The sequence below is a fragment of the Facilibium subflavum genome (genome assembly GCF_003574485.1).
Lineage (GTDB): Bacteria > Pseudomonadota > Gammaproteobacteria > Francisellales > Francisellaceae > Facilibium > Facilibium subflavum.
In genome coordinates, this window is sequence record NZ_QLIT01000002.1 from 1 (window position 1) to 50,967 (window position 50,967).

Genomic DNA, 50,967 nt, shown 5'->3' on the forward strand with positions numbered 1-50,967 from the left:
ATTTTGTGCGCTTCCCTTAATAGCAGAATTACCAAAAACAGTTAGCCATAAGAAGGTGAACCCTGTTGGAATAAATAAAACACCAACAAGGAATTCGCGTATCGTTCTTCCCTTTGATACACGTGCAATAAACATTCCTACAAAAGGTGACCAGGCAATCCACCACCCCCAGTAAAACAAGGTCCAACCGCTCAGCCAGCCTTGCTTATTTTGATATGCATATAAATTAAATGTTTTCTGGACAATCGTGCTTAAATAGTTTCCAGTATTTTGTACAAAAGACTGTATTAATGACGTTGTGTTGCCAAATATCAATAGAAATATTAATAAGGCGACCGCCAGTATAATATTGAAATTACTTAATCCCTTAATTCCTTTGTCCAATCCGGATGCAACTGAGCTTGTAGCAATTAGCGTAATAATGACAATGATGATCGTTTGTACAGAAGCATCATTAGGAACATTAAACAGGTAGGCTAATCCAGCGTTGACCTGTGTTGCCCCAAGCCCAAGCGAGGTTGCCACGCCAAACATCGTACCTAAAATGGCAAAGACATCAACCGCATGACCAATTGGGCCAAAAATACGTTTTCCTAGCAATGGAAAAAGTGCAGATCTTGGTAAAAGTGGCAGTTTATGGCGATAAGAAAAATAAGCTAGTGATAAGCCAACAATTGCATAGACTGACCAGGCTTGAAGTCCCCAGTGAAAGAAGGTTACATTCATGGCATCTTTCGCTGCGGCAAACGAGCTTGTTGTCGCGATGACATCAGGTGGAGCAATAAAGTGTTGAAGTGGTTCTGCAACACTGAAAAACATCAGTCCAATACCCATGCCTGCGGCAAATAGCATCGCAAACCAGGAAAGATTACTATATTCAGGTGTTGAATGATCAAGACCCAATTTAATATCACCAAGGCGGCTCACCATTAAAAAAACACAAAGTACAAGGAAAATGGCCATTGCCAAAATATAAAGCCAACCGGCATGTAATGTTAACCAGCTTTGCATTGCGCCAAAGATGGCTTTTGCATCCTGCGGCCATAACACGCCAATACAGGCAAAGATAATGATCAATCCTAGTGCTGGATAAAAAACAGGAACATGTGCCCCTTTTTGTCTATTTAACATTTACGCTCCTTTTCCTTGATTCATAATCCCTTATTTACCCTATCATAATTTTCAGCAGTTTGGAAATAGCGTATTTTTCAACCTATTTGGCCATCTTTAATACGGTGTTGACAGTAGTTGAAGGTCGGGTTGTAAACGATCTCATTATAATGTTGGCAATCCCACAAAATGATATCTGCCTTTTTATTAATACTGATGCTGCCTGTTGAAAGGTCAAAACCCAAAGCCTTGGCAGCATGTAACGTTGTTCCTTTAAAGGCCTGGTAGGGGGTTAAACCAAATAAAACACAAGCCATATTCATCATCAAAGGCAGTGATAAAAAAGGTGATGAGCCTGGATTGGCATCTGTGGCAATCGCAATATCAACCTTGTGAGATAGCAATGCTTTTACTGGGGGAAGTTTTGTTTCTTTAAGAAAGTAAAAAGCACCCGGTAGTAACACGGCAACAGTATTATGCTGTTTGAGTAAAGGAACATCTTCTGGCGCTAGATATTCCAAATGATCAACAGAACATGCGCCCATTTGTGCGGCAAGTTTTGCACCTTTAAGATCAGAAAGTTGTTCGGCATGAAGCTTAAGCTTAAAGCCCAATGCTTTGGCTTTGGTAAAAAGTCGTTTGATCTGTGCATGAGAAAAACCAATAGATTCACAAAAGCCATCGACGAATTCACTTAATTGGTTTTGTTGCAGTGCCGGCAGCATATTATTAATAATATCATCGATGTAAGCATCCTTATCCTGATACTCTTTTGGCAGGGCGTGTGCACCTAAAAACGTTGGTATGATATCAATAGCAAGTTCATGATTGAGTGCTTTTGCAACTTTTAACATCTTAAGTTCATTGTCTAAATCAAGTCCATATCCTGATTTTATCTCACAGGTAGTTGTGCCATAGGACATCATTTGCAAAAGGCGTTTTTTTGCACTGTCAAAAAGTGTATCTTCACAAGCTTTTCGTGTGGCATTAACCGTTGAGATGATTCCGCCACCACTTTCTGCAATTTCTTTATAGCTGACACCTTGCAAACGCTTTTCAAACTCATCAGCACGGCTGCCACCATAGACAACATGGGTATGGCAATCAATTAAACCAGGTGTAACAAGTTTGCCATGATGCTCGATAATTTCTGCGGCTTCAGGGAGGTTATCATTTGTTGGTAATATATCAATAATATTACCCTGGTCTATTAATATATGCGCGTTGTCATAAATATCATCGTTTTCATTAAAACTGACAATATGTGCATTTTTTATTAATAAATCATACATGTGTTATTGGGCCTTTATTGGTCTGTATGGTTGAATAATTTTGCCTGAATATCTTCGTAATAGATTTTGTTTGTGATAATGCTTGTTGCTGTTTCAATATCTTTGGCAAAATATCTGTCTTGATCATATGACGGAACCTTATCACGTATCAGTTGTAATTTTTGTGTTAGCACAGGCGAGCTCTTCAAAGGTGCTTTTAATGAGATCCCCTGACAAGCAGCAAGTGTTTCAATTGCAAGAATCGATAAGACATTATCACAAATGGTGTTAAGCTTGGCACCAGCAAAGGTTGCCATACTCACATGGTCTTCCTGATTTGCTGAGGTTGGTAAGCTGTCAACACACGCAGGATGCGCCAGTGTTTTGTTTTCACTTGCCAATGCAGAGGCAGTGACATGTGCTAACATAAAGCCTGAGTTTAAACCTGCATCATTGACTAAAAAAGCCGGTAAACCACTTAAATTCTTGTCGATTAACAGCGCAATGCGTCTTTCTGCAATAGCACCGATTTCAGCACAAGCAAAGCTTAGCATATCTGCACTCATGGCTGAGATTTCTGCATGGAAATTACCACCGGAGATGATTTCTTTTTCTTCAGTGAGAATCAGCGGGTTATCTGAGACACCATTGGCTTCGTTTAAAAGATGTGTTTTGGCATTATTAATCACCTGCCATATTGCACCCATTACTTGTGGTTGGCAGCGTAAAGAATAAGGATCTTGCACCTTCTGGCAACTCTTTTGGTGGACTTCCATTAATTGACTTTTATCAAGCAAATCGCGAACTACGTTGCTAAAGATGATCTGTCCTTTACTTTTTTTAATTTCTGCTATTTTAGGGTGAAAGGGCTTAATACTTGCCTGAACAGCATCAATACTTAGACTACCTGAAATCGTTGCAATGCTGAAATTACGCATTGTCTTTATTAATCCCATTATTGCCAAAGCCGTTGAAACTTGTGTGCCATTTAATAAGGCAAGACCTTCTTTTTCCTGTAAGGTGACAATTGAAATTCCTGCTTGATCTAATGCTTTTTTTGCACTGATATGTTGGCCATTATAATTAACATCGCCTTCACCAATTAACGCCATACTCATATGTGCAAGTGGTGCTAGATCACCTGAAGCACCCACAGAGCCTTTTTCAGGGATGATTGGATAGATTTCATGATTGTAAAGTGCAATCAGTGTGTCTAGTGTGTTTTGGGTGATACCTGAGTATCCTTGCGCCAATGAATTGATTTTCAATAGCATAATAAGTTTAACGACAAGGCTTTCAAGTGGCTTTCCTACACCGCTTGCATGAGATAAAACAAGGCGTTTTTGTAACTCTTTTAAATCCTTTTTAGAGATTTTTTGATCGGCCAATAAGCCAAATCCTGTATTAATGCCATAAACACTTTGTTCACTATCAATGACGTCTTGTACAAGCGCTCGAGATTCATCAATCCTTTGATATGTTTTTTGATCAAGGTAAATATGAATCGGATTGAAGATAAGTTTTTGGAGATCTTCAAGTGACAGATTTCCTGGCTGTAAGCAGAATAACTGGTTTTTCATATGAGGTTTGTTTATCGTATCAATTGTAAGATTCATAGACTTACCTTATCCATGTGTTTGTTAAGCATCGGAAGATTTAACCCTTTTTGTTTTGAACAATCAATAGCACTTTGGTAACCAGCATCAGCATGGCGCATAACGCCTGTAGCAGGATCGTTAGTTAGTACACGCTCAAGCCTTTTAGCCGCTTCTTTTGTCCCATCGGCAACAATGACCACACCGGCATGTTGAGAAAAGCCCATACCGACACCACCGCCGTGATGAAGGCTTACCCAGGTAGCACCACTTGCTGTATTTAATAGTGCATTGAGCAAGGGCCAGTCTGATACTGCATCAGAGCCATCCTTCATGCTTTCAGTTTCTCGATTTGGGCTGGCAACAGAACCTGAATCAAGATGATCTCGCCCAATCACGATAGGAGCTTTAAGCTCACCTTTGGCAACCATTTCATTAAAGGCAAGCCCAAGTTTTGCCCGATCACCCAAACCAACCCAGCAGATTCTTGCAGGGAGTCCTTGAAAGGCAATGCGTTCTTTGGCCATATCTAACCAGTTGTGCAAGTGCTTGTAATCTGGAAGTAATTCTTTGACTTTTTGATCCGTTTTATAAATATCTTCAGGGTCACCAGATAAAGCAATCCAGCGAAAAGGACCAATGCCTTGACAAAAAAGTGGGCGAATATATGCAGGAACAAAGCCCGGGAAATCAAAGGCGCAACCTATCCCTTCTTCAAGTGCAACTTGGCGAATATTATTACCATAATCAAAAGTTGGAATTCCTTGTTTGTGATAGTCAAGCATTGCTTTAACATGTATGGCAATTGATTTTCTTGCCTCAGCAATAACCTTATCTGGATTGCTTTGACGCATTTGTTGTGCTTTTTCTAATGTCCAGCCAATCGGTAAGTAACCATTTAATGGATCATGTGCACTTGTCTGGTCAGTCACAGCATCAGGCTTGATTCTTTTTTTAACCATTTCAGGCAAAATCTCAGCAGCATTGCCTAATAGTGCTACAGAGATTGCTTTTTTTTGCTGGCAAGCATTGTTAATTATCTGTATGGCTTCATCAAGCGTTTTTGCTTTGTAATCAACATAACCGGTGCGAAGGCGAAAATCGATTCGTGATTCATCGCATTCAATTGCTAATACACATGCACCAGCTAATACGCCTGCCAAAGGCTGTGCGCCACCCATGCCGCCAAGCCCTGAAGTTAATATCCATTTACCAGATAGCACCCCTTGATAGTGCTGTCTTCCCATCTCAACAAAGGTTTCATAAGTCCCCTGGATGATCCCTTGAGAACCAATATAAATCCAGGATCCAGCCGTCATTTGTCCATACATCATAAGCCCTTTCTTATCAAGCCAGTTAAAATGATCCCAGTTTGCCCAGTGTGGTACAAGGTTTGAATTGGCAATAAGCACACGTGGGGCATCAGTATGTGTTTTAAAAACACCCACAGGCTTACCAGATTGAATTAATAGCGTTTCATCTTCATTAAGCGCTTGCAAGCTTTCAATAATTTGATCAAAGCATGCCCAGTTACGTGCGGCTTTACCAATACCACCATAAACAACAAGGTTATCAGGGTGTTCTGCAATATCTGGATCAAGGTTATTCATCAACATTCGTAGTGCTGCCTCAGTTGACCATGATTTTGCAGATAATTTAGGGCCTGTAGGTGCTTTAATATTTCGTGTCATATACACTCCTTTTTATGCATGTAAATATTCAGCCAGCAAAATACCAGCCAGTTTTGCGGTTTTATTATCAATATCTTTTTGAGGGTTTAACTCAACGATATCAAGGCTTATGATTTGATTTGACTTCTTTAGTTTCCTTAGGCTGTCAACAACATAAAAAGGATCAATACCAAGTGGCTGATCAGCGCTTACACCAGGTGCGATAGATGCGTTAAAGACATCTAAACAAATACTGATATAAATTTGTCTGTGCTTTTTGATGATATCATCGATAAAGGTTGTATCAGGATGCTTGTGAATAGTTTCAGCTAATTGATATTTCACATGATTTTCATCGGCAAAGGCAAATAAATCTCGGGTATTCGCAAATGGTTGAATCCCTAAGCAGTAATAATGGAAAGGTTTATTGTTGGTCTTTGTATATTGCAGCGCCTGGTAAAAAGGTGTGCCAGAGCTTCCTTTGTCATCTTGAAGTGTTTGTCGTAAATCAAAGTGCGCATCAAAGTTAACAATAGCTGGTATATTATGTTTATAAATTCCCTGTAAGTGTCCCCAGGCTGTTTCATGCCCCCCACCAATAATAATTGGCATCGCGCCAGAATCGATGATTTTATCCACATAGGTTGCCAGTGTTTTTTGAGCCTGCTCAAGGGTTTGTGCATCACACATAATATCACCGGCATCAAACAGTTGAAAATTATCTTGATGTACTGGTAGATTATAAAACTGCTTTCTAAAAGCGTCAGGCCCTAATTTGGCACCAGCAATACCATGGTTTCTCACAACACCTATATCACAGCAAAATCCTAAAATAATATAATTGTGCTGATTAGATTGATTTGTGATTTCCTTAAGGTGTTGCTGATCATCTAGGTCAATGGGCTGGGCAATTTGATAGAAATATTGCCGTTCAATATTTGTATGACGCTTTGCAAGGGACTGTAATGAAGCTTTTAAGCAAATATACATAAGTGAAGAATTTATCTTATTTTGTTGTTTGGTAATATACTTACCAATATTTTGGCCTGTTGACAACGGTTTTCTTTGTTTTTTGTAAGATTAATATCTTTAGGTGATAAAAATACATTTATGTAAATTTTATAATTTTTCTATCGCGCTTTTTGTAAAAATGTAGTAGCTTTTTTATTACCGCTTAATAATTAAGTATAATTTCTAGGGAGTGATATTTGAACGTACAAGTTGCTACTGTGCAAAAGGAAGAAGCACTATCTTCAACGACATTACAACGGGATTTGAAATCAAGACATTTAACCATGATTGCGCTTGGTGGTGCGATTGGTACAGGACTTTTTCTGGCAAGTGGTTCAGCAATCTCGCAGGCAGGTCCAGGTGGCGCGCTTGTAGCGTACGGGCTTGTGGCGATTGTGGTATATTTATTAATGACAAGCTTAGGCGAGATGGCAACTTATGCACCAACAACAGGTACATTTAATAAATATTCAGAAAAGTTTGTTGATCCAGCCTTTGGGTTTGCTATGGGGTGGAACTATTGGTTTAACTGGGCAATTACAATTGCTTCAGAGTTATTAGCAGCAGGATTCTTAATGCAGTTTTGGTTTCCAGAGACACCTGTTGTCATGTGGAGTGGCATTTTCTTTTTTTTAATCATGGGCATTAATATTTTCTCTGTACGTTTATACGGTGAATCTGAGTATTGGATGTCATTGATTAAGGTTGCTTTTATCGTTATTTTTTTAGTCGTTGGAATTCTTGCTATATTCGGTATTAGTAAAAATGGGCATACGGTCGGATTTAGCAACTGGCAGATTGGCCATGCGCCTTTTAATGGCGGAATATTCACTATTTTGGGTGTGTTTTTAGTTGCCGGCTACTCTTTCCAAGGTGCTGAAATTGTTGGTGTGGCAGCTGGAGAAGCAAAAAACCCTAAAAAGGCAATACCAAAAGCAATTAAGAGTACCTTTTGGCGCTTAACCCTATTTTATGTATTGGCCTTGGGGGTGGTAGGCTTTTTAGTCCCTTATACGGCAAGTTGGCTTGCAAATCCAAACTCAAATGTGGCGATGAGTCCTTTTACCATGGTTTTTGATAATGCTGGCTTTTCTTATGCAGCAAGCCTTGTGAATGTTGTATTAGTAACGGCGGTATTATCTGCAGCAAACTCTTGTGTGTATACTTCTTCAAGAACCTTATGGTATTTGGCAAAATCCAAACAGGCACCAAAATTTTTTGCGCAAACGAATCATAAAGGAACGCCTGTTTGGGGGATTTTGATTACTGCATTGATGGGGGCAGCATTCTTCTTAGCTTCATTTATTAGTAATGGCATTGTTTTTAACTGGTTGATTAATTTAATTAGCCTTTGTGGCTATATCAGCTGGTTGAGTATTGCGATTACCCACTTACGGTTTCGCCGTGCTTATATCAAACAAGGACGCCAGTTATCAGATTTAACCTATCGATCAAAATTTTTCCCTTATGGCCCTGTTATTGCGATTGTAGCAATTTTGATCATGATGTTTGGTATGCAGTTTGAAGCACTTTGGCGGCATACGGCAACCTGGGTCAACTTTTTAGCAACTTACAGTGGCGTTATTTTGTTTATGGCTGCATTTTTAATTTATAAATGGGTAAAGAAAACTAAATTTGTTCGCTTAGAAGCGTGTGATTTGGATTTCTTTAGAAAAGAAGCCTGAGAGACATATAACAAATATAAAATAGTTGCAATTAAATGGCTGAGATAGTCTTGGCTTAGCGTTGTTTTAATAATGATGTAATGCGGGCATAAATAAAATACAAAAGGCTTGCAAACAAGATGCATAAAAGTGTGATGCCAGTGCTTTGTAGCCGTTCAACGCCTGCCTGAATGGATAATGTGCCTGTTGTGCCATAAAGAGCAGTAATAAAACATAAATTAGCTTGGGCGCCCATGTAAGATATATATTTTGATTGCAACTGGATAACGCCGAACAACATAATGATTAAAAAAGCAATAATGAGAATCATCAGATTGTTCAATGGTAAGAACCCAAGAAAGAAAGGAAAAATAAGTCCAACTAAACAGCCACTAAAACGCAGTATTGATAAGTGGCGAATGTGAAAATATTCAAATGCAGACATCACAGCAACAACGCCAATAAGTGCCTGTTCAAACAGTAATACATTTTTAAATGGCAATGTAAGAAAAAAAGTAAAAGCTAAAGTAACAATAAACAAAATAGAAAAAACAACTGCTTCTTTAAGTCGTTTTATCTGAAACTTGTTTGTTGTTTTATCACGCAGGGCAGTTGCACTTTTTAAGAAAGGGACTGCCAATAAAAGCATGATAAAAGTACCAATCAAAGTAACGATAAGTCTGTCGGTGATAATATACACTGCCTGAGTTTTTGATTCTGTGATAAAGGGATAGAAAAATAAACTGATGGTAACGCAGAACATAATAAAGAAATATGTGTACTCATCAAAAAGGTACGCCAGTAATATACTGATTATTAAAAGTAAAATAATCAGTATGATAATACCCATATCTGAGTGGATAAAATTGACGCAGATAAGTGCGATGATCAATGCAACGAATGTACCAAGGCAACGCATCACACCACGTTTTATTGTCATTTGTCTTTCACTACTTAGTATTCGGACACAGGCATAACCTGCCCAGTAGACATATTGTAAATTAAGCAATAAGGCAATTTCAGTTGAAACAAGCGCGCCTAAAGCAAGCATACAAGAGATGAAAAAAATATAGGGGCTTAACTGTATATCACGAAAAGCATTATATATGTGTTTAAGATGCGCTCTCATTATTTTTGCCGATGTTTTGCTTAAGTGGGTAATTGTTATATTTTTATTTGCTTATGTAAATAATAGTCACTAATAAACTTTTATAGATATTTGTATTGTTGAAATGTGATAGTGCTATCTAATAGAAGCGATAAAGGTTTGCCAGCATTTATATATTTTGCTATAGTGGGCACTCAAATCAATAACCGGTTTGAATCAATGAAGTTTTCTTTTTCTCAATCAAAGCATCCAGTGACACAAAAGCTTGCAAGATTGATGCAGCAAAAACAAAGTAATTTAGCACTCTCAGCAGATGTAACAACAGCCAAAGCATTGATGGATTTGGCAACAAGTGTCGCTGATGATATCGTTATATTAAAAACACACATCGATATCATTACCGATTTTACGCCAGATTTAACAAAATGTTTAAGGCAGCTGGCGGATGAAAAAGGTTTTTTGCTATTTGAGGATCGTAAGTTTGCCGATATTGGTAATACGGTGTTACATCAAGTCAAAGATGGGGTCTACCATATTGCAAGTTGGGCAGATATTATTAATGCGCATTTATTGCCGGGGCTAGGGATTATTGATGGGCTTAAAGCAGGTTGTAATGGGCGTGATATTGGTTTGCTGCTGCTAGCTCAGATGAGTAGCAAACAAAATCTATTTACAAAAAGCTATACCGATATCACCGTGCAACAAGCCCATAAAAATAAAGACTTTGTTATGGGTTTTATTGCTCAGGAAAAACTCAGTGAAGATGATGATCTGGTGACGATGACACCAGGGGTGAGCTTTCATGATAAAGGCGATGCGTTAGGGCAAAATTATCACACCCCTGAGTATGTGTTAAAGGAGAAAAAATCAGATATTGTTATTGTTGGACGTGGTATTTATGCTGCTGAGAATCCTAGAAGAACTGCACAGGAATATCGGCAAAAATCATGGAAGTATTTGCACTAAATTAATTTTTGTTTTCTTTTTATTCAAATTAGTGACTTATATTGATTTAAGTGCTATATTTGGCATTATTTGTTAAATATGCTCCTTAAATAGGTTGACAATATGCTTGTTGAGTTTTCTGTTAAAAACTTTAAATCAATTAAAGAAGAAATCAAGTTCAGTCTAGTTGCAGACAATGGTAAAGAACTTTATAAAGAAAATGTTATGGAAGCTTCAGCATCAGAAGGAGGAAAAAGGATTCCTTTAATAAAATCAGCTGCACTTTACGGTCCAAATGCTGGGGGAAAAACAAATATTATTAAAGCATTAGCGGCTATGCGACAGATTGTAATGACTTCTGCTCAAGAATTCAGAAAGTTGCCTATTGTGCCATTCAAGCTCAGTAAATCCACTTTAAATTTACCAACTGAATTTGAGGTTATTATTATTTTTGAAGGTGTTCGTTATCAGTATGGGTTTTCCGCTACTTTGGAGAAGGTTTATGATGAATGGTTGTTTGCCTTTCCCAAAGGACGAGTGCAAACATGGTTTGAAAGAACTTGGAATGATAAGTCAGGGAAATATGATTATTATTTTGGTGATAAGCTTACTGGAGATAAGGATGTTTGGCGAAGAGCTACTCGAGATAATGCATTATTTCTATCAACGGCAATACAGCTTAATAGTGAAAAACTTAAACCTGTTTTTGATTGGTTTTCAAATAAGTTACATATTGCTGGTGTGAATACTCATAACAGTTGGGGTTATGACTTTACACTGGGTTTATGTAAAAAAGACCGGAGCAAAGAAGAAATTTTAAACTTTTTAAAAGCTGCAGATTTTAGTATCACAGATGTTAAAGTACAAGAAGAGGATATGGTGAAAAGTTTTTCAACTGCTGTCCCAGAACATGTACGAGCCTTTTTAGAGCAGGAACTTCCCAATACACACTCAAGAATACTGACATTTCACCCTTCAGACAAAGGGGATATGGTAGAGCTTGATTATAAGGATGAATCTCATGGTACGCAAAAGATGTTTAGATTTTCGGGGCCATGGTTAGATAGTTTGCAAAAAGGGCATGTCCTTGTTGTTGATGAGCTAAACAATAACCTACACCCAGTATTGGTTCAATTTTTAGTACAGCTTTTCCATAATGAGAAAATGAATCAAAACCATGCTCAGCTTGTATTTTCTACGCACGAAACATCTATACTTAATCAGGATATATTTCGTCGTGACCAAATTTGGTTCTGTGAACAGCGAGATAAACAAGGTACAAGCTTATACCCTTTAACAGACTTTAGTCCTCGAAAAGGGGTGGATAATTTGGAGCGAGCTTACCTGTCTGGTAGATATGGTGCTTTACCTTTTGTTCACGAGCTTAAGTGAGCTTAAGGAGAAGATTTAATGCAAAGAAGGAGGAAACCAAAGCAGGGGAATGCACTTAGGCGGCAAAAGCGTAAATATGAACCTTATGATCGTGTATTAATTATTTGTGAAGGTGAAAAAACAGAACCAGGCTATTTTCAGGAGCTATGTGAGCACTACAGGTTAAGCACAGCAAATATAAAGGTTATGCCTTCTGATGGCTCGGATCCGATGTCTGTGGTGAAAAATGCAAAAAAATCTCAGAAACAAGAAGAGAAGCGAGGGGAAAAATATGATCGGATTTATTGTGTTTTTGACCGGGATGAACATACTAATTTTAATGATGCATTAAATAATATTAAGCAGAAGGAACTTAATTCTGCTATATCATACCCTTGTTTTGAATACTGGGTGTTGTTACATTTCATATATTGTCGCAGCCCATTTGAAAGAACGCAAAATAAAACAGCGGCTCAACAATGTGAGTCAGTGCTTAGAAAGGAGTTACCTGATTATCAAAAAGGAATGAAAGGACTATTTAAAAATTTATATTATAGGGTTGAAGTTGCGAAGAAAAATGCTGAAAAATCTTTAAGAGATGCTGAGAAGACGGGTGATAAGAATCCGTCTACAGAAGTTCATAAACTGGTTACTTATTTGCAGACTTTAAAAAATAAGTAACCAAACTAGGTTTTAATGGATCTTTTGCGAACAAACACTGTCGGATTAATCCGTAGTCTTTTCACCACAATAACCAATAGATAAATATTCCAAAATGCCATGGCAATGCTTGAGGCAATTGCAACGCCATAGGCATGCCAATAAAAAATAAACCAGATACCTAATACAATGTTAATACTTAACGCAATATAGAACACACGGCAGGTGATTTTCTCAAACCCAGCCATATTCAAAATGGTAAAAACACTGCCGCATAAAATGTTAATACTTTGACCAATCATTAAGATGCAAAATAGATAATAGGCCTGTGTATAAGCCTCTCCATAAAGCTGTGTGATCCAATATCCGCCAATAACTAAAGCAAGCATGCCAAGCATTGATAGCGAAAAAACGATTCGCGTATAACCGGTAATTTTGTGTTGAAAGTCTTCATGTGATAAGTGTTTATAATCATTGGCAACTTGTGCCATGATATTCGCACTTACTGCATTTAAGACAAAAACGACCAAAGCGCTTAGCTGTAAAGCTACGGCATAATAGGCAATGTTTTCATCAGTGGAGAAAATTTTTAATAATACAATATCAATTTGGCTTAGTAGCAAATTTCCCCATTTTAATAACATAAAGGCCAGGTTACTGCCGTGGGGTTTTTTTGCATCAAAGCCATAATGGCAGCTTACTTTAAACCAAAGTAGCAGCATATAACTGAAGATGACAATAAAGATAAGACCGACAAGACTTATTGGGTAATTAAGCTTTAGAAAAAAGAACACAGCGATGATAATCAGCATGCAAAGACGCATAAAAAGTTGAATTAAATTGGCATAGACAACTTTACGGTTAGCAATATAAAAAGACTGCAATAGATTGGCCATAAAAAAGGGTAGTGCAAATAAAAAGGAAAAGACTTCAATAAAACTGACATAGGGGTTGATGAAGTATAAATAACCCACTAATGCAAGGATCGCAAGAAGAAGTAAACTTATCCCTTTTCGCCAGAACCAGTTATGGTAGGTAAATACCTCCACAGCCCTTTTCTGGCCTTTTTTATCTGACCAGCCCCAGTTTCTTGCTAAAATCCCATCAGCACCCAGTGTGGCGATAACAGCGCAAATGGTGGCGGCGGTAACACCAAACATATACTGACCATATTCATTTACGGCGAAAAAACGTGCTAACAGTATTGCCGAGGCAAAAGCACTTAATTGACCAAGCGCTTGCACAAACATGGTGATGAGAGATTTTGTTAAGATTTCATTATGTAAAATACGCTTGATCAAAGGCCACCTTGGCAAGTTTGCTTTTATACTGGCAGAGATTTTAGCACAGATTGATCTGTGTAAAATAGTTTGGAGTCATATTAAATGCAGCGCTTTGGCTTTGGAAGTCCTGCAATTCTTGCTGCTTGTACGGCAGGGGAGACAGGAAAAAGCGTTTGCAGATATAAACTATTACCAACTTTATCACCGTATTTTTCTTTTAAACTTTTAACAAGCAGGCGGATTGCAGGTGCGCTTTGGTGTATTTGATAATAGTCACGTAAAAATAAAATAATGCGCCAGTGATCTTGTGAAAGCGTGATATTTTCATCTTGTGCCAATTGTGTTGCAATGGTTTCAGACCAGTTGTTAAAATCTTTTAAAAAACCGTCTTGGTCATAGAGGTTACTATTTGTCATTATCGTTAGACCATAGAAGGGCAATAGTTTTTGAATAATTTATTATGCCATAAAAATTATGATTACCACCAATGCTTTTATCGCTTTAATAGTATTGATACAGTGAGTTTCCCGTAATGTATAAAACTCAAAGGGAAAGGGTTAATTTAAAGGCTAAAAAAAGACAAACTTAAAAATTTTTGTTGGCATGTTAATGTTTTGTTGTTATCTTAGATCTGGTTAATATTATACCACTTGTAAATCGTTTTTCAGGCGGTATGTGCAATTTTCTATTAATGAGGGTTTAGAATGACATTTTTGCTTGCTTTGGTTTTTTATTGTGTTTCAACAACCGCAACGCCAGGGCCTAATAATTTTATGATTATGCTATCAAGTCTGCGTTTTGGTATTATGCGTTCACTGCCGCATTTTTTAGGCATCTGCTTTGGTTTTCCTATCATGGTTATTGCTGTAGGCATGGGCCTTAAGAGTGTTTTTGATCATTATCCGGTGATTCATACCATCATTAAATACTTGGGGGCAATTTATATGCTGTATCTGGCGGTTTCAATTATATTTGCCAGCACAAAGCTTGATGATCAAAATGAAAAACAAGCCAAGCCGCTAAGCTTTATTAATGCCGTGTTGTTTCAATGGGTAAATCCCAAAGCATGGGTCATGGCAATCGCTGCAATTGCTACTTATACCCAAGGGCAAAATCATCTGTTTTTACAGGTTGTGATTATTGCTTTTGTCTTTTTTATTGTCACTTTTCCAAGCATTGGATTTTGGCTTGTCAGTGGAAAATTTATTAAAAAATTCGTGCACAATCAAACCGCATTGCGATTATTTAATGTAGCGATGGGTATTTTATTAATTGCCTCAATTGCTTTATTGATATTTGATGTGTAACCATCTGACCAGTGTGAATCTATTTTGAAGATAAAAATTCAGGGCAGACAAAAAAAGGGTAAACAGCGACAATGTCATCTGGCTTTGCTTTTTGACAAATAATAATGGCTTTTTGCCGTTTGTTTGCGGAGATATCAAGCTCCTGAAATAGAATTTTTAATTTTTGTTTATGCTGTCTTTTAGGATAGCGACAGCGATCACCGGGTTGGCGTTGGCGAAATATAAGCTTCGTTGTTTTCACATCAAAATTAAGTGAATGTATATTTAGCCAATCAATGATTGTTTTTGTATCAGGCTGTGTTAAATCTGTTTTAGCAGTTAAAAGATTATTTCCATTGATTTTCGTTGCCAAAAGGCGCTTGTTTTGAATGGCGAATTGCCAGTGAGAAAGCCTATAGCACCAATTAGCACAGGCATTTTCAACACCTTGAAGGATTTGTTGTAATTGACGGTGGTGATATTGCTGATCTAAAATATTGTTTAACCAGTGCTGAATGAGGTGTTTTTGCTGCAGCTTCGAGAAATTTTTTAAACGTGAAAGTGCTAAAGTGTATTTGTTTTCATCAAAAAGTGTGTGAAGTTCTTTTTGTAGATAGTGATCCAATAAGCTTTGAGCTTCTTGACACCACATGGTACTTCTGGATAAAAGGGCGCTGGCATTTTGTTGAATACCTTCAAGTTCAGGTAGGATCTTATGACGGATGGCATTGCGGCGCAGATCCACACAGTTATTGCTCTCATCTTCAATCCAATCAATCGCATGTTTTCTGCAGTATTGTTGTAATTGTTTTTTTGTGTAATCTAATAAAGGACGGATAAGATGCCCTTTGGCAAAGGGTTGGTCGGGTTTAATGCCTGATAACCCCATGATGCCACTGCCGCGTAAAGCATTTAATAAGAAAGTTTCAGCCTGATCTTGTTGGTGGTGTGCAGTAAAAAGGATGCTATTAGGGTGTGTTGTTAACTTATCAGTAAAAAAAGCAAAACGCTGCTCTCGTGCCCATGCTTCAATATTACGCAGCTTATCTGGTGGCTGTAGTTGAATACTTTCAAAGTTTATGCCATAAGATTTAGCCTGTTGCTGACAGTGTTGTTGCCAGGTGTTGGCATGTATGCTTAAACCATGATTGATATGTAAAGCAGTAATATTGATGTCAAGATAGCTGCAAAGATGTAAAAGTGCACTTGAGTCAACACCGCCGCTAAAGCCAACAAAGATATGTTGCACCTGATATAGGTCAACCCATTGTTGTAATATTTTGCTATCTGGCATCATATTTTTTAAAATAAAATCCTGGCACGGATTGTGCCATCAATTGATTTAAGCTTTTTTATCAAAGTGCTGGAGTCATGCTGATCACTATTAATATCAACAACAACATAGCCAATCTCACCTAGCGTTCTTAAAAACTGGCCTTCTACATTAACATTTAAGTCAGAAAATATGCGGTTAATTGCACGCATCACCCCTGGTTGGTTATGATGGATGTGCAGGATTCTATGGATATTCTCTTCAGCAATCGTTGGCAGGGAAATCTCTGGAAAATTGACAGCTGACAGGGTTGAGCCATTATCGCTGTATTTTATGAGCTTATGCGCAACTTCAAGCGCGATATTTTCCTGTGCCTCTTGTGTGCTGCCACCAATGTGCGGTGTTAAAAATACATTATCAAAATCAACCAATGGGCTATTAAAAGGCTCATCATTACTTGAGGGTTCCTCAGGAAACACATCAATCCCGGCGCCTTTAAGCTTTCCTGTGCGAAGTGTCTGGCATAATGCATTAATGTCAACAACATGACCACGAGAAGCATTGATTAATACGCTGTTGGCTTTCATCATCTCAAGCTGTGGTGTTGTAATGAGGTTACGGGTAAGTGGTGTATCAGGAACGTGCAGTGTTACAATATCAGATTGCTTTAACAATGCTTTAAGACTGCTTAGCTGTCTTGCATTGCCTAAAGGCAGTTTGTTATCAATGTCATAATAAACAATATTAAGTCCTAAACTTTCTGCTAAGACACTGACTTGAGAGCCAATGTGGCCATAACCGACAATACCCAGCGTTTTCCCACGAACTTCATGAGCGCCTTGGGCTGATTTTTGCCATTGTTTTTGGTGCATCTGCTGGTTTTTATCAATAACATTGCGAAACAATAAGATCATTTGTCCAATGACAAGCTCTGCAACACTTCTTGTATTTGAAAAAGGGGCGTTAAATACGGGGATGCCCAGTTTTTGTGCTACTGGCAAATCGACTTGGTTGGTGCCAATACAAAAGCAGCCAATAGCGCTGATATGTGGGCTTTCTTGCAAAACATGTTGATTTAGCTGCGTGCGCGATCGCACACCGACGATTTTAACTTTTTTTAGTTTTTCGATCAGTGATTTATCATCAAGTGCATGGTGTAAGGTTTCAATATTTGTGTAACCTGCATCAATAAAGGTTTGTTTTGCTTTTGCATGAATGCCTTCAAGTAGCAGAATTTTAAGTTGTTTTTTGTCAACAGAGGTTGTAATTGTCATATGGCTACGGGTGCTTTAATTGCTTGATGGTGTTGGTAATTTAAAACGGCAAAGTCATCATATTGATAATCAAATATTGATGCAGGTTTTCGTTTTATCTGAAGCGTTGGCAGGGGTAGTGGACTACGTGCTAATTGCTGTTGAATCTGTTGTTTGTGGTTACTGTAGATATGGCAGTCACCACCTGACCAGATAAATTCACCAACCTCAAGATCTGTTTGTTGTGCCATTATGTGTGTTAGTAAGGCATAAGAGGCAATATTAAATGGCACACCTAAAAAAGCATCAGCTGAGCGCTGTGTCAGCATACATGAAAGCCTGTTATTGGCAACATAGAACTGAAAGAGCGTATGACAAGGTGGCAAGGCTGCTTTGCCATTTTTTACGTTTTGTTGCGCTGAAATACGCTCATCAGGCAAGACTTCTGGATTCCAGCTTGAAACGATAATCCGTCGTGAGTCAGGTGTTGTCTTGATAAGCTCGATAGCAGCCTGGATCTGATCGATAGATTGGCCATTGCTGGTTTGCCATGAACGCCATTGTTTACCATAAATAGGGCCAAGATCACCATCTTCACACGCCCACTCATTCCAGATACGCACACCATTGTTCGTCAGGTAATTATTATTGGTATCTCCCTTTAAAAACCACAAAAGTTCATGGATGACGCTTTTTAAGTGAATCTTCTTAGTTGTGACTAATGGAAAGCCATCTTGCAGATTAAAGCGCATTTGGTAACCAAAAATGCTTTTTGTACCTGTTCCGGTTCGATCTGATTTCTCAATGCCATATTGATCAATATAAGCTAAAAAATCTAAGTATTGTTGCATGACAGCTCCTTGGTATTGCGTGTATGCATTGAAACATAAAGTAAAATAAGTAAGCCACTGATAATCATTGGCAATGATAATAGTTGTCCCATGGTCATCCAGTTAAATAGCATATAACCCATTTGTGGGTCTGGCTGGCGGAAAAACTCGGCGATAAATCGGAAAATACCATACCACAATAAAAACTGTGCTGAAATAAATAAACGTGGTCGCTGTTTTTTTGAGAGCACCCATAAAATGATAAATAAACAGATACCTTCTAAAAAGAGCTCTAGCAGTTGGGAAGGATAGCGTGGCAGTGGACCTCCTGTAGGAAAAACCATGCCGATAGGTGAATCAGTCACTCGTCCCCATAGCTCGCCATTGATGAAATTTCCCAAACGTCCTGCACCAAGACCAATGGGCACCATTGGTGCTAAAAAATCTAAAACATCAAATACATTGCGCTTATGCTTGCGACAAAACAGCATAATCGCAATAACAACACCGATAAGCCCACCGTGAAATGACATACCACCATCCCAGACTTGAAAGATGATCCAAGGGTGTGTAATAAAGTTTTTGAAATCATAAAAGAGCATATAGCCAACACGGCCACCAATAATAACACCTAATGCTGCATAGAAGATGACATCAGAGACCTGAGTTGAATTGATTGGGCTGTATGGTTTTTTGCAGCGTCTTAATGAAAGTGCCCAGGCGCTGGCAAAACCAATTAAATACATGATCCCATACCAATGCACTTTAACCGGACCAATAGAAAAAGCAACCGGATCAATTTGTGGGTACATTAACATAACAGGCTTAGCATATTGTTTTTTAAAGATGATAGACATTATAACGATAAGCCGTTATATAATCTATACCGCTTGTTGATCATTTTGCAGGTCCGATTTTTAAAATACCAGTTTAAAAACATGCTTCATTTATATCATATATCCCGTTATAATGCTTTTTAACGCCACCATTGATAAGTGTTCTATAAAATCATGACTTTAGGAAAGGAAGATTTAAAGCAGGCTGGGCTTAAAATCACCCAGCAGCGATTAAAGATATTACATATTTTTGAAAATGCGGATAAACGCCATTTATCGGCAGATGATGTTTTTAAGCTGTTACAGCAAAACAATGAAGAAGTTGGTATTGCAACTGTATATCGAGTGCTGGCTCAGTTTGAATCTGCAGGTATCTTACAGCGTTTAAATCTGGGTGGTGATCAGGCTGTTTATGAGCTTGAATCTGATGAGCATCATGATCATATGATCTGTATTCATTGTCATAAAGTTGAAGAATTTGTTGATGATGTGATTGAGGCAAGACAGATCAAAGCAGTTGAAGAGCATGGTGGGCAACTGATTGAACATAGTTCGGTTTTATATATTAAGTGCAAAGATTGTTTGAAGAAAAAAAGCTAAAATGCATTTAACGCATTTAAACATACATCATTTTCGTAACATTGTGTTTGCAGATTTGCCATTGCATTCACGGTTTAACTTGATCTATGGTAATAATGGTTCAGGTAAGACTTCTATCTTAGAAGCCATTTATTTTTTATCTTTAGGGCGTTCATTTCGCAGTGCTCAGCTATCACGAATTATTCAGTATGAAGCACAGAACTTCCAGCTATTTGGTCGCTTTTTTGACCAAACTGAATTAACAATTGGCAGTATGCGCGAGAGAAATGGTAAAAGTGTGATTAAGCTCAATGGCGAAGCACAGCTTTCTCAGTCAGTTTTAACACAAGCATTTCCTGTGCAATTGTTTAATCCTGAGAGTTTTAACTTACTTAACAGTGGTGCACAACAGCGTTGTAAGTTTTTAGACTGGGGTGCTTTTTATTATGATAATGCTTTTTTAAAAACATGGCAGCAGGTGAAGCGGCTTGTAAAGCAAAGAAATGCCGCATTAAAACAGCAGTTTCCTCGAAATTACATTGAGATACTGGAAAACGAACTGGTAGAGAAATCACAAAGCTTGCATATACAAAGGCAAAACTACTTTGATAAGCTTGCGCCTAAGGTTCAGGAAATCTTATCTGTATTTTCAAATCAATTCGCTATTCAGATGAGTTATTTTAAAGGATGGTCATCAGATAAGCCTTTATCAGCCGTTTTAGCAGAACATTACATAATGGATGTGAAAACGGGGATAACAAATCATGGGCCACATCGAGCTGATTTGCGTTTTAAAGTGAATGGCCACCCAGCCCAAGATATTCTCTCACGTGGTCAACAGAAACTTTTAATCTGCGCGATTAAATTGGCACAAGGTGCGCTTTTCTCACAAAAGCGAAAAACAGGTTGTCTTTATTTAGTGGATGATCTTCACTCAGAGTTGGATCAAACGCATTTATCCCACTTGTTTGAGAAACTTATGCAAACAAATGGGCAGGTGATTGCGACTTGTATTGAGAGATCGCACTTATCTGATTTATTTAAACCATATGATGCGCAATATTTCCATGTTAATAATGGCAGATTGTGTGACACAAAGATCAATCAGGAAAATCTGGCACAGCAGGGGTCAAGTGAAAAAACTTTTTTATCAGCAGGAGAACAACAGTGAAGAAAAATAATGTATATATTATGATAAGTGCCGCTATTTTATCGATAGGGATTATTGTATTAGGTTATTGTATTTCATATGGCATTTTACATTTTCATCAATTTAACCGGTATGTTTCAGTCAAGGGCCTTTCTGATCGGAAGGTTCAAGCAGACAATGTTATATGGAAGATTAACTATAATGCAACGGCAACAAGCCTAAGTAAGCTATATCAAAAAATAAACACAGATCAGCAGTTAATCAAATCATTTTTGCTTGAAAATGGTATTGATAAAAAGAATATTTATTTTGGCTCAATCTCAACGAGTCAAAACACTAAGAAGGTGGATAAAAACGGGCAAGAAGAGAGCTCATATATTGAATATAGTTCATATGGCGATGTGACCGTTACAACATCTCAGGTAACATTAATTCAGTCATTATCACAAAAGGTTATAGACCTTGTTTCAAAGGATGTGTTAATCAGCAGTAACGATGTGCAGTATTATTATACAAAGCTAAATGAAATCAAGCCAGAAATGCTAAAACTTGCAACAAATAATGCCAAGCTTGCCGCGTGGAAATTTGCAGAAAATGCCCAGGCAAATTTAGGTTCATTAAGACAGGCAAGCCAAGGCTTGTTTACGATTAGTAATGCAGATCACAGTTATGGGAACAGTGATCCATCTAAAGTGATCAGAGTTGTTGTCAATGCTGAGTATTTTATAAAGTAGTCTAAAGGTCGTTTGCCTTAAGTCAGATTATCAAGGTGATATTTCAATATACCTCATTATATGGGAGAATAATGCAATACGTATATTAACTTAACTTGTGTGGAAGTGCTGAAAATATGTTTCCTATTTTGTATTACAAAGATTTAGACTATTCTGGGTTAAAGAGTAAATTTGATAAAGTGGTTACTTCACTGTCGCAGGGTGATTTTAAGTCGGCGGATGTTAAAAAACTTAAGCCAACTGGGTATTTTCGTGCGAAATTAGACGATACAAATCGATTGTTGTTTTTGCCTGTTAAACATCAAGGACATACCCACTTTTTGATGTTGGAAGTGATTAAAAATCACGATTATAATAAATCAAGGTTTTTAGCTGGATCAGAGCTTAAAGAAGAAAATATTATTGCAAATGATATGAGTCAGCAGAATATTTCTTATGATATGAAGTTTGTACAAAAGAACAGGCCTGTTCGGTTACTTGATAAATTTATTATGTTCGATGATAGGCAAGATGATATCATCCAACATCCATTGCCATTAATTATTATCGGTTCTGCAGGAAGTGGTAAAACATCAGTAACGTTGGAAAAATTAAAAACCTTAACGGGGCATTGTTTATATATTAGCTTATCAAGTTATCTTGTCAGCCATACTCAAAAAATTTATTATGCGCATGGCTACCAAAATTCGGACCAAGAGCTGGACTTTTTGTCTTTTGAGGAATTTTTAGAGACCATTAAAATCCCAGGTGGAAAGGAAATTACTGCAAGTGAGTTTATGAAATGGTTCCATAATCAGGCGACATCAAAAAATATTAAAGATGGCCGTAAATTATTTGAAGAGTTTCGTGGCGTGATTACAGGTGCTGATGCATCAGTGAACTATTTGTCAAAGGATAGATATATGTCACTAGGTGTCAAGCAATCAATTTATCTTGAAGAACAAAGGCAAGAAGTGTATCAGCTTTTTGAAAAATATTTGAACTTCCTGAAAAAAGAGAATTACCATGACAGTAATATCACCGCCAATGAATACCAATCATTGGCTGAAAAAAAGTATGATGCAGTTGTTATTGACGAGGTGCAGGACTTTACCAATAGTCAACTGTCGCTAGTATTAAATTCGTTAAAGCAAAGCGGGCAGTTTTTGCTTTGTGGCGATGCGAACCAAATTGTGCATCCCAACTTTTTTTCTTGGTCAAATTTAAAATCCTACTTTCATACGACAGATGCGTTTCACACGCATAAAATTACACAAATTTTAACAAAAAATTACCGAAACTCTCCTGAAGTTACTGAGTTAGCCAATAGAATTTTAAAGTTTAAAAATTACCGTTTTGGTTCTGTTGATAAAGAGAGTCATTATTTGGTGGAGAGTGTCTCACAATCAACAGGAGAAGTGAGTTGTTTAGGGATGACGCCTAAAATTGTCAAAGAGTTTAATGAGAAAACTTCAAGCTCAATCCATTATGCTGTGCTGGTCTTGCATGAAAGCGATAAAGCCAAAGCAGCCTTGCATTTTAAAACACCTTTGATATTTACGGTGCAAGAAGCAAAAGGGTTAGAGTACCAAAACATTATTTTATATAACTTTATTTCTAATGAATCAAGATATACTGAGATCGCAAAAGGCATGGATGCATCATATCTAACCGTGGATTTTGAGTATGCCAGAGCAAAAAAGAAAACAGATAAGTCGCTTGAGACGTATAAGTTTTATATTAATGCCTTGTATGTCGCTGTAACAAGATCTGTTAAAAATGTATATCTTATCGAAGAGGTGCCGAAACATCGCTTTTTGCAATTGCTTGAGGTTAATGAAATTAACAACTTGTTGCTGCAGGAGGAAACTTCCTCATCTGATGAGTGGCAGAAAGAGGCCAGTAAACTTGCCATGCAAGGCAAAAAAGAGCAAGCACAAGCCATTGAAGAAAAAGTGTTGAAAAAACAGCAAGTCCCTTGGGAAGTGATCAACAAAGATGTTTTACAACAACTGATTCAAAAGTGTTTAGTTACAAAAAAAGTGTCTAAGAAAGAACAAATTACGCTTTTAAACTATGCACTTGTTTACAACGATCAAAAATTAATAACGCAGCTGACTCAATTTGGGCTTAAAGCAGCACAGAATCTTAATAAATCGATGACGCTTTTAGAAGATGCTTATTTTCGTGAGTATATGTATCGAAACAGCACAGCCATGCTGGGAAATATTAATCGTTATGGTATAGCGTTTCGTAATACCTTTAACATGACACCACTTATGTGTGCAGCTTATGTCGGTAATAGCGAGCATATTGCTGAGTTAACTCAGTTAGGTGCCGATATTAATGAGGTGGATAATAATAATCAAACGGCTTTGTTTATCGCGTTATCAAAAGCCACTAAGGATGATAAATACCTTAAAAACAAATTGCCAGATATTTATCAAACGCTTATTCCAGATGCGATTTCACTGCAAATTAATGATAAGTTAATCAAGATTCCTGCACATAAAGGGGAATTTTTATTGTTATTGTGGATGATGATGTATTTAAGGTATGAAAGCCATAACGTTAAGCCTGGGTTGATATTAGCGTTTACTGCGGTTAAGTTGTTTGAAATGTTTTCAAGTTTTAGTGATAAAATAACGCCAGTATTTCGTAAAAAAAGACAGTATATAAGCAGCATTCTATCTAAAAATGAAGTTAATAGTACACACCCATACAATTATAAACTTTTCAAACGGATCAAGCGTGGTGTATATACTGTGAATCCTGATGTAAAAATGCGAATAAGTGGTGAGTGGGTCAATGTGAGTGAAATGAGCGATCATGAAGCTTAATGCTTATTGGTCTTCATTAAAACGGTAAGTAATACGATCGCACTAATAATCAATACAACCCCTATCCAGGAAATGAGGTTTAATCCCTCATTATAGAAAATTCTTCCCCACAAAAGGCCAACAATGGATGCGACACCGCCAACCAAAGAGTAATAAACCGGTCCTGCCAGTTTGATTAGGATAAATAAAACGATGTAGCCGGCACTTGATAGGATGATTTCAAGTAAAATCAGCCAGTCATTGGTGTTAAGCGGGAAGCTTATTGGGTAAAACTTATGCATCAAAAATGTCAGTGGTGTCAAACAAATCGATGAGATGATCAGCATACCTAAGGATAGGCTTAAAGAATTACTTGGCATTGGACGAAAGGCAGAAATCCATACCGCACAAAGTGAGAATGACAAAGGCGCAATCAAAGTAATAATGCTCCAAGGGATATTATGCAGGCTTGGCAGAGATGAATTACTGATAATGGTTAAAAAGATGCCTAAAAAGCCAATAAGAACAAGTAAAAATCGCTGATAGGTAAAGCGTTCCAATGCAAATAAGATAGACAAAGGAAAGGTTAAAATGGGCACGGTATTTACTAAAACGGTTAAAATACCTGAAGGGATGTGCTGTGCGGCAAAATACATCATGGTGTTGGGTATCGCGATACCCAAAACACCACAGGCGATATAATAACGAATATAATTGGGTTTAATTGAAAAAGGGATCTTGGCGCTTATCACAACCAAAATCAAGAAGATCATGGGACCTATGGATTGCCAAAAGCCATAACCTAAGGGATGTACACCGTGGGTCATGCAATACCTGGCAATAGTATAGCCTGACCCCCAAAGTGTCCCAAGCAGCAATAACAGCAGTACGGATTGTAGCGATTTGGATCGAAATAAACGCATTAGATGTCTAACTTATGCCACATCTGGTCAATTTTATCGATGATATCCTGGCGCATTTCAATCTTTTTCCCCCATTCACGCGTTGTTTCTCCTTGCATTTTATTGGTAGCATCTAAGCCCATTTTTGACCCTAAGCTTGATACGGGTGAGGCAAAGTCTAAATAGTCAATAGGTGTGTTGTCAATTAAAGTTGTATCACGGGTTGGGTCCATACGTGTTGTAATTGCCCAGATGACATCTTCCCAGTTTCTGACATTGATATCATCATCAACCACAATGACAAACTTGGTGTACATAAACTGTCTTAAAAAAGACCATACACCCATCATGACACGCTTGGCATGTCCTGGGTATTGTTTTTTAATACTCACCACAGCCATGCGATACGAGCAGCCTTCAGGCGGTAAATAGAAATCAATGATTTCAGGGAATTGTCGCTGAATAATCGGTACAAAAATCTCATTAAAAGCCACCCCTAAAACAGCAGGCTCATCCGGTGGTCTTCCTGTGTAGGTACTATGATAGATGGGGTTTTTACGATGGGTTATTTTTTCAACCGTAAATACAGGAAATGTTTCTACTTCGTTGTAATATCCCGTATGATCACCAAAGGGGCCTTCTTCTGCAATATCGTGAGGATAGATAAAGCCTTCTAAAATTATCTCAGCATGTGCTGGCACCTGAATCTCTTCACCGTGAAGTGAAGAGTTGACAAGTTCAGTTTTACCACCACGCAATAATCCGGCAAAGGCATATTCTGATAGTGTATCGGGAATTGGTGTCACTGCCGCTAATGTTGTTGCAGGATCAGCCCCTAGTGCGACACATACAGGAAATGGCTTATCTGGATATTTCTGGCACCAGGCTTGATAATCTAATGCACCACCACGGTGATGTAACCAGCGCATAATAAGTTTATTCTTGCCAATGACTTGTTGGCGATAAATACCCAGATTTAAACGTTCCTTTCGAATACTGTTGGTGATTGTTAATCCCCAGGTAATTAAAGGGGCGGCATCTTCAGGCCAGCAGGTTTGAATAGGCATTTTATAAAAATCAATGGCATCTTTTTCAATAATAACTTCTTGGCAAGGCGCTTTTTTGATGACTTTTGGTGACATTTTTAATACCTGCTTTAACACAGGCAGCTTATCCCAGGCATCTTTTAAGCCTTTAGGTGGTTCGGGTTCTTTCAAATAAGCTAAAAGCTTACCAATCTCACGCAATTTGCTGGCATCTTCGGCACCCAAGGCCAAAGCGATTCTTTGCTCGGTACCAAATAGATTGGTTAACACCGGCATATCAAAGCCTTCTGGGTTGTTAAACAATAATGCAGGACCCTTGTTGTGCAGCACGCGTGATGAGATCTCCGTCATCTCTAAAAAAGGAGAAATGGCTTGTTTGATACGTTTGAGTTCTCCATTTTGTTCTAAATAGTCAAGAAACCCGCGTAAGTCTTTGTAATGTAACATGGTTGCAATTGCAGATAAGTTCTAAATTACTTTGTATCTTAACGGCTTTGTGCACGAAATCAAGCCAAATATAGTTTGTATCTCAGATAGCTGTTGATTTATTGTGACCTATTATTTAAACTATCCAGCACATCAGGATCATCAAAATCATCCCAGTCTTCAGCATCATCAAAATCATCGGCAAAATCATCATCAAAGTCATCAAACATATCATCATATTGATATAATTGATTCGCATCATCACGTAAGGCTTTAATCAGTATTTGCATGTCTTTGGGTGGCTTTGCTTCAAACGTTACGATTTCTTTTGTAACTGGGTGTTTGAAACTGAGTTTGTAGGCGTGTAAGGCCTGGCGTTTAAAGTCTCTTAAGATTTGATCTAATTCAGCTGAAATGCCCCTAGGTAGTTTAAGCCTTGAATTATATAATGGGTCACCGACTAAAGGTGCGCGTACATGTTGCATATGAACGCGGATTTGATGAGTGCGTCCGGTTTCAAGCTTGCAGCGGATACGAGTATGTCCACGGTAGCGCTCAAGAATCATAAAATGCGTGATCGCCTCTTTTCCTGTTGGTGTTACAGCCATTTTAAGTCGATTGTGCGGGCTTCTGCCAATTTTTGTTTTAATCGTGCCGCCTGTGGTAATATAACCTGTGGCAATGGCTTCATATTCACGTTTTACCTGTCTTTTAGATAATTGACTGACTAATGCATTATGCGCAACCAGGCTTTTAGCTGCGACCATAAGCCCTGAAGTATCTTTATCTAGCCGATGTACAATTCCCGCTCTTGGGATTGATTCAAAGGCTTTGTCGTGGGCAAGTAAGGCATTTGACAATGTGCCTGTTGTATTGCCAGCACCAGGGTGTACAACCATCCCAGCAGGTTTGTTGATGACAATAATATCCTCATCTTCATAGATGATATCAAGATCCATGCTTTCTGCCAGCCACTTTGTCTGTGCTTCAAGCTTGGCATCAATCGTGATGTGTTCGCCGCCGATAATTTTATCTTTGGCTTTCTTTTCTTGGCCATTGACAAGAATATCGCCTTGTTTAAGCCATTTTTGTAATTGAGCGCGAGAATAATCGCTAAATAGTTGGCTTAAGACCTGATCAAGTCGTTTTCCAGCAAATGATTCTGGTACAATAACGCTTTGATGAACAGCTTCAAATGCGGTATGATGTGGCACAAAATAATCCTAATGTTTACATAATTGACGCTTATTTTAACCAATAAACGTGATAAACGGGAATAAATAAAGGCAAATAAATGAAAAAGATCGCTTTGACAATGCTTGGCGCAGCTGCGTTAGCCTTTCTATCAGGATGTGCAAGTACTGATAATAAACCCTTGCCTTATCAAGGTGAAAGTGCGCAATATATTTATGCCAAAGGGCATGAGCAAGTCCAGGATGCGGATTATTATAAGGCAATTGCAACTTTTCGCTCACTGAATTCACAATACCCTTTTGGTAAGTATACAGAACGTGGAAATTTAGATTTGATCTATGCATATTATCAGGATGATCAGCCAGAAATGGCCTTGGGACTTGCGAACCAATTTATTAAAGTATACCCAAGTTCAAAGCATTTAGGTTATGTCTATTACATGATGGGCGTGATCAATTTTGATAATGGTCGAGGCTTTTTACAGCGTTATTTGCCTTATGATATGTCTTTGCATGATCCACAGGCGTATCTTCAGGCCTTTCGTGAATTAAAGCGTGCCGTAGAGCTTAATCCCAAAGCAAGTTATGTCTCTGATGCAAAGCGTCGAATGGTATATATCAATAATATGGTAGGGCGATATCAGTACAATATTGCAGAATTTTATTTTGACAGAGAAGCTTATGTTGCGGCAATTAATCGTGCAAAAGTGGTGATTGAAGAATACCCACAAAGTAATGCAGTAGAAGATGCGATTGTCTTAATGGTCAAAGCCTATGATATTTTAAAAATGCCTGAACTGTCACAGAAGTATTTGGATTTATTAAAACTTAATTATCCAAATGATGCTTATCTGAAAACATTAGAAGATACCGCAAAACGTAAAACGGTTATTTTTAAGTAATTTAATAGCATAACAGACGTTTAATTTTGATGATGATTATTCAAACTAAAAATATAAAAAGGGTAAATTATGTGGTTTAAGAATTTGGCACTATTTGAGTTTACATCGCCATTTGATGTAGATGTTGAAACGGTAGAGGCACGTTTAAACGATTATCGCTTTGTTCCTTGCAGTAGCCATGCCCCGACATCGATGGGGTGGGTAGCACCTGCAGGTGGGGAGGCACCGTTAGTGCATGCGGCACAAGGGTTTGTTATGGTGGCTTTTCAGATTCAGGAGAAAATCGTACCTGCAGGTGTGATCAAAGAAATGCTTGATGAAAAAGTCGAAGAAATTGAGTTGCGTGAAACACGAAAAGTAAAAAAGAAAGAAAAAGATGCACTAAAAGAAGAAATTTATCAATCACTTTTGCCTCGCGCTTTTACAAAAAATTCAATTATTTATGCCTATATTGATACTATAAAAGGATGGCTGGTGATCAATGCATCATCGGCGAAAAAGGCTGAAGTCTTAACGGTGAACTTGCGTAAAGCATTAGGTAGCCTTAAGATTCGCATTCCAGAAGTTTTGCCGGTTTCAATGCTTCTGACGCAATGGTTAAAAACCAACGAATATCCAGTCGATTTTAGTATTGAGGATCAATGTGTATTACAGGACAATCAAGATGCCTCAGGGCTTATCCGTTGCCAGCGCCAGAATTTATTTACCGATGATATTCAATCCTTGATTGATTCAGGTCGCGAAGTCATTCAGTTAGCGTTATCATGGCAAGAAAAAGTGTCGTTTGTTCTCAATGATGAGTTTATGATTAAATCATTAAAGTTTTTAGAGCTGATTCAAGATCAGGTTAATGATATTGTTTCAGAAACAAAAGCTGAGCGATTTGATGCGGATTTTGCCATTATGACAGAAACACTTCGTGAGTTTATCGATGGCTTGATGCAGGTTTTTTCTAAGGAGAATCGTGTGGAGAAAACAGACGAAGTTACACAGCAAGAAGATGATGCCTTAAATAATGCAGATAACAACACGGCAGTATCTTCTTCAATCTAAAAATCCTATATGAGATTAACACAAAACGATTTTAATCAACCGGCTGTTGCGCTTGCTAAATATCTACTTGGCAAGGTGATTTGTCACAATTATCAAGGCATATGGCTTAAGGCTCAGATTATTGAGACAGAAAGCTATGAGCTAGAAGATAAGGCAAGTCATGCATCTTTAGGGTTCACCGAAAAAAGAAAAGCCTTATTTATGCCGCCAGGCACGATTTATATGTATTATGCCAGAGGAGGGGATTCGCTAAATGCTTCAGCAAAAGGTGCAGGCAATGCAGTGTTAATCAAATCTGCAATTTTTTATCCAAAGGCTGATAATATCGATAAGATGCTTGATATTATGCATGACTTAAACCCTTTATCAGATGGACAAAAAAGGCAAACAAAGAAGCTTCTTTCAGGGCAGACGCTGCTTTGTAAGGCGTTAGGATTGAAAGTGAAGGATTGGGATCAACAACAATTTAATTCGGTTTTCTTTATTGAAGATGCAGGGGTTAGCGTGAATGAGATTATCCAAACCACACGTTTAGGTATTGCCACACATCGCGACGCTGATTTATTGTATCGCTTTATTGATAAGCGATATGCGCATTTATGTACGAAAAATCCGTTAACGGTAAGAAGGCAGGCACCTTATTTGGTTATGGAAAATAAATAAAACTAACAGAACAAGTTTGTAACATTGGTCGTTTAATGGTAGAGGAAATCTTCATGAGTAAACAGTTAGCGCAGAATAAACAAAATGCAATCGAATTTTATGATCTGATGTTTAATCAGGCTAAACCAAAAGAAGCAATTGATAAATATGTTGGCGAATTTTACATTCAACATAATCCACATGTTGGTGATGGCAAATCTGCGTTTATTGCATATTTTGAGAAAATGGCAATAGATTATCCAGGTAAGCGAGTTTACTTTAAACGTGTACTTGCAGAAGGTGATAAGGTTATGTTGCATTGTCATCAAGTCTGGCCTGGGGATAATGATTATGCAGGTATTGATATCTTCCGCTTTGATAATGCTGGAAAAATTGTTGAGCATTGGGATGTGTTACAGGTTATTCCGGCCTCAGCAGCAAACGATAATACAATGTTTTAACTTGTAAAGCTTTGATTTATTGATTTTGCCAATGCTCCACATACATCTTGGTAGCCCCAGCAATTGCTGCAGGAATCACAAATATATTAAGCAATGGAATCATCAGCAATAGTGTGGTGAAAAAGCCAAATCCAAAGCTTAAAGTGCGTTTTTGTTTGAGTTTTTGCTTCATAAGTGGATAAGGTATTTCATTGTTATCAAAAGCATAGTCCGCGTATTGCACGACATTAAACCAGCTTAACAGAATCAACCAGTAAACTGCCGTAAACAGGTTAACAACAGGGATAAAATAACAAACCAGGATAATAATAACCCATGGTAAAAATGACAGCATTTTGCTGATCTCGCGCACCACGGCTTTAGGGGCAATCAGCAACAGTTTATGCCAGCTAAGCTTTATATCAACCGCTTTATTTGTCAGCTTAAATTGTACCTTTTCAGCTAAAAAGCTATAAAAAGGTGAGGCAATAATCAATGCAATAACCGTAAACAGGTATGTTGTAAATAACAACATGCTGATAATCCCCACCATATAGATCAGCCAATTAAGCCATCTAAGCCAGGATGCCAGGTGCTGATCAAGCCATTGAGTGAAAACCGCAATTTCATGCAATGCAAACCACCAAAGCCCAATAAAGATTAACAGGTTCAGTATCAAAGGGATAATGGTGTAACGCTTAATGCCTTTGGAAAAAATAAGTCTAAAACCAGATAAAAGATAGTCAATACCCGCTTGTTTATTGAGATTAGTCATCGCCTTTTTCCTTTAGCACAATCGGGATTTGTTGGGCAAAAACAGTCATGGCTTTTTTTTCTAAATCATTTAAGTGGCTTAAAGTAGAACTAAAGCTTTGTTTATTGTAAATAGGCTGGTATTGATCAACCCATTTTTTAAGATATGAAAAATGATCATTTGCTTGTAATTCAACCATATGGCCTTGCTTGATCTGTGCCGTTAATGTGAATGTATCAACATGGAATGTTTTTTCGAAAGGTAATGTCTTACCAAAACGCCATTGCCAGGTTTTTAAATTTTCTATTTCTTTAAGAATCAATGTGTTGTTTAAATCACAAGGAAGATACGTGATATGTTGGTGAAAGCGTGCAAGAAATGCTTGCTTGATTTCACATGTGTCTATATTGGGATAAATGTGTTGTAAATTCATCACTTGGGAGCGGTATGAGACGACCCCTTTGCTTTTTATATCTTCATCAAGCTTGTGATGCAGGTATTCTGCAAGTTTTGAGGTGTCGGCATTAATAAGTAAAGTACCATGATGAAAAGAGCGATCCTTTGTCTCACGAAAAGCACTGCCTGAGATTTTATATGATTGTCCTTTAAACGTTGTGAAGATATCATTTCTTGGTGAGATATACGCATCAACACCAACACTGGCAAGTACTTCAACGATCATTTGCAGGTTTTGCTTTTTATCATACATATCCGTTGGGGCAATAACGGTATAATTTAAATTCCCCAGATCATGATAAACCGTCCCACCGCCGCTTTGGCGGCGAATGACAGGGATTTGATCACGATAAAGTGCATTAAGATTGCATTCACGCCAAGGGTTTTGTGCCCGGCCAATAACAACACAGGGTGTGTTCTGCCAAAGATATAAAATAGGCTTGTCGGTTAACATTTCCTTGAATAACCAGTTCTCAACAGCCAGGTTGTAAAAAGGGTCAGTAGAGGTTGCAACATAAACATTCATAGAAAATCAGGATAAGAAAGATTCTTTATATTCGTTATTGTAGGGAAAACACCTGGCTAAGTACAATGATTTATAAGTGGATATTAAAACCAAAGGGCAACTGTGCCTTTGATTCGCTGCCACAATGAGCCGGTATCATTATTTTGCAAGACCACCACATCAAATTGCATTTTTGTTTTTCCTTTATAGGTCATATCCAAGGTGCCGGCTTTTGCGCCTGCTTTGACAGGGGCAACTAGTCCATCTGGATTCTTATGTAAAACAAATTGAATATCTTTAGGATCTACATCCCTTGGATAAGTAATGGCAATTTCTTTCCCGACACCAATATCTGAGTAATCATTTTCTCCTTTATATACACGGATTTGTCCAAGTCTATAGTTAGCTGGGTAAAAGACTTTGGTTTTAAAATTACTAAAGCCGTATTCCAAAAGCGTTTGGCTGTCTCTTGCACTTTGGATAAGGCTTGTTGAGCCAAGTACAACAGAGATAAGTCGATCATGATCTGGTTTAACAGCAGAGGCAACCAAAGAGTAACCAGCTGAGTCTGTTGACCCCGTTTTAATGCCATCTGCATAAGGGTAAATATTAAGTAGTTTATTATAATTTTGTGTGATAAAACCATTCATGGTGACTTCTTTCATTTTGAAGTATTTGTAGTATTGCGGAAAATCATAGATAAGGTGGCGTGCTAAGATAGCCAAATCATATGCTGAAGTGTATAAATTTGGTGCTGGAAGCCCCATTACGTCGCTGAAATGCGTATTGTTCATACCAAGTTTTTGTGCAGTATAGTTCATGATATTCACAAAACCTTCCTGGGTGCCTGCAATAACCATTGAAAGTGTCACTGCCGCATCATTACCTGAGGCGACAATCGTGCCTTCTAATAAATCCTGAATGCTGACCTTTTGCCCTGCCTTAAGATGCATGCTTGAGCCAGCTGTATGCCAGGCAATTGGTGGTACAGTGACTTCCTGGTTGAGTTTTAAGCTACCTGATGCCAGGCGTTGTTCAACAATATATAATAACATCATTTTGGTTAGTGATGCCGGTGCGATGCGCTTGTTTGGCTCTTTTGCTGCTAAGACATTACCTGTTTGTGCATCGACTAATAAATAGCTTTTCACATTAAGCATGGGCGCTCTGACAACCTGACCTTGCCAGAGTGTTGTTGCAGGTGTAATCGCCGGCAGTTTTAGATCTTCTGGTGCAGGAGGCACTTGAACATCAAGTGGGACATTTGCACTTGATGAAACTGCACCATAAGGATTTAATGGTACCCCCATATAGTTTACAGAAGCAGCACCATAAGTTTCTTGTGTTTTTGCGGCATCGGTATTTTGTGAGTCTGCAATACCCGGTTGTATGGTAAAAACGGTTGCAGCACTAAGTGCCAAAAGAGTTAATTTCTTTAAACGCGCCATGGTTATCCTTATTTTATTTTTCATGTCTTTACGGTAACTATTATACGCAAGCGTTTGGCCGTATTTCAATTGTTTTCAATGACTTGCATCAGCCAGCGTTTATTTCGGTTTAATAATTTATACTGATCTAGTGGTTGTTGGTAGGCAACGCCAAGGTATTGCAGTGTATGCTGCGCTATATTGGCAAATACAGGCGCGGCTGAAACACCACCATATTGATAAAAATGATTTTTCGTTGGGTCTTTTATCCAGATCACAATCACAAGTTTTGGGTTTTTAAGCGGTGCAATGCCTGCAAAGATGGCATTATAAGAATTAATAAAATGTCCATTTGCAACCCGATGTGATGTCCCTGTTTTTCCTGCAACATTAAACCCTGGTATATTTGCAAAAACCCCTGTGCCATGGATGCTAACAACACTGTTTAGCATAGATAAGACATCATTAGCAACTTTCTTAGGTATAACTTGAGGGCATATGGGATTTTGTTTTTGAATAATTAAGGAGACAGGGCATAGTTTTCCTTGATTTGCAAAAACAGTATAGGCGTGTGCTAACTGCAATACCGAACTTGTCAAGGCGTAACCAAATGATAGTGTGGCAAACTCAAATTTACTTAAAGAAGACAAAGGTGGTAAATAACCATTGGTGGCACCTGGAAAGTCAATCGTTGTAGGCTGACCAAAGCCTAGTGTGGTCAGTAAGGCGTACATTTTTTCTTTATCTAAGGTTAATGCCACTTTGCTGACCCCGACATTACTTGATTTTTCAAGTATCTGCGTCAGGCTTATATTGCCAAAATTGGCATCATCTCGAACTTTGTGGCCTTGTAAGTAATAAAAGCCTGGATTGGTATCAATCATGCTATCAGGTGTGTATTGGCCAGAAGTAAGTGCTTGGGCAATAAAAAAAGGTTTAATCGTTGATCCAGGCTCAAAGGTTTGAATAAGTGAGCGTGCTGCAACGTTCTTGCCAACATGTTCGCTAAAGATATTTGGATTAAAAGAAGGGTAGCTTGCCATGGCTAAGACTTGCCCATTTTGTGGGTTAATCACAACTACAGATCCTGATTCTGCCTTGGCATCGACAACGCCTTTTTTTAATGCCTCATAGGCAAATTCCTGTATGTTGCTATCGATAGTAAGTGTAAGGTCCTGACCTAAATGATAGTGTTTTATGTTAGAGGCGAATGAAATTGCCTGCTTTTTGCCATCTTCTATGGCGAATAGCTTACCATTTTTTGCAGAAAGCGATTTATCAAAGCTTAACAATAAACCATCCTGGCCTTTGTTATGGCTGTTTGTAAAACCAATAAGTGGTGCAATGGCATTGGCTTTCGGGTAATAGGTGCGATTTTGCTCATGAATTTGTACACCTGGGATATTGAGTGCTTTGAGCTGATTTATCTTTGATGGTGTTACAAACTTTGCAGCAATATAGTAACGTTTGTTCGGGTATTTTTGAATAAGTGTCTGAATATCGTTTACGGATAAACCATCAATATCAATAGTGTCAAGCTTTTGGTATTTTTGCGGGTATGACTTAAGCACTTTTATATCCAGTACAACTTCATATAAGTTGGTGCTAACTGCAAGCGGGATACCGTTTCTATCGTAAATAATGCCTCTTGTTGCATCCAAGTCAATCTCCCGGTTACTCTCACTTTTGCCTTGCTCGGATAAAAAGTGATGATCGGTTGTTTCAAGATAAAAAAGCCGATAAATTAAAACCAGGAAAATAACAACGATTAAAAAGATAACACAGATAAACCGCCATAGGTGACGTATTGGTTTTGGCCTGTTTTCCTTATTTTTTTGTTTATTTGATTTCATTCTACATTAAATGTATTTACGTTTAATTCAATCAGTTAAGCGCCAGTGTAGCGGAAAATCGATATGATCGATATTATTTATAGGTAAAATCAAATAATTTTCTCAGGAAATGTGCCATTTAGCTTGATTGTTGTTGTATAATGGTTTGGTTTTTTAAAAGCATATTGCTGTTAAAGTGATTTAAAAAATATGTACGATGAATAATAAGAATTAAGGGTTTAGCTAAGCGTCATGCAAAATAACATTGAAAAGTCGATAGAAGTCATTAAACGAGGCACAGATGAGATTCTTTTAGAAGAAGACTTAATCAACAAATTAAAAGAAAACCGCCCGCTTATTATCAAATTTGGTTGTGATCCAACAGCGCCAGATATTCATTTAGGCCATACGGTTGTTATTAATAAACTAAAGCAATTGCAGGATTTAGGACATGAAATCCACTTTTTAATTGGTGATTTTACGGCACAAATTGGTGACCCAACGGGTAAAAATGCGACAAGGCCACCTTTAAGTGAACAAGAAGTTGCACAAAATGCAGAAACTTATCAAACACAGATATTTAAAATATTAGATAAGAATAAAACCATTATTAAACGCAATAGTGACTGGTTTAAGAAAATGAGTGCAGGTGACATGATTAAGCTTGCCGCCAAACAAACCGTTGCCAGAATGCTTGAAAGAGATGATTTCTCTAAGCGTTATAAGTCTGGTCAAAGTATTTCGATTCATGAATTCTTATACCCGCTTGTTCAAGGTTATGATTCCGTTGCAATGAAAGCAGATATTGAGCTAGGCGGAACAGATCAAAAATTTAATCTATTGATGGGGCGTGAGCTTCAAAAACAGGCAGGTCAGCCTGCGCAAGTAATCATCACCATGCCGCTGTTAGAAGGCTTGGACGGTGTGAAGAAAATGTCAAAATCAGCAAATAATTATATTGGTATTGAAGAGCCTTTTGATGAGATGTTTGGCAAGATAATGTCGATTTCTGATGCGCTTATGTGGCGCTATTATGAACTGTTAAGTTTTAAATCGCTTGAAGAAATTAATATGCTTAAAAAAGGTGTTGAAGCAGGCGATAATCCGCGTGATGCAAAAATTATACTGGCAAAGGAAATTGTCGCACGTTTTCACAATGAAGATGCGGCAGAAAAAGCCCATCAAAACTTTATTGATCGCTTTCAAAAAAATAAATTGCCTGAAGATATGCCAAATATAAGCATTGACGTGGATGCCGATACAACGCTTGCGCATGTGTTAAAAGAAGCAGGACTTGTAAAAAGCACTTCCGAAGGTATACGCATGATAAAACAAGGTGCAGTCAGAGTTGATGGTAGAAGAATCGCTGTAACCGACATGAATAATCTAATAAGCGGAAGACAAACTATACAAGTAGGTAAACGGCGCTTTGCAAAAGCAAATATTGTACGGTTTTCTGCAGATAAAAACAAAAAAGAAGGAGAAGCTTAAAATGGAGAAGTTTATACAAGAAGTATTGGTGATTTTTGCGGCGTTAACTGCATTGGTTGTTTTATTTTATGTTTTTATATTTTTATTTTGGATTTTATTAATTGCCATTGGCATTGCTGTGGTTTACCGAATTATCAAATATATTGTGTATTTGTTTCTGCCTAAACACAAAAAGCAATCTGTTATTGATGCAGATGACCTGTAAGCTAACCTGCGCTTTGTAATGTGTACATGTGATGATATATGTGTCAGTATTGGAAAAAATGGAAGATGAAATTTCTATGAAATAGCTTGCGAACAGGAGATCTCGACCTATATTTAAAGTTGTAAAGGAAGTAGGTAACGCATAATATTGATGATAATCTTGGCTTATGAAATCGTGTTTTCTTAAGGGGTAGTAATGAGTGTTAGGAGTGCGATAGAATGCGAAAACATCTAAAATGCGCTTTGCTTTTTATTAGTCTGTTGGTATTAATCATTGGGTGTTCCGAAAAAGCACATAAGTCTACAAAACTCACTAAAGATGAGTTGGCGACTGGCGATTACTCAGATGAAGTCCTGCTCCACTTAAACTCAAGAGCACAACAGCTTGATTTATTGTTTCATAATTCAGCAATCGTTGAGACATTGCTTCAGGCAGATAAAGCACTTAAAAGTAAAGAGGGTATGTCAGAGGCGCTTTATCAAAGCCTGGATCAGCAAATGCAACAACAAAGGCAAACACATACGACACAGTTATTGTTGTATAATGCATGTGCGATGCGTTTAAAACAGTTTCAATCAGCTCACCCTGCTTTTGCTGAAATATTTATTACAGATGTTGCTGGCATGAATGTCTGTCAGACGAATATGACCAGCGATTTTTATCAAGCTGATGAAGATTGGTGGCAAAAAGCCTATAATGGTGGGAAAGGGCGGCTTTATTATGGGGATATTGAGTATGATCAAAGTGCTTATAGTATTGCTATTCCAATCTACATTCCCATCTACCATAAAGGAGAAGTGATTGGTATTAGTAAGTCAATTTTAACCATTGATGACATCACGCGAAGTAATTTGCATCGATAATTAACCGTGGTGATCTAAGGCTTATTGTTCATTGCATAAATTGAGAGATAAACGCTATTATTTTTGTTTGTGTTCCATGTGTTTGGCAAGAAAGATGCCTTGTAAAATAACAAAAATAATTGTGATGCCAAACATGCCAAATAGCTTGAAATTAACCCAGACATTTGTTGAGAAATTATAGACAACAATCAAATTGATAATACCTAAGAACAGGAAAAAGAGCCCCCAGATATTGTTTAAGCGACGCCATATGTTTTGTGGTAATTCAATGCTTTCCTCCATCAATCGCTGGATAATGGGCTTTTTCATCAGATAAGTGGAAAAAATAAAAATAAGACCAAATAGCCAGTTTACCACCGTAACCTTCCATTTGATGAGCACCTCATCATGAAAGTAAATCGTGGCACCACCCAGTATTAATACAAGCACAAAGGTAATAATATGCATCATCGCAATTTTTCTATAGCGGATAAGCTCATAAATAAGCTGAATAGCTGTGGCAATAATCAGTGCAAAGGTCGCCATGAAAATATCTTGCATTTTATAGACGGCAAAAAAAATAATAATCGGGAAAAAGTCAAAAAGCAGTTTCTTCATGTTCTCTCCAAGAAGGGTTAATGATACACTAGTGCATTAATTTTGTTTGTCACAGTATAAATGAAGACGGTGCTATGAGCCAATATATTGAATTAAATGCTTATTCAACTGATAAAAAACAGTTGGATCGGGTTATCCAGGCCTTAAAAGAAGGTAAGGTGATTGCTTATCCTACCGACTCTGGTTATGCTTTGGGTTGTAAAATGGGCTTGAAAAAGCCATTGCAGCAAATCAAAAAAATTCGCCAACTTGATGATAAGCATAATTTCACGCTAATTTGTCGCGATTTATCCGAGATTGCAGCTTATGCAAAGGTTGATAATACAGCCTATCGCTTGTTAAAGCGATGTACACCTGGTGGCTATACCTTTATTTTGCCTGCAACCAGCAAAGTGCCTGGGCTTATGTTGAATAAAAGTAAAAAAACGGTTGGTATTCGCGTTCCAGATCATCCTATTCCTTTACTGCTTTCAGACTGTTTGGGAGAGCCATTATTAAGCACAACACTGATTTTGCCAGGGAAAGTATCTCCTATCGTTTATGCTGATGAGCTGACAGATACCGATGAAAACAGAATGATTGACTATGTTCTTGAGGGTGATTATTGTGGTTATGAGCAAACAACCGTTGTTGATATGACAGAAACGCCACCACAAATCTTGCGTTTTGGTAGTGGCGATAGCAGTCTATTTGAATGAGGATTTACAATAAGTTATGCATACAGATTTTGATGTAATTGATACACACCTATTACAACCTTTTGGGCTAACCTTACCCGCTTTACAATCGCAGCTGGATCTTTTTCAGCAAAAGCAGATCGATTTTGGTGATTTGTATTTACAAAAAAGCTTCACAGAAAGCTGGGCTATTGAAGATGATGTGGTAAAGCATGGAAGCTTTAATATTGCTCAAGGCGTTGGCGCGCGTGCTGTTGTTAATGGACAAACTGGTTTTGCCTATGCCGATGATTTGCAATTAAAGACAATTCAGCAGTTAGTTTCTAATGCGCTGTATTTATTAAAAAATAGTACGAAAAATACGGTTAGTCAGAAACTCTATACACCAGAGTTTAAAAAGATTTACCCCACGCATTCCCCTATTTTAGCAATGCCAGCAGCCGATAAAGTGGCGCTTTTAAAGCAAATGAATGCTTATGCAAAAGCGCTTGATAAACGCATAGAAAAGGTGAGTATTTCATTGGTGGGAAGTTTTGAAATCATCTTGTTGCTTGCAACTGATGGGTTGTGCGCGATAGATCTTCGCCCTTTGGTTAGAATGAGTGTCACGATACAGATGTGTGAGGATGAAGAAAGGCAAACCTTTTCTGCCGGTGGTGGTGGCCGTTATGATTATCAATATTTTATTGAGGATGACTATTGGAAAACTTTTGTTGATGAAGCCTATAGTGGTGTAAAAGACAAGCTCAAGGCAAAACCTGCACCAAGTGGCAAAATGCCGGTTGTGCTAGGTAGTGGCTGGCCAGCTGTCCTTTTGCATGAAGCCGTAGGTCATGGGCTTGAGGGAGATTTTAACCGGAAAAAAACATCGCATTTTAGTGATAAGATTGGGCAACAGGTGGCTTCAGAGAAATGTACGATTATTGATGAAGGTTGTATTGCCAATCGGCGTGGTTCACTAAATTTTGACGATGAGGGGACGCCAACGCAAAGAACGGTGTTGATTGAAAAGGGTGTTTTAAAAGGTTATATGCATGATAGAATCAGCGCTAAGGCATTTGATGTATTACCCACAGGTAATGGCAGGCGTGAATCATATGCACATTTACCAATGCCAAGGATGACAAATACTTATATGTTGCCTGGTTGTGATCGTTTTGAAGATATGATCGCATCGATTGATCATGGCATTTATGCAACACATTTCAATGGCGGGCAGGTTGATATTACCTCAGGACAGTTTGTTTTTGTCATGGATCAAGCCTATCTTATCAAAAATGGTAAAATACAACACCCGGTTAAAGGTGCTTCTTTAATTGGACATGGCCCGGAAGTCATGCAAAAAATTTCAATGGTTGCCGATGATTTGGCTTTGGATAAGGGTGTTGGTACTTGTGGTAAGGATGGCCAATCTGTGCCTGTTGGTGTTGGGCAGCCTAGCTTAAAGATTGATGAGATTATTGTAGGCGGGCAGGACTCTTTTTAGGCTTAAATTTTACAAAAATGGGGCAATCTTATCTATCTAGCCGGTTACTGACCTGCTTGTTTATTTCGGTGCGTTTTTGTTGTTAACCAACCTTGCTTGATGCAGGTAAACAAAATACTTGAAGCAAGGCCAACACTGCCACCAATAATCACATCAAGTAGACGAATTCCACCAATGTGCAAAGAGTGGCTGCCAGCAAAAATCACCACAAAAAAACAACGGCTGGCAAAAGCAAGTGTATATTTTTTAATACCACGCAACGTAAACATAATACCAATAAAACTGAGATAATGTATGACGATATTGCCGCCTTGGAGTAAAAAAACAATCAGCAGCCCAAGTGGAACCCCGATGCATCCGCCTAAAAGGCGTTGTTGAATTTTTTTTCGAGACTGTTTGATGCTTAAACTTGCCACAGACAATGATGACCACATAAGCCATTGTGGTTGCGCTATATCAAAAAAATACCATATGATCATCGTTGTTAATAGCGGAATAAAGTAAACATAATAATCCAGTAAGTTTGCTTTAGAGAAAATAACATTTATGTGGAAATCATTGGTTTTATCTTTTTCATTGATAAGAAACCCTAAAAGTAAGCTTAATATGCTTACTAAGAGCAACAAGGTAAGCGTGAAAAAAGTTGGGGTTGTTAGATAAATTCTTGCTTCAAAACTTGCATAAATAATGCCGATAAATAAATAGGCACCGATTGTTTTAAACTGAGGATTATGCGTTTCGATAAAGCCAATAACAAGTGATAGGATTGATAGAATAATAATAAAATATATGCCACTTTGTGTGAGTAGGAAATCCAGTAAAACCGTTGCTGCAAATAAGAAGATAAGGGTTAAAAGCGCAAGATTATAACTTTTATGTGTGCCATAAGGAATGGTGGCAGCAATGGCATAAAATGTCGTTAGCATCCAAAAAGGCTGGTGTAGAAAAAACGCCAATAATGTTCCTGGAATTGAGATGAGAATAAGTTTTAGCGCATTTCTTGTGTCAATAACTTGTTGCAGCATAGTAGCCAGTAAGTATCATGAATGTTTATATTAGATAGTATAGGCTGTTTTAGCAATTTGTTATATTGATAAAAACTAGATAATAATATAGATTTTCTATTCAATTAAATTGCTGCACCGCAGCAATTTTTACCTCTTTATTTATTATGGACACTGGGGAAGTCCAGTTTTGTTGAATAAAAAACAGGGTAAACGCATCTAATTTTCTTTAACTACGGTAGTTAGATAGCTTGGATCAACCAGGGCCTTTCGCTGTTTTCGGCGAATACTCATCTTTACAGAGGTATCTTTTTTTAGAAGCCCTAGAGCAAACTTTCTCATCCAAGAATAATTGATGGCCGCATTTTCTTGGCGAATTCGGCTTTGATCTTCTCTAAAAGTAACGTCTAATGACCAGTGAAGGTTATTCTCCACCTGCCAGTGTGAGCGTATTGCTTTTAAGGTTTTAGTTGGCTCTGTATGTGGCAAGGAGCTAATATAAAAGCGCTCTTCATGGGTTGTTTTATTTGCTTCTATACGTTGCGAACTTACACGGATAAAACTGTTTAATTTCCGCCATTCAGGGTCAATCAAGCCCTTGAGTTCTTTAGTATCTATAACTTCAATGTTTCTACTTTGACCTACCTCTAGAAAATGGGAAGTGCGTAACTTCAGTAACTAAGAAGGTTCTTGAAATGTATTAAGACACTTCGTCTGATTCATTTGTGATCTATATATATTTAAAAATAATCTGTTAGTATCGGTGCAAATGCATTATTGATTTGATTAGAATATGAGCTTTGGGAAAAGTATTGTAGTTTTTTGTTTAATAAACATTTGCTTGTTTGCAAGTGCTGCCAGTGAAAAAGTAGGTAATTATCTTATTTTATTACCTGAGCATAGCATCAGTGCTACAAATAATGAGACGAGAACAGATCATTTAAAATATCATCCAAAACACTATGATGATGATAATAATAAGTTGCAAAAGCAACAAAAAAGTAAAAAAGCACAATTAACAGAGCAGCTGATGCGGTTACAAGCGTACAAAATTCGCTATGCTAATGACATGACTCCTTATAAGGGACAACACCAGCAGCAAATTAAAGAAATTTTAAAACAAAGTAAATTACATAAGCCAAGTGTCTTTGAATATGAAAATCCTACAGATAAGATTATAGGTGTGGCACATAATGCTAAAGAAGCCAAGGCATTAGCCCAATCCCCAATAGCTGTTTTTTATCTTAAAGCTGGGAAAACGTTAAAGCAAAACCTAACAATATGGGCTAATAGTCAGGGATATCAGCTTGTTTGGGACAGCAAAAATGATCTTAATATTCGGTATTCTTCCGTTATATACGGTACCTTATTAGCGGATAAAGGAGCGCTTTATCAAGTTTTAAGCTCAACGGCAGATACATCAATGCCATTACAAGCACAGATGATGAAGAATAAAGTCATTGTAATAAAACCCTATTCATATAGTCCAAAAATTTTGGCACCTTAGGATAAAACTTGCAAAGGAAAAAATGAGGTAAAGATAAAATGATTAAGAACTTTAAAAACCATATCGCTTTAGCCTTGTCAGTAAGTCTATTTGGCTGTTCATCTATTAATCATATTGACAAAGAAGCGAATAAAAATTATCAATATACAAATACGTTAATGAAAAAAACAGCGCATCCTAAAAGTGATGGCTTTATTCAGTATAGCAATGCATTGTATTTATCAGATAATGTATTTAAAATACATAAGAAGTTGCATTTGCCTGCTAAACTTCAACAGCCATTTGAGTACTATAACCATCACCTTAAATCTTTTGACTCTCTTATATCGTTAATTGTAACTGAGTCTGGTTATAATGTGACCATATCGGACTTGGCTAGAACAATCATAGATAAATCAAAAGAAAAAGAATTAAGTTACAATGGTACTTTTTCAGGGTTCTTAAACTATATTGCTGATAGCTATAATATTTCATGGTGCTATAGTCAAAGTGCGAAAGAAATTCATTTATTTCGCTATGAGCAAAAGACATTTAAATTAGATGTTCTATCAGGGGATATTCAGAATAAAAGTGATGTACAAAGTACAGGTCAAAACGAAAGTGGAAATAATACAGCGAATATTTCAACAAAATATGACTCAGGAAAAGCAAGCCAATGGGATAAAGTTGTTTCAGCCTTAAAACTTATGATAGGTCAGTATGGCCATATTGAAGCAGACTCTATCAGCGGCTATATCGTTGCAGTAACAACACCTGGGCGAATGAAAGAAATAACGCAATATATTAATAGCATGAATGATACAGCACAAAAAAGGATTGCTATTAGAGTCGATATTTATGATGTTACTAAAGATTTTAGCTCAAATTATGGGCTTGACCTGGATGCCGTATATAAAGCGACAAATGCTGCAGTTAATTGGTCAACAGACGGTACAATGTCACCTTTATCACAAATGGCTGCAGCAAGTATCTCAGGAACAATAGACTCTGGGCCATGGAAAGGGACAAAAGCATTGCTAAGTGCACTACAGCATATGGGAAAATTGACTCACATTACAGGGTCAACAATATATACGGTAAATAATCGTCCAGCGCCATTACAAGTTTCTACAACACAGAATTATATTAAAGAGATTAGTGTTACACAAAATGGTAGTGATGATGACACGCAAACAAGTGTCACACCAGGTACTTTACAGACAGGTTATTCTGTGACAGTTACTCCCAAAATAACAAATAAAAGAAAGATTCTACTAAGCCTAATGGTGAATCTATCATCTGTAGTGGATATCAAGACAAGATCCTTTGGAGGAAACTCTCATAACCAAAGTAGTGTTGATTTACCAACGACAAGATCAAAGAGTTTTATGCAGGCAGTTCCGTTATCATCTGGGCAAACTGCAGTTCTCGCTGGCTTCCAAGATAATGAAAATGATACAGCAACGAATTCCCATGGAGATGAATCGGCTTGGTTTATTGGAGGCGCTAAACAAACACAGAGCACTAATACAATGACAGTTGTATTAGTGACGCCTTATATTATTAATGATTAGGTGAGTAGTAATGTTTGAAAAATACATTGCAGGCCTTATTTGGCAAAATTTGGATAGGCCAGGACGGGTTAGTCGCGCTGAAGCTCAAAAAAGGCCTTATGTCATGGCGCTTAACAAATTACAGTATGGCTTTTCTGAAAAGACGGAAGATAAAAATAAAATATCTTTATCGGCGTTATTTGCCCATAAATATGACAATGTGATTTTTATTACAGATAAATTAGAAAAAGAAAATCAATCAAGTAAAAAACAGTATTGGCTGTGTGTGATTGAAGACAGTCAAATTGTCAATTTTGGAACGCTATTAGCACAAAGAGCAGGTGCCAATGATCAGCTGTCCAGTACGAATAAAGCAGATAATGAATATGATATTAATTATTCAGGCGATCAGTTGTTAACACAAAAAGCATTGTTGGCATTGGCTCCACATTTGTGCAACAAGGTGCAATCAAACCAAAAATCTTTTACTGTTAACATTGATACTGACAGCCAGGAAATCCGTGATGCTTTCAAGAATAAGCTAGAAGTACAAAATAACACCTTGACAGATGAGATCAAGTCTTTAGCCCAATATAATAAAAAAGCACGTTTAACAACCTATCATGCCAGACGTATGCGTAAACTTATTATTGGCGTTGCTGTAGGTGCTGTTGTACTTGCTGGCTATCATTACTTGACACAGCCGCCTCCCAAAAAACATATTAACTATGCTTTGATCAAAGCAAAGCTTGAAAAACAACATCAACAGCAGGCAAAGAAGGATCATCAAGCATTTATTCAATGGGAAAAAAAGCATGAGGCCTATTTCTTAATGCAAAAAGTTCAGTGCATGTTGCATCAACTACCATTGCTAGAGAGTGGTTGGTTGTTAGATAATTACCATTATATGGACAGCCATAGTATACAGGCCTTACAGCTTAGTTACCATAGGCTTTTTTATGGCAAACTATCTGACATTATTAAGGCCACTATACCAGGCTTTACTATATTACGTCATGATGTTGAAAAACATGCAGATAATGTTCAGTTGGTTGTTTCTCCAGATATAGGAACGTGTTCTGTAATCAATGCGAATATCGGGCATGGTGCAAAACATAGCGTCATAGATTTAGTTTCAGGTCTCCAGCTAATAGGCTTAGACTACCAGAGTTCTAAGCAGTTAAGCAATGCAAGTCATAACACGCGCTTTTATACAATAGAGGTCTCAGGTAGTGGCTTAGGACAGCTGAAAAGCTACATATATCTGACAGAGGGCTATAGTAATTTAATACTATATAGTTTTTCTGTTTCCCTTCAATCAGGTCAATTAGGAAAGTGGAATGTTACAACAAAACTTTATATTTAAAGCTACAAAGTATCACATACTATTAACATGTTCTTTAGTATTAATATGTTTTTTCTCCTTCGTAACGGATGTTTATGCATCTGAGAGTGATAGAAGGACGTTTAATGTTAAAATGGATACCTATCAGCGGCAGTTGATGTTGTTGAATATGGAAAACAAAGTTAAAAAAGCACAGATAGAGAATAAGAAATTAGACCAGCAAGTGATCTACCAAGTTGAGAATACAGGCTTTTCACCTTCTAAAAAAAGTAATCTAATTAATGAAAATCGTGTGTTTCCAGAACAACAGCAAAAGCTAACTAATACTAATACTAATACTAATACTAATACTAATCAAACTCTAACTCTATTAAGTGTTTATGGACAGACTAAAAAGCTATATGCACAATTGTCCTATGGTTTGCAAAAAGCTGTTATAACAAAAGACGATAGTGTATTTGATTATTGGAAAGTTTTACATATATCAAAAGGTTCTATTGTTTTAGAGAATAAACACACGCATAGTCTGAAAACATTATATTTATAAGTACATATTTAGAGCATGTAGGTGATTTATGTGGAATAGAATTAAGCAGCAATTTAAAACAAAAAAAAATCCCATGGCCTTGCATAAAAGTCATGCTAAACCAGTCATGTTTTCTCAAGATGCTGTTATGAGCATATCTGATTTGCCTTTTAGTATTGATAAAATATTACTTTTAGATAACGAATATGGTATAAGGGCTGAAAAATATGATTTAGCATCTTTTCTTTTTGTTAAGTCAAAAAATAGAAATGACAGTAGCGATAGTATATTTATTTTGCAATCACCCACAATGTCACAAAAGGCACATAATCAGCTAAATAAGTATAAATATGAAATATTTAAGAAAACAGAGTATAAGCATACAAAAACGTATACAGTGGCACCAAATGTTCTTCGTCGACTATTTGAAAAATATTCTAAACAGGGAGCGCCATCACATTCTGATTTAATTAGTTATTTTGATAAAATTATCACTGCTGCAGTTACGTTAAATGCATCAGATGTGCATATAAAAGTAATGCAGGATTCAGCAGATATTTCAATGCGAATTGATGGGGAGGTTTTTCATCACTCTCGTCATGATGCTGAACATATCCATCGAATGGTCCTTGCTGTATACAATGGCCAAGGAGCGGAAGGGCAAAAGGATCAACAGTTTGATCTAGGAGAAAAACAACAAACAATTATTGAAAGACGTATTAAAAATAAAGTCTATCGTATTCGGTTTATGTCTTCAAAAGTTGTTTCTGAGAGTAATGAGGATTTGCATCAACGTTATTATATTGTTGCATTAAGGTTATTATCTTGTGATGCCAGTGATATAAAAAAAATAGATGATTTAGGCTATACTTTAAGCCAGTTACAAATCCTTAAGCGAGTTTCTTACGCACCACACGGTGGAATTATCTTTTCTGGCACAACTGGCTCAGGAAAATCGACCTCTTTGGCAAGTTTAATTAGTGAAATTGTTGCTTCCTCAAAGGGGCGGAAAAAAATTATATCGGTTGAATCACCTGTTGAATATGTTATTGAAGGCGTTGACCAGTTGATTATTAATGAAACAGCAGGGATGAGTGAAGAAGAGATAACTACTGAATTTGATAAGACCCTAAAGGCTTTAATGCGTTTAGATCCAGATGTTATATATTGTAATGAAATACGTAACAGTAATACAGCAGATTTTTCACAAAAAGCGATTCAATCTGGGCACTTATTTTTATCAACGGTTCACGCTCAGTCTGCCTTAGGCGTAGTAGATAGGCTTGCGAATATCAATATGGATATTAACTTGTTATGTGGTGTTGGTTTTTTGCAGCTTATTGTTCAGCAAACACTCATTCAGAAGTTATGCCTGCATTGTAGCCTTACTGTTGAACAAATAAAAGAGTTCAAAAAAGAGGACGCACAGTTAGCTTTACTAATTAGTCGTATGAATAAAGTATTTGTTAAGTATGGTTTGCAAAAAGAAAAGATTAATCAGGTACGCTTTAGAAATGAAAGTGGTTGCAAAGCATGTAATGAAAGTGGTGTTGCTGGCCGTACTGTTGTCGCAGAAATGTTGCTTCCTGATACAGAGATACTTGAGTGCATTCGGCAAAGAAAATCAGTAGAGGCTTATAAAATATGGCGTCAAAATGGTAATAATACAATTTTAGAGCATGCCTTAAACAAAATGTTTAATGGTGAAATATGCCCTTATGCAATAGAAACAAGACTTGGCTTATTAGATTCAGATATTACAAGAGAGGGCTTTGATTATAAGACATATCATCATATATATACAACAATGACAGGTGAACAATAGTGAATTTCTTAATCAAAAATAAAAGTGTTACAAACATGCATACAACAAAAGCTGATAGTAAATATAACCCTCTGAAAATAAAGGGACTAAAAGTCCAGTTTAATTTGAAAAGAAGGTTGGAAATTTATGAGTTAATTGAAATGATTTTAGATTCTGGTGTGAGTATTGAAGATAGCTTGAGGCAAATAATTTCCAACTACAAGGCAAATAAGCAATCATTTTTAGATCAAAATTTACTTATTATTGAAATTTTAGAGGATGTTTATTATCGTTATACACACTTAGGGTTGACCTTTGTTAGCGCCTTTTCACTTTATATCCCTAAGGATGAGCTAATGATTCTTTCATCTAATAGGGATGTTAAAAAGTCTTTAGCAGCAGCAAGGAAAATTGGGAAAAAACTACAACGATTAAAACAAGAAATTTTTAAAAGTTTAGTAAAACCAGTTATTTACCTAGGGGCTCTTATTGGAATGATTTTATTTTCAAGCTTTATGTTATTACCGACGATAGTAAGTTCTATACCTAAGGAGATGCTTCCGACATTTACAATGACTTTTTATCACTTTAATTTATTTATTGGTAACCACCTTATCATATTTTGTATCTTTATTATTATACTGATTTTTGTCTATCAATATACTTCGTCACGTGTGTGTCATCCAATTCGGCTAGCAGTGCTAGACAAGTTACCGCCTTTTTCTATTTATAAGAATATACAGGCAATAAAGTTTATGATAACGCTCTCAACGATGTTAAGTAATAAAAATAACTCCATTGTTCATGCAATGGACCATATTGGCCATAACGCTAATACTTATTTAATGTATTATATTAAAAAAATATCGACCGCATTACATGTGGGGTATAACTCTGGTGATGCATTAGTACGGTCAAATCTATTTAATAAAAAAGTATCAAGCCTTTTAGCTATCTATTCTAGCCTAGGGAAATTTGAATTTGGTATACACCAACTAGCAGATAACTATCTTGAGCGGCAGATTACTTTGATAAAACGCATATTTAGTCTTGTCAATACCCTATCAATGGCTTTGACGGCTTTATATATCGTGTGTTTTATGTGGGCGATTTATGCCATTGGCATCAATGCTGTCTAAGCGAAATAACACGAAAGTAACAATAAAACTAAAATAGGAGAAAAAAATGAAACAAATGAAAAATAATAAAGTATTATTACGTAAGCGAAACCATTTAGGTTCTTATAGTAGGCAAAAAGGTTATTCGCTGGTAGAGCTAATGATTGTTTTGGCTGTTATTGCAGGCTTAATCGCAGTAGTTGTAGTCACAGCCAGATCACTATGGGCATCCTCTAAGTCAACAACAATGTATGATAGCGTTATTCAGCTTGAGCAGAATGTCAAATCATTATATACAAACGCCTCAGGTGTGACAGATTATACAAATATAAAGGTTGCTGATGTCATTGGGGCAGATGCAGTGCCGTCTACGTTACCCATAGATGATGGTAGCAAGTCAGGCGCTGCTACTATTGAAACCATTTGGGGAGAAGATACCAGCATTGATTTGACTGCTGGGACCCCAAAATCTGTTTTAGAGTTAACGATTAAAGGTGTACCGACTGGTGCATGTACTGACTTGGTTGGAAAACTTTACCCTATATCTCAACAAGCGCGAGATGTCAGTAGTGGCCAAACAGCTGCAGCTATGGCTGCAGAGTGTAAAAGTGGAAGTTTTACCGTTGATTTGCCAAGTCAGATGAAAGTAACAAAGTCGTCATGAAAAGGTAGTAGTATTTTAGATGAGGAACTTAAACAGTAAACAGAGTGGCTTTATGCTGCTAGAAGTAATGATTGCCGTAGCTGTTGTAAGTGTAATAATTACAATGTACTATTTACACCTGAGATATACTCGAATTTGGTGTA

Annotated in this window: 48 protein-coding genes; 26 read left to right on the top strand and 22 right to left on the bottom strand. The window is 37.3% G+C overall.

Annotated features, from left to right (window positions below):
- The 5 genes from DNK84_RS00560 to hutG all read right to left on the bottom strand — a co-directional run.
- On the bottom strand, positions 1-1,131 hold a 1,131-nt coding region (locus tag DNK84_RS00560), incomplete at its 3' end, for a BCCT family transporter (RefSeq protein WP_162902129.1).
- 77 nt (positions 1,132-1,208) lie between these two features.
- Positions 1,209-2,402, bottom strand: a complete 1,194-nt coding sequence (gene hutI, locus DNK84_RS00565; protein WP_119342632.1) for an imidazolonepropionase — start codon at positions 2,400-2,402, stop codon at positions 1,209-1,211.
- 14 nt (positions 2,403-2,416) lie between these two features.
- Complete coding sequence (hutH, locus tag DNK84_RS00570; protein ID WP_235826782.1) at positions 2,417-3,997, bottom strand: histidine ammonia-lyase; 1,581 nt, start codon at positions 3,995-3,997, stop codon at positions 2,417-2,419.
- Entirely contained in the window at positions 3,994-5,667 is a 1,674-nt protein-coding gene (gene hutU / locus DNK84_RS00575; RefSeq protein ID WP_119342633.1) for a urocanate hydratase, read from the bottom strand. Before hutU ends, hutH begins: the two co-directional genes overlap by 4 nt.
- Before the next feature lie 12 nt (positions 5,668-5,679).
- Positions 5,680-6,702, bottom strand: a complete 1,023-nt coding sequence (hutG, locus tag DNK84_RS00580) for a formimidoylglutamase (RefSeq protein ID WP_119342634.1) — start codon at positions 6,700-6,702, stop codon at positions 5,680-5,682.
- A 239-nt stretch (positions 6,703-6,941) separates the two neighbouring features.
- On the opposite strand from hutG, the gene DNK84_RS00585 reads away from it, so the two are divergent.
- Positions 6,942-8,342: an amino acid permease gene (locus DNK84_RS00585; protein ID WP_119342675.1), complete on the top strand. Its 1,401-nt coding sequence runs from the start codon at positions 6,942-6,944 to the stop codon at positions 8,340-8,342.
- Positions 8,343-8,397: 55 nt separating this feature from the next.
- Here DNK84_RS00585 and DNK84_RS00590 read toward each other — a convergent pair whose 3' ends face one another.
- The gene (locus DNK84_RS00590) at positions 8,398-9,450 is read right to left on the bottom strand and encodes an FUSC family protein (RefSeq protein ID WP_119342635.1); all 1,053 of its coding nucleotides are present in this window, start codon (positions 9,448-9,450) and stop codon (positions 8,398-8,400) included.
- 138 nt (positions 9,451-9,588) lie between these two features.
- Between DNK84_RS00590 and pyrF the strand changes: the two genes are divergently transcribed.
- From pyrF to DNK84_RS00605, 3 genes are all read left to right on the top strand, one after another.
- The gene (gene pyrF / locus DNK84_RS00595) at positions 9,589-10,395 is read left to right on the top strand and encodes an orotidine-5'-phosphate decarboxylase (protein ID WP_235826783.1); all 807 of its coding nucleotides are present in this window, start codon (positions 9,589-9,591) and stop codon (positions 10,393-10,395) included.
- A 102-nt stretch (positions 10,396-10,497) separates the two neighbouring features.
- Positions 10,498-11,766, top strand: a complete 1,269-nt coding sequence (locus tag DNK84_RS00600) for an AAA family ATPase (RefSeq protein WP_119342636.1) — start codon at positions 10,498-10,500, stop codon at positions 11,764-11,766.
- An 18-nt stretch (positions 11,767-11,784) separates the two neighbouring features.
- On the top strand, positions 11,785-12,426 hold the full coding sequence (locus DNK84_RS00605; protein WP_119342637.1) for an RloB family protein: 642 nt from the start codon (positions 11,785-11,787) through the stop codon (positions 12,424-12,426).
- A 5-nt stretch (positions 12,427-12,431) separates the two neighbouring features.
- Here the strand turns inward: DNK84_RS00605 and DNK84_RS00610 are convergent, their stop codons facing one another.
- Together DNK84_RS00610 and DNK84_RS00615 are read right to left on the bottom strand one after the other, a co-directional pair.
- Complete coding sequence (locus tag DNK84_RS00610; protein ID WP_119342638.1) at positions 12,432-13,706, bottom strand: lipopolysaccharide biosynthesis protein; 1,275 nt, start codon at positions 13,704-13,706, stop codon at positions 12,432-12,434.
- Positions 13,707-13,786: 80 nt separating this feature from the next.
- A complete protein-coding gene (locus DNK84_RS00615; protein ID WP_119342639.1) occupies positions 13,787-14,104 on the bottom strand; it encodes a TusE/DsrC/DsvC family sulfur relay protein in 318 nt (105 codons plus the stop codon).
- Positions 14,105-14,392: 288 nt separating this feature from the next.
- Between DNK84_RS00615 and DNK84_RS00620 the strand changes: the two genes are divergently transcribed.
- Positions 14,393-14,995, top strand: a complete 603-nt coding sequence (locus tag DNK84_RS00620) for a LysE family translocator (RefSeq protein ID WP_119342640.1) — start codon at positions 14,393-14,395, stop codon at positions 14,993-14,995.
- 19 nt (positions 14,996-15,014) lie between these two features.
- Here the strand turns inward: DNK84_RS00620 and tilS are convergent, their stop codons facing one another.
- Genes tilS through lgt form a run of 4 tightly spaced genes read right to left on the bottom strand, consistent with a single transcriptional unit; the run spans position 15,015 to position 19,148 of the window.
- A complete protein-coding gene (tilS, locus tag DNK84_RS00625; protein WP_162902130.1) occupies positions 15,015-16,268 on the bottom strand; it encodes a tRNA lysidine(34) synthetase TilS in 1,254 nt (417 codons plus the stop codon).
- An 8-nt stretch (positions 16,269-16,276) separates the two neighbouring features.
- Positions 16,277-17,521: a phosphoglycerate dehydrogenase gene (gene serA, locus DNK84_RS00630; RefSeq protein ID WP_119342642.1), complete on the bottom strand. Its 1,245-nt coding sequence runs from the start codon at positions 17,519-17,521 to the stop codon at positions 16,277-16,279.
- Entirely contained in the window at positions 17,518-18,351 is an 834-nt protein-coding gene (locus DNK84_RS00635) for a thymidylate synthase (RefSeq protein ID WP_119342643.1), read from the bottom strand. Before DNK84_RS00635 ends, serA begins: the two co-directional genes overlap by 4 nt.
- On the bottom strand, positions 18,336-19,148 hold the full coding sequence (gene lgt, locus DNK84_RS00640) for a prolipoprotein diacylglyceryl transferase (protein WP_119342677.1): 813 nt from the start codon (positions 19,146-19,148) through the stop codon (positions 18,336-18,338). The genes DNK84_RS00635 and lgt overlap by 16 nt, the downstream gene beginning before the upstream one ends.
- Positions 19,149-19,340: 192 nt before the next feature.
- Between lgt and fur the strand changes: the two genes are divergently transcribed.
- The 4 genes from fur to DNK84_RS00660 all read left to right on the top strand — a co-directional run bounded on the left by fur (position 19,341) and on the right by DNK84_RS00660 (position 24,448).
- A complete protein-coding gene (gene fur / locus DNK84_RS00645) occupies positions 19,341-19,766 on the top strand; it encodes a ferric iron uptake transcriptional regulator (protein ID WP_119342644.1) in 426 nt (141 codons plus the stop codon).
- Position 19,767: 1 nt separating this feature from the next.
- Positions 19,768-20,916, top strand: a complete 1,149-nt coding sequence (gene recF, locus DNK84_RS00650; RefSeq protein ID WP_119342645.1) for a DNA replication/repair protein RecF — start codon at positions 19,768-19,770, stop codon at positions 20,914-20,916.
- Positions 20,913-21,629, top strand: coding sequence for an SIMPL domain-containing protein (locus tag DNK84_RS00655; RefSeq protein ID WP_119342646.1), 717 nt, complete (start codon positions 20,913-20,915; stop codon positions 21,627-21,629). Before recF ends, DNK84_RS00655 begins: the two co-directional genes overlap by 4 nt.
- 116 nt (positions 21,630-21,745) lie before the next feature.
- Positions 21,746-24,448, top strand: coding sequence for an AAA family ATPase (locus DNK84_RS00660; RefSeq protein WP_119342647.1), 2,703 nt, complete (start codon positions 21,746-21,748; stop codon positions 24,446-24,448).
- Here the strand turns inward: DNK84_RS00660 and DNK84_RS00665 are convergent.
- The 3 genes from DNK84_RS00665 to rluD all read right to left on the bottom strand — a co-directional run bounded on the left by DNK84_RS00665 (position 24,445) and on the right by rluD (position 28,015).
- Entirely contained in the window at positions 24,445-25,350 is a 906-nt protein-coding gene (locus DNK84_RS00665) for a DMT family transporter (RefSeq protein ID WP_119342648.1), read from the bottom strand. The genes DNK84_RS00660 and DNK84_RS00665 overlap by 4 nt on opposite strands.
- Entirely contained in the window at positions 25,350-26,822 is a 1,473-nt protein-coding gene (gene ubiD / locus DNK84_RS00670) for a 4-hydroxy-3-polyprenylbenzoate decarboxylase (RefSeq protein ID WP_119342649.1), read from the bottom strand. The genes DNK84_RS00665 and ubiD overlap by 1 nt, the downstream gene beginning before the upstream one ends.
- A gap of 98 nt (positions 26,823-26,920) precedes the next feature.
- On the bottom strand, positions 26,921-28,015 hold the full coding sequence (gene rluD / locus DNK84_RS00675) for a 23S rRNA pseudouridine(1911/1915/1917) synthase RluD (RefSeq protein ID WP_119342650.1): 1,095 nt from the start codon (positions 28,013-28,015) through the stop codon (positions 26,921-26,923).
- 80 nt (positions 28,016-28,095) lie between these two features.
- Here rluD and DNK84_RS00680 point away from each other — a divergent pair, with 80 nt between their 5' ends.
- From DNK84_RS00680 to DNK84_RS00695, 4 genes are all read left to right on the top strand, one after another.
- Positions 28,096-28,896, top strand: coding sequence for an outer membrane protein assembly factor BamD (locus tag DNK84_RS00680; RefSeq protein ID WP_119342651.1), 801 nt, complete (start codon positions 28,096-28,098; stop codon positions 28,894-28,896).
- A gap of 69 nt (positions 28,897-28,965) precedes the next feature.
- On the top strand, positions 28,966-29,949 hold the full coding sequence (locus DNK84_RS00685; protein ID WP_119342652.1) for a recombination-associated protein RdgC: 984 nt from the start codon (positions 28,966-28,968) through the stop codon (positions 29,947-29,949).
- Positions 29,950-29,958: 9 nt separating this feature from the next.
- Positions 29,959-30,612, top strand: coding sequence for a DNA-3-methyladenine glycosylase (locus tag DNK84_RS00690; RefSeq protein WP_119342653.1), 654 nt, complete (start codon positions 29,959-29,961; stop codon positions 30,610-30,612).
- A gap of 53 nt (positions 30,613-30,665) precedes the next feature.
- On the top strand, positions 30,666-31,052 hold the full coding sequence (locus DNK84_RS00695) for a nuclear transport factor 2 family protein (protein WP_119342654.1): 387 nt from the start codon (positions 30,666-30,668) through the stop codon (positions 31,050-31,052).
- A gap of 16 nt (positions 31,053-31,068) precedes the next feature.
- Here DNK84_RS00695 and cysZ read toward each other — a convergent pair whose 3' ends face one another.
- From cysZ to DNK84_RS00715, 4 genes are all read right to left on the bottom strand, one after another.
- A complete protein-coding gene (gene cysZ / locus DNK84_RS00700) occupies positions 31,069-31,806 on the bottom strand; it encodes a sulfate transporter CysZ (protein WP_119342655.1) in 738 nt (245 codons plus the stop codon).
- On the bottom strand, positions 31,799-32,767 hold the full coding sequence (locus DNK84_RS00705) for a lipoate--protein ligase (RefSeq protein WP_119342656.1): 969 nt from the start codon (positions 32,765-32,767) through the stop codon (positions 31,799-31,801). Before DNK84_RS00705 ends, cysZ begins: the two co-directional genes overlap by 8 nt.
- Positions 32,768-32,850: 83 nt before the next feature.
- Positions 32,851-34,194, bottom strand: coding sequence for a D-alanyl-D-alanine carboxypeptidase family protein (locus tag DNK84_RS00710; RefSeq protein ID WP_162902131.1), 1,344 nt, complete (start codon positions 34,192-34,194; stop codon positions 32,851-32,853).
- 65 nt (positions 34,195-34,259) lie between these two features.
- Complete coding sequence (locus tag DNK84_RS00715; protein WP_119342658.1) at positions 34,260-36,026, bottom strand: peptidoglycan D,D-transpeptidase FtsI family protein; 1,767 nt, start codon at positions 36,024-36,026, stop codon at positions 34,260-34,262.
- Positions 36,027-36,257: 231 nt separating this feature from the next.
- On the opposite strand from DNK84_RS00715, the gene tyrS reads away from it, so the two are divergent.
- The 3 genes from tyrS to DNK84_RS00730 all read left to right on the top strand — a co-directional run bounded on the left by tyrS (position 36,258) and on the right by DNK84_RS00730 (position 38,564).
- Entirely contained in the window at positions 36,258-37,496 is a 1,239-nt protein-coding gene (tyrS, locus tag DNK84_RS00720; protein WP_119342659.1) for a tyrosine--tRNA ligase, read from the top strand.
- 1 nt (position 37,497) lies between these two features.
- Positions 37,498-37,701 (top strand): hypothetical protein, encoded by a 204-nt coding sequence (locus tag DNK84_RS00725; protein ID WP_119342660.1) that lies wholly within the window; start codon positions 37,498-37,500, stop codon positions 37,699-37,701.
- A 218-nt stretch (positions 37,702-37,919) separates the two neighbouring features.
- On the top strand, positions 37,920-38,564 hold the full coding sequence (locus DNK84_RS00730) for a hypothetical protein (protein WP_119342661.1): 645 nt from the start codon (positions 37,920-37,922) through the stop codon (positions 38,562-38,564).
- A gap of 57 nt (positions 38,565-38,621) precedes the next feature.
- Here the strand turns inward: DNK84_RS00730 and DNK84_RS00735 are convergent, their stop codons facing one another.
- A complete protein-coding gene (locus DNK84_RS00735) occupies positions 38,622-39,161 on the bottom strand; it encodes a septation protein A (RefSeq protein ID WP_119342662.1) in 540 nt (179 codons plus the stop codon).
- A gap of 74 nt (positions 39,162-39,235) precedes the next feature.
- On the opposite strand from DNK84_RS00735, the gene DNK84_RS00740 reads away from it, so the two are divergent.
- Complete coding sequence (locus DNK84_RS00740) at positions 39,236-39,859, top strand: L-threonylcarbamoyladenylate synthase (RefSeq protein WP_119342663.1); 624 nt, start codon at positions 39,236-39,238, stop codon at positions 39,857-39,859.
- Between the two features lie 16 nt (positions 39,860-39,875).
- Positions 39,876-41,324 carry a metalloprotease TldD gene (tldD, locus tag DNK84_RS00745; protein ID WP_119342664.1) on the top strand — a complete coding sequence of 483 codons (1,449 nt, stop codon included), beginning with the start codon at positions 39,876-39,878 and terminating at the stop codon, positions 41,322-41,324.
- Between the two features lie 44 nt (positions 41,325-41,368).
- Here the strand turns inward: tldD and DNK84_RS00750 are convergent, their stop codons facing one another.
- A complete protein-coding gene (locus tag DNK84_RS00750; RefSeq protein ID WP_119342665.1) occupies positions 41,369-42,349 on the bottom strand; it encodes an FUSC family protein in 981 nt (326 codons plus the stop codon).
- A 198-nt stretch (positions 42,350-42,547) separates the two neighbouring features.
- A complete protein-coding gene (locus DNK84_RS00755) occupies positions 42,548-43,003 on the bottom strand; it encodes an ISAs1 family transposase (RefSeq protein WP_119342666.1) in 456 nt (151 codons plus the stop codon).
- A gap of 118 nt (positions 43,004-43,121) precedes the next feature.
- Here DNK84_RS00755 and DNK84_RS00760 point away from each other — a divergent pair, with 118 nt between their 5' ends.
- The 8 genes from DNK84_RS00760 to DNK84_RS14960 all read left to right on the top strand — a co-directional run.
- Positions 43,122-43,835, top strand: coding sequence for a TcpQ domain-containing protein (locus DNK84_RS00760; RefSeq protein WP_119342667.1), 714 nt, complete (start codon positions 43,122-43,124; stop codon positions 43,833-43,835).
- Between the two features lie 38 nt (positions 43,836-43,873).
- Positions 43,874-45,388 carry a hypothetical protein gene (locus tag DNK84_RS00765; RefSeq protein WP_119342668.1) on the top strand — a complete coding sequence of 505 codons (1,515 nt, stop codon included), beginning with the start codon at positions 43,874-43,876 and terminating at the stop codon, positions 45,386-45,388.
- Between the two features lie 10 nt (positions 45,389-45,398).
- Entirely contained in the window at positions 45,399-46,733 is a 1,335-nt protein-coding gene (locus DNK84_RS00770; protein WP_119342669.1) for a type 4b pilus protein PilO2, read from the top strand.
- On the top strand, positions 46,708-47,259 hold the full coding sequence (locus DNK84_RS00775) for a hypothetical protein (RefSeq protein WP_119342670.1): 552 nt from the start codon (positions 46,708-46,710) through the stop codon (positions 47,257-47,259). Before DNK84_RS00770 ends, DNK84_RS00775 begins: the two co-directional genes overlap by 26 nt.
- 28 nt (positions 47,260-47,287) lie before the next feature.
- Positions 47,288-49,063: a GspE/PulE family protein gene (locus tag DNK84_RS00780; RefSeq protein WP_119342671.1), complete on the top strand. Its 1,776-nt coding sequence runs from the start codon at positions 47,288-47,290 to the stop codon at positions 49,061-49,063.
- Between the two features lie 35 nt (positions 49,064-49,098).
- Positions 49,099-50,181: a type II secretion system F family protein gene (locus tag DNK84_RS00785; protein ID WP_162902132.1), complete on the top strand. Its 1,083-nt coding sequence runs from the start codon at positions 49,099-49,101 to the stop codon at positions 50,179-50,181.
- A gap of 46 nt (positions 50,182-50,227) precedes the next feature.
- Positions 50,228-50,824, top strand: coding sequence for a type II secretion system protein (locus tag DNK84_RS00790; protein ID WP_119342673.1), 597 nt, complete (start codon positions 50,228-50,230; stop codon positions 50,822-50,824).
- A 19-nt stretch (positions 50,825-50,843) separates the two neighbouring features.
- The coding region (locus DNK84_RS14960; RefSeq protein WP_119342678.1) for a PulJ/GspJ family protein at positions 50,844-50,967 on the top strand (124 nt) is incomplete at its 3' end.

Excerpts from the sequence above, each read along its gene's own strand:
- DNK84_RS00710 (WP_162902131.1), bottom strand. The coding sequence starts at position 34,194 with ATGGCGCGTTTAAAGAAATTAACTCTTTTGGCACTTAGTGCTGCAACC.
- DNK84_RS00765 (WP_119342668.1), top strand. The coding sequence starts at position 43,874 with ATGATTAAGAACTTTAAAAACCATATCGCTTTAGCCTTGTCAGTAAGT.
- DNK84_RS00725 (WP_119342660.1), top strand. The coding sequence starts at position 37,498 with ATGGAGAAGTTTATACAAGAAGTATTGGTGATTTTTGCGGCGTTAACT.
- DNK84_RS00660 (WP_119342647.1), top strand. The coding sequence starts at position 21,746 with ATGTTTCCTATTTTGTATTACAAAGATTTAGACTATTCTGGGTTAAAG.
- DNK84_RS00775 (WP_119342670.1), top strand. The coding sequence starts at position 46,708 with ATGTTACAACAAAACTTTATATTTAAAGCTACAAAGTATCACATACTA.
- DNK84_RS00780 (WP_119342671.1), top strand. The coding sequence starts at position 47,288 with ATGTGGAATAGAATTAAGCAGCAATTTAAAACAAAAAAAAATCCCATG.
- hutH (WP_235826782.1), bottom strand. The coding sequence starts at position 3,997 with ATGAATCTTACAATTGATACGATAAACAAACCTCATATGAAAAACCAG.
- tyrS (WP_119342659.1), top strand. The coding sequence starts at position 36,258 with ATGCAAAATAACATTGAAAAGTCGATAGAAGTCATTAAACGAGGCACA.
- DNK84_RS00750 (WP_119342665.1), bottom strand. The coding sequence starts at position 42,349 with ATGCTGCAACAAGTTATTGACACAAGAAATGCGCTAAAACTTATTCTC.
- DNK84_RS00695 (WP_119342654.1), top strand. The coding sequence starts at position 30,666 with ATGAGTAAACAGTTAGCGCAGAATAAACAAAATGCAATCGAATTTTAT.
- DNK84_RS00585 (WP_119342675.1), top strand. The coding sequence starts at position 6,942 with ATGATTGCGCTTGGTGGTGCGATTGGTACAGGACTTTTTCTGGCAAGT.
- DNK84_RS00590 (WP_119342635.1), bottom strand. The coding sequence starts at position 9,450 with ATGAGAGCGCATCTTAAACACATATATAATGCTTTTCGTGATATACAG.
- hutU (WP_119342633.1), bottom strand. The coding sequence starts at position 5,667 with ATGACACGAAATATTAAAGCACCTACAGGCCCTAAATTATCTGCAAAA.
- fur (WP_119342644.1), top strand. The coding sequence starts at position 19,341 with ATGACTTTAGGAAAGGAAGATTTAAAGCAGGCTGGGCTTAAAATCACC.
- cysZ (WP_119342655.1), bottom strand. The coding sequence starts at position 31,806 with ATGACTAATCTCAATAAACAAGCGGGTATTGACTATCTTTTATCTGGT.
- DNK84_RS00615 (WP_119342639.1), bottom strand. The coding sequence starts at position 14,104 with ATGACAAATAGTAACCTCTATGACCAAGACGGTTTTTTAAAAGATTTT.
- hutI (WP_119342632.1), bottom strand. The coding sequence starts at position 2,402 with ATGTATGATTTATTAATAAAAAATGCACATATTGTCAGTTTTAATGAA.
- DNK84_RS00735 (WP_119342662.1), bottom strand. The coding sequence starts at position 39,161 with ATGAAGAAACTGCTTTTTGACTTTTTCCCGATTATTATTTTTTTTGCC.
- DNK84_RS00715 (WP_119342658.1), bottom strand. The coding sequence starts at position 36,026 with ATGAAATCAAATAAACAAAAAAATAAGGAAAACAGGCCAAAACCAATA.
- DNK84_RS00740 (WP_119342663.1), top strand. The coding sequence starts at position 39,236 with ATGAGCCAATATATTGAATTAAATGCTTATTCAACTGATAAAAAACAG.
- DNK84_RS00665 (WP_119342648.1), bottom strand. The coding sequence starts at position 25,350 with ATGCGTTTATTTCGATCCAAATCGCTACAATCCGTACTGCTGTTATTG.
- DNK84_RS00690 (WP_119342653.1), top strand. The coding sequence starts at position 29,959 with ATGAGATTAACACAAAACGATTTTAATCAACCGGCTGTTGCGCTTGCT.
- DNK84_RS00620 (WP_119342640.1), top strand. The coding sequence starts at position 14,393 with ATGACATTTTTGCTTGCTTTGGTTTTTTATTGTGTTTCAACAACCGCA.
- DNK84_RS00680 (WP_119342651.1), top strand. The coding sequence starts at position 28,096 with ATGAAAAAGATCGCTTTGACAATGCTTGGCGCAGCTGCGTTAGCCTTT.
- DNK84_RS00760 (WP_119342667.1), top strand. The coding sequence starts at position 43,122 with ATGAGCTTTGGGAAAAGTATTGTAGTTTTTTGTTTAATAAACATTTGC.
- DNK84_RS00730 (WP_119342661.1), top strand. The coding sequence starts at position 37,920 with ATGCGAAAACATCTAAAATGCGCTTTGCTTTTTATTAGTCTGTTGGTA.
- DNK84_RS00770 (WP_119342669.1), top strand. The coding sequence starts at position 45,399 with ATGTTTGAAAAATACATTGCAGGCCTTATTTGGCAAAATTTGGATAGG.
- DNK84_RS00785 (WP_162902132.1), top strand. The coding sequence starts at position 49,099 with ATGCATACAACAAAAGCTGATAGTAAATATAACCCTCTGAAAATAAAG.
- DNK84_RS00685 (WP_119342652.1), top strand. The coding sequence starts at position 28,966 with ATGTGGTTTAAGAATTTGGCACTATTTGAGTTTACATCGCCATTTGAT.
- tilS (WP_162902130.1), bottom strand. The coding sequence starts at position 16,268 with ATGCCAGATAGCAAAATATTACAACAATGGGTTGACCTATATCAGGTG.
- DNK84_RS00635 (WP_119342643.1), bottom strand. The coding sequence starts at position 18,351 with ATGCAACAATACTTAGATTTTTTAGCTTATATTGATCAATATGGCATT.
- ubiD (WP_119342649.1), bottom strand. The coding sequence starts at position 26,822 with ATGTTACATTACAAAGACTTACGCGGGTTTCTTGACTATTTAGAACAA.
- DNK84_RS00790 (WP_119342673.1), top strand. The coding sequence starts at position 50,228 with ATGAAACAAATGAAAAATAATAAAGTATTATTACGTAAGCGAAACCAT.
- DNK84_RS00605 (WP_119342637.1), top strand. The coding sequence starts at position 11,785 with ATGCAAAGAAGGAGGAAACCAAAGCAGGGGAATGCACTTAGGCGGCAA.
- serA (WP_119342642.1), bottom strand. The coding sequence starts at position 17,521 with ATGACAATTACAACCTCTGTTGACAAAAAACAACTTAAAATTCTGCTA.
- DNK84_RS00600 (WP_119342636.1), top strand. The coding sequence starts at position 10,498 with ATGCTTGTTGAGTTTTCTGTTAAAAACTTTAAATCAATTAAAGAAGAA.
- tldD (WP_119342664.1), top strand. The coding sequence starts at position 39,876 with ATGCATACAGATTTTGATGTAATTGATACACACCTATTACAACCTTTT.
- lgt (WP_119342677.1), bottom strand. The coding sequence starts at position 19,148 with ATGTTAATGTACCCACAAATTGATCCGGTTGCTTTTTCTATTGGTCCG.
- DNK84_RS00705 (WP_119342656.1), bottom strand. The coding sequence starts at position 32,767 with ATGAATGTTTATGTTGCAACCTCTACTGACCCTTTTTACAACCTGGCT.
- recF (WP_119342645.1), top strand. The coding sequence starts at position 19,768 with ATGCATTTAACGCATTTAAACATACATCATTTTCGTAACATTGTGTTT.